Below are 57,671 nucleotides of genomic sequence, written 5' to 3' on the forward strand. Positions count from 1 at the left end.
GCCGTACATAACTTATCCATCCTGAAGAATGCTAACTTGTGGTTGTGTTATTACCTCAGTGAAATCTATTTTCTCATGGGGCATGGGCTTCTGACTGCCAGGTTGGTTGGGAGCACTCTTCACATTGTACCTACCGCGAAACTACAGCGACGGATCAAGGGGTATTGGTTGGCGGAGGTTACTGAGGCTAATTCTAAAATCAGTGATACACGCACATTGTATGACATGGCGGAACTGTTGCAGAAATATGGCCGTTTGAATCCGGATTTGCGTGGGCTTCTGGTGGATCAGACTCTCGATAAATGCCTGTCAATACATTCGGAGTACTTGTCCGCCGCCATGACACGGCATCCCAAGTATCATTACTTGCGAGAAATAGTCGATTTTGCCGTTCACCTGGAGCTGCGTGTGATGTCGGGCGAACGTACAACCGATGAAGCTTACCTGAGGACTATTGTCAGTCCTGCCACGGTGGATATGATCAACAGTGCCTTGGCCGGACGCGCACCAACGTTGGACTCCGCCAGCAGTTTCATAGAATACAAGGGCGGCGTTTATGTGCGGGGAGCGCTGAACTTTAAGTATGGGTTGAGAAAATTCGTCAGGTACTTGCTAGGTACCGCAACCATCAATGGGAAAGAGGCGGACTTTGGCCAACTGCTCGGAGCCGGCTTCGAAAAAGATTACGTTTTAAATTACATTAAAAAACTCAACGATCCACGCCTGGAAGTGTTTGGGGAATTCAAGCCGGGCAATAATGCGAAAATCAAGGGGTATGATATTGATTTGGTGGTTCGGGACCTAGAGGATGATATTTATTACTTTATTCAGGTTAAATATCAATTATCGGAAATTCCAACCTATCTTTCGGAGCAGTGCCAGCTATTTCTTAATGCTAATTTTCGTACCGGCTTTGTCAGGCAGTTGGCCGTGCTAAGGGACACTATTTCCGATGAAAGTATTCGCCAGAAACTGAGCCAGCATGGCCTGGCCGGTGCTCACGCAGGTAATAGTCACTTTGTATTGTTGCACAATATCCCCTTCCTGAACTTTTATGAACTGGATGGTATTTTCTTTTATGAGTGGAATCTGCTTCGGAATATTCTACGTGATGGGCGGGTGCAGGTTCGAAAAGATCAACACATTACCGAAGAGCGAGTGTTGAGCAAACCACGGATGCATCGGCCTCAGGAGATGGTAGACGCTTACTTCAACCAGTCGCAGAGCGGAAGGCAGATGACCGAGCACTATGATGTCTATTGCAGGGCTAATACGCGCTTTGTTTTCGATGAGCTGGACGTGATCTGCAAACTGTTATGACGTCCAGTGGTTTGCCCCTGAGCGGGCGTGATTGTTTAGGTCCGATCACGGGCAAGGCTGGCTTCTTCAATGGTTTTTTCAGGTAGTCCTGAGCAGCGCATTGGTTCAAAGCATATGCCGGGAAATCACCCTCGATATCTCAACAATCGACGTCTTCCCCGTGAACTCAAACTTCACTTTCCCCACCGCCGAAAAGTAAATCTCCAACTCCGAATCCAGGTCAAAGGTCCCCGAGGTATTCCACCGAATACGCGACTATATTTTTATACGGCAGGGACGTGAAATCCTTTTTGCTGCCGGTAATTCCCTGCACGTTCACGGCGATGATGCGCTTGGTGGTGAACACCACCCCATCGCGCATGGCCTTATAGGAATCGATGACCTGCTCATCATCCAGCAGCAATGACGAAACGCGCTCGGCGTATTCGTTGTTCTGCTTGAGCTTGAAGAAGCCTTTGTTGTTGAAGTCGATCATGTGCCTTTCCTTGGGTGAGTGGTGCAGCAGATGCCGGTACCGGTGTATGACGTTTTGCTCGCGGATCTGTATCTAACGGTGTTCCTTTTATCGACCTACCATGGCGCCAACAACCCGCCGGCCATTACAAGGTTTTACGTCGTCAAGGAGCCACACCATGCCCGAACTCTCCAGCCTGCTTGCCTACGGCCTGATCTCGCTCGGCATGGTACTGACGCCCGGCCCGAACATGATTTACCTCATTTCGCGGTCGATCTGCCAGGGGCGAGTGGCCGGGCTGATTTCCCTGGGCGGCGTTGCGATGGGTTTTGTCGTCTATATGTTCTGCGCGGCATTGGGTATCACCGCGTTGGTGATGGCGGTTCCCTATGCCTACGACGCGCTGCGGCTCGGCGGGGCGCTGTATCTGGTTTACCTGGCCTGGCAGGCGGTGAAGCCGGGTGGCCGGTCGCCCTTCCAGGTGCGGGACTTGCCCAAGGACAGCCCGCGCAAGCTGTTCATGATGGGCTTTGTCACCAACCTGCTGAATCCCAAAGTGGCAGTGATGTATCTGTCGTTGCTGCCCCAGTTTATCGACCCCAACGGGCACGCCAGTGTGCTCTCGCAATCGCTGGTACTGGGCTTTACGCAGATCATGATCAGCGTGAGCGTCAACGGGCTGATCGCTCTGATGGTGGGCTCGATCGCGGGGTTCTTCATCCGCAAACCGGTCTGGCAAACCGTACAGCGCTGGTTGATGGGCTCGGTGCTGATGGGCCTGGCTGTACGCATGGCGGTCGAAGGGCGGCGGTAAGTCGCGCATTACAGGATGGCTTTCAGGTAATCCTTGAGTGCGTTGAGCGGGGCATCGAGTGCTTCGAGTGTCGTCGCTTGGCGTACATCCAGCGCAAGCCGTTGCAGCTCGCGGCCCATCACGGTGTGCGCACCGCCCAGGGATTCGAGGGCCAATGCCAGGCACTCGTCGATCTTATGCTGGATGGCGTTCATATCGCCCTTGCGCACCAGCAAGCCAAACACCTCCCGCTCATAGCCGTCCATGACCAGGTCGTCCCGCAGAATCGGGCTCGCGCCTTCGGTCTCATGCACCAGCTTGAGCGCAAAAAGCGCTACAGCTTCCAGCGTCTGTTCCATGGCCAAGGTTCCTCTTTTCTCGCGTTCGCCCGCCCATCATCACTTTCCTGCAGGCGAAAAAAAAGACCTTGAATTTCAAGGTCTTTTTTTAAGATGGTGCCCCGAGGGAGACTCGAACTCCCACTCCTTTCGAAAACGGATTTTGAATCCGCCGCGTCTACCAATTCCGCCATCAGGGCTCAATGGCGGCGAAGTATAGAGATGAGATTACCGTTGGTCAATCACGTTTCATGGTCAATTTTCACTATTTCCGCTAGACTTCCCGGCCCTGCTAGACGAACCCCATCATGCGCGTTGCTGACTTTACTTTTGAGCTCCCTGATTCGCTGATCGCTCGCCATCCTTTGGCCGAGCGTCGCGCCAGTCGACTGCTGACCCTGGACGGGGTCAGCGGTGCCCTCGCACACCGTCAATTCACTGATTTGCTTGAGCATTTACGCCCAGGCGACTTGATGGTTTTCAACAATACCCGGGTGATTCCGGCTCGCCTTTTTGGCCAGAAAGCATCCGGCGGCAAGCTGGAAATTCTGGTGGAGCGGGTGCTGGACAGCCATCGCGTGCTGGCCCATGTGCGCTCCAGCAAGTCGCCGAAACCGGGTTCGAAGATCCTTATCGATGGCGGTGGCGAAGCAGAAATGCTGGCCCGTCATGATGCGTTGTTCGAGCTTGGGTTTGCCGAGGAAGTGTTGCCGCTGCTGGAACGCGTCGGCCATATGCCGTTGCCTCCTTATATAGACCGCCCGGATGAAGACTCGGACCGCGAGCGTTATCAGACGGTGTATTCCCAGCGCCTGGGCGCGGTGGCTGCACCGACGGCGGGGCTGCATTTCGACCAGCCGCTGCTGGATGCGATTGCCGCCAAAGGCGTTGAAACGGCCTATGTGACCCTGCACGTGGGGGCCGGCACGTTTCAGCCGGTGCGTGTGGATAACATCGAAGACCACCATATGCACAGCGAGTGGCTGGAAGTCAGCCAGGACGTCGTGGATGCGGTTGACGCGTGCAAGGCGCGCGGCGGGCGGGTGGTGGCGGTCGGTACGACCAGCGTGCGCTCGCTGGAAAGCGCGGCGCGCGATGGCGTGCTCAAGCCGTTCAGTGGCGACACAGACATCTTTATCTACCCGGGCCGGCCGTTTCATGTGGTCGATGCCCTGGTGACCAATTTCCACTTGCCGGAATCCACGCTGTTGATGCTGGTGTCGGCATTTGCCGGTTATCCCGAGACCATGGCCGCTTATCAAGCCGCCATCGATAACGGATACCGTTTTTTCAGCTACGGTGATGCGATGTTTATCACCCGTAATCCGGCGCCGCGCGGCCCAGAGGAACAATCATGAGTCGTATGTCGTTTGAATTGCTGGCCACGGATGGTAAAGCTCGCCGCGGCCGTTTGACTTTCCCTCGCGGTACCGTCGAGACCCCGGCCTTTATGCCGGTCGGTACCTACGGCACGGTAAAAGGCATGCTGCCGCGTGACATCGTCGCCACGGGCGCCGAGATCATCCTCGGCAACACCTTCCACCTGTGGCTGCGCCCGGGCACCGAAGTGATCAAGAAGCATGGCGACCTGCATGACTTCATGAAGTGGCAAGGCCCGATCCTCACTGACTCCGGTGGTTTCCAGGTGTTCAGCCTGGGCGCCATGCGCAAGATCAAGGAGGAGGGCGTGACCTTCGCCTCCCCGGTGGACGGCGCCAAAGTGTTCATGGGCCCGGAAGAGTCGATGCAGGTGCAACGTGACCTGGGCTCCGACATCGTGATGATTTTCGACGAGTGCACGCCGTACCCGGCCGATGAAGACGTCGCGCGGATTTCCATGGAACTGTCGTTGCGTTGGGCCCAGCGCTCGAAAAACGCCCATGGCGATAACACCGCTGCCCTGTTCGGTATCGTGCAGGGCGGCATGCATGAAAGCTTGCGCAAGCGCTCGCTGGACGGCCTGGACAAGATCGGCTTCGACGGCTTGGCCATCGGCGGCCTGTCGGTGGGCGAGCCCAAGCACGAGATGATCAAGGTGCTGGATTACCTGCCGGGCCTGATGCCGGCTGACAAACCTCGTTACCTTATGGGCGTTGGCAAACCGGAGGATCTCGTAGAGGGTGTGCGCCGCGGTGTGGACATGTTCGATTGCGTGATGCCAACCCGTAATGCCCGCAATGGGCATCTGTTCATCGATACAGGCGTGCTGAAGATCCGTAACGCGTTCCATCGCCATGATGAATCGCCGCTGGATCCTACCTGTGACTGCTACACCTGCCAGAACTTCTCGCGCGCTTATCTGCACCATCTGGACAAGTGTGGGGAAATGCTGGGTAGCATGTTGAATACCATCCACAATTTGCGTCACTACCAAGTCCTGATGGCTGGTTTGCGCGAGGCTATTCAACAGGGTACATTGGCCGCCTTCGTCGATGCCTTCTATGCCAAGCGCGGGCTGCCTGTGCCGCCCTTGGACTGAGTTTTCCGACCCTAAGATTCACTATTTGCAACTGGAGTGCTAAATGAGCTTTTTTATCTCTAATGCCATGGCTGATGCCGCTGCACCGGCCGCTGCCGGTCCTATGGGCGGTGGTTTTGAGTGGATTTTCCTGGTCGGCTTCCTGGTCATCTTCTACCTGATGATCTGGCGTCCACAGGCCAAGCGCGCCAAAGAGCAGAAGAACCTGCTGGGCAGCTTGCAGAAAGGCGACGAAGTCGTGACCACTGGCGGCATCGCCGGCAAGATCACTAAAGTGTCCGACGCTTTCGTGGTTCTGGAAGTCTCCGACACCGTAGAAATGAAGTTCCAGAAGGGCGCCATCGCTGCCACGCTGCCAAAAGGCACGCTCAAAGCGATCTAAGTAACAACCTTTACCAATCGACGGGGCGCGCAAGGCGCCCCGCGTTATAAGCGGGCGGCGTGATGCTGAACAAATACCCTCTGTGGAAATACGTACTGATCCTGGCGGTGCTGGCGATCGGTTTTATTTATTCCGCTCCCAATCTCTATCCTGATGACCCGGCTATCCAGATCACTGGCGCCAGCACTGCGCTGCAGGTCAATCAGGCTGATCTGGACCGTGCGAGCAAAGCGCTCACCGACGCGGGTATCCAGGTTAAAGCGGCAAGTTTGGCTGCTGATGCGAAGGGCGGCTTGTTGCGCCTGACCAAGCAAGAAGACCAATTGCCGGCAAAAGACGTTGTGCGCAAGGTCATGGGTGATGACTACGTCGTCGCACTGAACCTGGCACAGACCACGCCAAAATGGCTGCGCGCGATCGGCGCACACCCGATGAAGCTGGGTCTGGACTTGTCCGGTGGTGTGCACTTCCTGCTGGAAGTGGACATGGATAAGGCCCTCGACGCTCGCCTGAAAGTCTACGAAGGCGATGTGAAGAGCCTGCTGCGTAAAGAGCGCCTGCGTTATCGCAGCCTGCCGCAGCTCAACGGTGCCATCCAGCTGGGCTTTGCTGACGAAGCAACCCGCGAACAGGCCCGTGCGCTGATCCGCAAGAACTTCAACGATTTCGACATTGTTCCGGCCGACCTCAATGGTCAGGCGGTACTGCGTCTGGCGATGACCCCGGCCAAGCTGGCGGAAATCCGTGAATACTCGATCAAGCAGAACTTGACCACGGTACGTAACCGCGTCAACGAGCTGGGTGTGGCCGAGCCGATCGTTCAGCGCCAGGGTGCCAACCGCATCGTGGTTGAACTGCCGGGCGTGCAGGACACCGCTGAAGCCAAGCGTATCCTGGGTAAAACAGCCAACCTGGAATTCCGCCTGGCGGCTGAGCCGGGTGCTACCCGTGCTACTGCAGAAGAGTTCGAGTTCCGTGAAGGCAATCGTCCACCTGCACTGATCGAGCGTGGCTTGATCATTACGGGTGACCAGGTGACCGACGCCAAGGCTGGTTTCGGCGAGCACGGTACGCCTGAAGTGAACATCCGCCTGGATGGCCACGGCGGCGAACTGATGAGCCGCGCAACCCGCAGCAACGTCGGTCGCAGCATGGCGGTGATCTTCATCGAGCAGCGTCCTGTCACCACCTACACCAAGCAAGTGGTCGACGGCGTCGAGAAAGACGTACCGGTACAGACCTTTAAAGAAGAGAAGAAGATCATCAGCCTGGCGACCATCCAGTCGCCGCTGGGTGCTCAATTCCGCATCACCGGCCTGAACGGCCAGGGTGAGTCATCCGAACTGGCGCTGCTGCTGCGTGCCGGTGGCCTGGCCGCCCCGATGTACTTCGCTGAAGAACGTACCATCGGCCCGAGCCTGGGTGCTGACAACATCACCAAGGGTATCGACGCTGCTCTGTGGGGCATGCTGTTCGTCTCCCTGTTCATCATCGCCATCTATCGCTTCTTCGGCGTCATCGCCACCGTCGCGCTGGCGGGCAACATGGTGATGCTGCTGGCCCTGATGTCGCTGCTGGGTGCAACGCTGACCCTGCCAGGTATCGCCGGTATCGTACTCACCATGGGTATGGCGGTTGACGCCAACGTACTGATCTTCTCGCGGATTCGTGAAGAGATTGCTGCGGGCATGACCGTGCAACGGGCAATCAACGAAGGCTTCGGCCGGGCATTTACTGCAATTCTCGACTCCAACCTGACCACCCTGTTGGTCGGCGGGATTCTCTTTGCCATGGGCACAGGCCCGGTCAAAGGTTTTGCGGTGACCATGTCCCTCGGTATCTTTACCTCGATGTTCACGGCCATCATGGTGACCCGCGCAATGGTCAACCTGATCTTTGGCGGACGTGACTTCAAGAAGTTGTGGATTTAAGGGGCTGCCATGTTACGTACAATCAACTTCATGGGCGTTCGCAACGTTGCGTTCGGCTTCACCATGCTCCTTACCGTTCTGGCGTTGTTCAGCTGGTTCCATAAGGGCCTGAACTACGGTCTGGACTTCACCGGCGGTACGCTCATCGAGCTGACCTACGAGAAGCCGGCCGACGTTAGCCTGGTGCGCAACGAGCTGGTCAAGGCCGGCTATCACGAAGCCATCGTCCAGAGCTTTGGTGCAACCACTGACCTGCTGGTGCGTATGCCGGGCGAAGACCCGCAACTGGGTCACCAGGTAGCCGAGGCCTTGCAGAAGGTCGGCGGCGACAACCCGGCGTCGGTCAAGCGCGTCGAGTTCGTGGGCCCGCAGGTAGGTGAAGAACTGCGTGACCAAGGCGGCCTCGGCATGCTGATGGCGCTGGTCGGCATCATGATCTACCTGGCTTTCCGCTTTCAGTGGAAGTTCGGTGTCGGCGCCATTGTGTCGCTGATCCACGACGTGATCGTGACCGTGGGTATCCTGGCCTACTTCCAGATCACCTTCGACCTGACGGTATTGGCGGCGGTGCTGGCAATCATTGGCTACTCCCTCAACGACACCATCGTGGTATTCGACCGGGTTCGTGAGAACTTCCGGGTGCTGCGCAAGGCGACGTTGATCGAGAACATCAACATCTCCACCACCCAGACCCTGCTGCGCACCATGGCGACTTCGATCTCCACCTTGCTGGCGATTGCCGCACTGATGGTGTTCGGTGGCGACAACCTGTGGGGCTTCTCGCTGTCGCTGTTCATCGGCGTGCTGGCGGGTACCTACTCGTCGATCTACATCGCCAACGTGGTACTGATCTGGCTGAACCTCAACAGCGAAGACTTGATCCCTCCTGCCAGCACCGGCAAGGAGGTCGACGACCGCCCTTGATGGGTGATTGTTGATCTGCTGTTACAAATAAGGCGCGAGTATTGAACTCGCGCCTTTTTTTTTGCTCCAAGGCTGGGTATAGCGCGGATCGTTCGGTCCGTTTGTGATGGTCAGGAGGTTCACGTGAACAAGTCGTTACTGGTTGGTGCGGTATTGGGTGCTGTCGGTGTGACTGCCGGGGGTGCTGTTGCCACCTACAGCCTGGTAAAAAGCGGCCCTGAGTATGCGCAAGTGCTGGCGGTGCAGCCGGTGAAAACCCAGATTAAAACCCCGCGTGAAGTCTGCAAGGATGTTGCCGTAACCCGGCAGAAACCTGTGCAGGATCAGCATCAGATCGTCGGTACGGTGGTCGGTGCGCTGGCGGGCGGCCTGTTGGGTAATCAGGTCGGCGGCGGTAATGGCAAGAAGCTGGCCACCGTGGCCGGTGCGGTCGGTGGCGGTTACGCTGGTAACAAGGTTCAGGAAGGCATGCAGAACCGCGATACCTACACCACCACGCAAACTCGTTGTAATACCGTTAATGACATCAGCGACAAGGTTGTCGGGTACGACGTACGTTACACCCTGGACGGCAAGGAAGGCTCCGTGCGCATGGATCGTGATCCAGGCAACCAGATCCCCGTCGACAAGGAAGGGCGCCTGGTTATCGGTCAGAACCAGCCGCAGCAGTAATCCCAGGTATAAAAAAAGCACCCCGAGGGGTGCTTTTTTGTGCTCGCTCGCTTAGCGCTTCAGCGAAGCCGGCAGGTGCGGCTGGATCGCCGTCAGGACTGCCTTGAAGCATTTGGTGTTGCCGGCAACCACGTGACCCTTCTCCAGGAAGTCGTGACCACCGGTGAAGTCGCTCACCAGGCCGCCCGCTTCTTGAATCAGCAGTGCGCCTGCAGCCATGTCCCACTCGGACAGGCCCGACTCCCAGAACGCATCAAAACGACCGGCAGCGACATACGCCAGGTCCAGGCTGGCTGCGCCGGCGCGACGGATGCCGGCGGTCTGGCCAACCAGGGCGCGGAACATGCCCAGGTAGTTTTCCAGGTTGTCCATCTGGTCGTCACGGAATGGGAAGCCGGTACCCAGCAGGGCGCCGTCGAGGCTGGTGCGACCGCTGACGCGCAGGCGGCGACCGTTCAACTGGGCGCCACGGCCACGGCTGGCGGTGAATTCTTCCTGGCGAACCGGGTCCAGCACAACGGCGTGTTCCAGGCGGCCACGGTATTTGCAGGCAATGCTCACGGCAAAGTGCGGGATACCGCGCAGGAAGTTGGTGGTGCCATCCAGTGGGTCGATGATCCACAGGTAGTCTTCGCCTTCGCCGCTACCTTTGTGCAGGCCGGTTTCTTCACCGAGGATGCCGTGGGTAGGGTAGGCCTTGCGCAGCGCGTCGATGATTTTCTGCTCGGCGGCGCGATCCACCTCGGATACGTAATCCTTGGCGTCTTTTTCGTCGACCTTGATGGTATCCAGGCGCTCGATGGAGCGGAAGATCAATTCACTGGCGCTGCGGGCGGCGCGCAGCGCGATATTCAGCATGGGCTGCATGGATGTGTCACCTAAGGTTGTTAAAGAAAGCCGAGCATTCTAGCAGAAACTTTCTTCAGGTGAAGGACGACGTTACCTTTCATGGCATAACCTTAGGCTGTTCTGTAAGATTTGCTCCCCTTTCCCGTGTCCGAGAGCGCCTCCCTTGCTGCAAAACATCCGTGTCGTCCTCGTCAATACCAGTCATCCCGGCAATATCGGCGGCGTGGCGCGAGCCATGAAGAACATGGGGCTGACGCGCCTGGTGCTGGTGGAGCCGCGGGTGTTCCCGCACCACGAGGCCGATGCGCGCGCGTCCGGCGCCAATGACATCCTCGAAAAAGCCCAGGTCGTTGCCACCCTGGAAGACGCCCTGGTCGGCTGCAACCTGGTGCTCGGCACCAGCGCTCGCGACCGTCGCATCCCCTGGCCGCTGCTGGATCCTCGCGAATGCGGGACCAAAGTCGTGGAAGAGGCCGCCGGCGGCGCTGAAATCGCCTTGGTATTCGGCCGTGAAGACTCCGGCCTGACCAATGAAGAGCTGCAGCGATGTCATTATCACGTGCACATCCCATCAGACCCCGAGTTCAGTTCGCTGAACCTCGGGGCAGCGGTGCAGGTGTTGAGCTATGAAGTGCGCATGGCCTGGCTGGCCGCTGAAGGCCAGCCAAGCAAGGTTGAAAAGGATGAGGTTGCATCGACCAAGAGTGGCGAACTGGCCACCATGGACGAGCTGGAGCGATTCTATGAGCACCTGGAGCAAACCCTGGTGGCCATCGAGTTCCTCGATCCGGAAAAACCGCGGCACTTGATGGCGCGCCTGCGTCGGTTGTACGGACGCAGCTCGGTCAGCCGAGCGGAAATGAATATATTGCGTGGCATCCTCACGGAAACCCAGAAAGCGGCCCGTGGCGAGCTTCTTAAGCGGAAGGATTAAAAATGTTCGAGCGTTTGCGAGAAGATATCCAGAGTGTTTTCCACCGTGACCCGGCGGCGCGCAATGCCTTTGAAGTGCTGACCTGCTACCCGGGCATGCACGCGATCTGGATCCATCGCCTGTCCGGCGCCTTGTGGGGCATGGGCTGGAAATGGCTGGCGCGGCTGGTATCGAACTTCGGCCGTTGGTTGACCGGGATTGAGATTCATCCGGGCGCCAAGGTCGGCCGTCGTTTCTTTATCGACCACGGCATGGGCATCGTTATTGGCGAGACCGCCGAGATTGGTGATGACGTGACCCTGTACCAGGGCGTGACCCTGGGCGGCACAACCTGGAACAAAGGCAAGCGCCACCCTACGCTGGAAGATGGCGTTGTAGTAGGGGCGGGCGCGAAGGTGCTCGGTCCGTTTACCGTGGGTGCGGGCGCCAAGGTCGGCTCCAATGCTGTGGTGACCAAGGCTGTACCGCCTGGCGCAACGGTTGTCGGTATTCCGGGGCGGATCATCGTCAAGCCGGAAGTGGGTGATGAGCAGGAAGCGAAGCGCAAGGCCATGGCCGAGAAGATCGGCTTCGATGCCTATGGCGTCAGCGAAGACATGCCTGACCCGGTAGCGCGTGCCATCGGTCAGTTGCTGGATCACCTGCAAGCGGTGGACGGCAAGCTGGACGGTATGTGCGGTGCCCTGAAAGACCTCGGCAGCAGCTACTGCGCCAAGGATCTGCCTGAGCTGCGCAAGGAAGACTTCGCCGAGATCAAGGACGAAAGTGCCGCCACCAAGGCTGGCTGAAGTCTCGCAATCACTGCAAAACCCATGTGGGAGCGGGCTTGCTCGCGAAAGCTGCGCGTCAGTCACCGAATATATTGACTGAATCACCGCATTCGCGAGCAAGCCCGCTCCCACATTTTGACCTTCATTAGTCCCGAATTCCCGCTTGGCCCTGTTCCCGCTGGTCCATCCCGTCCCGCCCTGCTATGATTCGCGCGCCCTTTTTACGGGTATTCCTGACTAAAGTACTAGGTCTTATAGTTGACTTAAATACTCGGGAATCGCATACTTGCTCCCATTCTGAAACACCTTGGTACTTGTCCATGAGACTGACTACAAAAGGCCGATACGCGGTGACCGCCATGCTTGACCTGGCCTTGCACGCGCAAAATGGGCCGGTGTCCCTGGCCGATATCTCCGAGCGCCAAGGCATTTCCCTGTCCTACCTCGAGCAGTTGTTCGCCAAGTTGCGCCGCAGCAATCTGGTTTCCAGCGTTCGTGGTCCAGGCGGCGGCTATCAATTGTCCCGCGAGATGCAGGGCATCCAGGTCGCCCAGGTGATCGACGCGGTGAACGAATCCGTCGATGCCACCAAATGCCAGGGCCTGGGTGATTGCCACGCAGGCGACACCTGCCTTACGCACCACTTGTGGTGTGACCTGAGCCTGCAGATCCATGAGTTTTTGAGTGGTATCAGCTTGGCTGATCTTGTGACTCGCCGTGAGGTGCAAGAAGTAGCCCAGCGTCAGGACCAGCGCCGTTGCAACACCAAGGCGCCGCGTCTGGACAAGATTGAAGCGTCCGCCGTCGAGTGACAGCCGAAGAGCTAACGGCACGCCAGCCAGCCTGATTTAGGAGAAAGTCCATGAAATTGCCGATTTACCTTGATTACTCAGCGACCACCCCGGTTGATCCGCGTGTCGCGCAAAAGATGAGCGAATGCCTGCTGGTTGACGGAAACTTCGGTAACCCGGCGTCCCGTTCCCACGTTTTCGGCTGGAAAGCCGAAGAAGCAGTGGAAAACGCTCGTCGCCAGGTCGCTGACCTGGTGAATGCCGACCCACGTGAAATCGTCTGGACCTCCGGTGCCACCGAGTCCGACAACCTGGCTATCAAGGGTGCGGCGCATTTCTACGCGACCAAAGGCAAACACCTGATCACCACCAAGATTGAGCACAAGGCTGTCCTCGACACCATGCGCCAACTGGAGCGTGAAGGTTTTGAGGTTACCTACCTCGAGCCAACCACCGACGGTATCGTGACCCCTGCGATGATCGAAGCCGCGATGCGTGAAGACACCATCCTGGTTTCCGTGATCCACGTGAACAACGAAATCGGCACCATCAACGACATCGCCGCCATCGGCGAGCTGACCCGCTCCAAGGGCGTGTTGCTGCACGTCGACGCTGCTCAGTCCACCGGCAAGGTCGATATCGACCTGTCGAAACTGAAAGTCGACCTGATGTCGTTCTCTGCCCACAAGACTTACGGCCCTAAAGGCATTGGCGCGCTCTACGTGAGCCGCAAGCCTCGCGTACGTATCGAAGCCACCATGCACGGCGGCGGTCACGAGCGCGGCATGCGTTCGGGCACCCTGGCGACCCACCAGATCGTCGGCATCGGCGAAGCGTTCCGTGTGGCCAAGGAAGACATGGCTGCCGAAAACGTGCGCATCAAGGCCCTGAGCGATCGCTTCTACAAGCAGGTCGAGCACCTTGAAGAGCTGTACATCAACGGCAGCATGACCGCCCGTGTACCGCACAACCTGAATTTGAGCTTCAACTACGTCGAAGGCGAGTCGCTGATCATGGCGCTCAAGGACCTGGCGGTTTCGTCCGGCTCGGCCTGCACCTCGGCTTCCCTTGAGCCGTCTTACGTCCTGCGCGCCCTGGGCCGCAACGACGAACTGGCTCACAGCTCGATCCGCTTTACATTCGGCCGTTTCACCACCGAAGAAGAAGTCGACTACGCCGCGCAGAAAGTCTGCGAGGCCGTCACCAAGCTGCGTACCTTGTCCCCGCTGTGGGACATGTACAAGGACGGTGTCGACATTTCCAAGATCGAGTGGGCGGCACACTAAATATAGAAGCCGCCACCCAAAAGGCTCTGTAAAGACGTGGCGGAAAACGCAGGCGTGTTTGCAGGGTTCCAGAGCGGCCCTGATGAGTGAGGATTCAGTACCATGGCTTACAGCGAAAAGGTCATCGACCACTACGAAAACCCGCGCAACGTCGGCAAGATGAACGCGGAAGACCCTGATGTCGGCACCGGCATGGTCGGCGCTCCGGCGTGCGGCGACGTTATGCGCCTGCAGATCAAGGTCAACGAAGCTGGCGTTATCGAAGACGCCAAGTTCAAGACCTACGGTTGCGGTTCGGCCATCGCCTCCAGCTCCCTGGCGACCGAATGGATGAAAGGCAAGACCCTGGATGAGGCTGTGACTATCAGCAACACCCAGCTGGCCGAAGAACTGGCCTTGCCGCCAGTGAAAATCCACTGCTCGGTACTCGCAGAAGACGCCATCAAGGCGGCCGTTCGCGACTACAAGCAGAAGAAAGGCTTGATCTAAGCAATTTGGCGACGAGTAAGGAGTCACGATGGCTATCAGCATGACAGAAGCGGCTGCGCAGCACATTCGCCGCTCCCTGAATGGGCGCGGTAAAGGTGAGGGGATTCGTCTGGGTGTTCGCACCACGGGCTGTTCCGGCCTTGCCTACGTGCTGGAGTTTGTCGACGAGGTGGTCGAGGAAGATCAGGTGTTCGAGAGTCACGGCGAAAAAGTGATCATCGACCCGAAAAGCCTGACCTACCTGGACGGCACCGAACTCGATTTCGTCAAGGAAGGGTTGAACGAAGGCTTCAAGTTCAACAACCCCAACGTACGCGGTGAATGTGGCTGCGGCGAAAGCTTCAACATCTGAGGCTGATCGTGGGTACTCCTTGTCATTTCGCTTTGTTCGAGCTGCAGCCGAGTTTTCGACTGGACCTTGAACAGCTTGCCACGCGCTACCGTGAATTGGCGCGTGGGGTGCATCCGGACCGCTTCGCTGACGCTTCCGAGCGTGAGCAACGCCTGGCGCTGGAGCAATCAGCCAGCCTCAACGAAGCCTATCAGACGCTCAAGAACCCTCCCAAACGCGCGCGCTACCTGCTCGCGATGGGCGGTCGCGAGCTGCCGCTTGAAGTCACGGTCCAGGACCCTGATTTCCTGATGCAGCAGATGCAATGGCGCGAGGAGCTTGAAGAACTGCAGGACGAGGCTGATCTGGCCGGAGTCGCAGTGTTCAAGCGCCGTCTGAAAGTGGCCCAGGATGAACTCAACGAAAGCTTCGCAGCCTGTTGGGATGATGCAGCGCAACGTGAACAGGCCGAACGCCTGATGCGGCGCATGCAGTTCCTCGACAAGCTCACCTACGAAGTGCGCCAGTTAGAAGAGCGCCTCGACGATTAACCCAGTGCCGCCCAGGTTGCACGCCTGATATACAGATAAGTCCTGATTACCATGGCCCTACTGCAGATCGCCGAACCCGGTCAAAGTCCTCAACCGCACCAGCGTCGTCTGGCGGTCGGGATTGACTTGGGCACTACCAATTCGCTGGTCGCTGCATTGCGCAGCGGTCTTTCCGAGCCGCTGCCCGACGCGGATGGCCAGGTCATCCTGCCGTCTGCCGTGCGTTATCATGCTGACCGCACCGAAGTGGGCGAGTCGGCCAAGCTGGCGGCGTCTACCGATCCTTTGAATACCGTGCTGTCGGTCAAGCGCTTGATGGGTCGTGGTTTGTCCGACGTCAAGCAGCTGGGCGACCAGCTTCCCTACCGCTTTGTCGGCGGCGAATCACATATGCCGTTCATCGACACGATCCAGGGCCCGAAAAGCCCGGTGGAAGTGTCGGCCGATATCCTCAAGGTCTTGCGCCAGCGCGCCGAAACCACCTTGGGTGGCGAACTGGTAGGTGCGGTGATTACTGTTCCTGCATATTTCGATGACGCTCAGCGCCAGGCCACCAAGGATGCGGCGAAACTTGCCGGCCTGAACGTGCTGCGCCTGCTCAACGAGCCGACCGCAGCCGCTGTGGCTTACGGTCTGGATCAGCACGCCGAAGGCCTGGTGGCTATTTACGACCTGGGCGGCGGTACCTTTGATATTTCGATCCTGCGCCTGACCGGCGGTGTCTTCGAAGTGTTGGCTACCGGTGGCGATACCGCTCTGGGTGGCGATGACTTCGATCACGCCATTGCTGGCTGGATCATCACCAGTGCCGGCTTGTCTGCCGACCTGGACCCGGGTGCGCAACGTAATTTGCTGCAAACTGCCTGTGCCGCCAAAGAAGCGCTGACTGACGCTGCGTCGGTTGAAGTTTCCTACGGTAGCTGGTCGGCTCAACTGACCCGCGAAGCGTTCGATTCGTTGATCGAACCGATGGTCGCCCGCAGCCTGAAAGCCTGCCGCCGCGCCGTGCGTGATTCCGGTGTCGAGCTGGAAGACGTGGTCGCCGTGGTCATGGTGGGTGGTTCGACCCGCGTGCCGCGTGTTCGTGAGGCGGTCGCTGAAGCCTTCGGCCGTCAGCCGCTGACTGAAATCGACCCGGATCAAGTGGTGGCCATTGGTGCCGCGATCCAGGCCGATACCCTCGCCGGTAACAAGCGTGATGGTGGCGAACTGCTTCTGCTCGACGTGATCCCGTTGTCCCTGGGGCTGGAAACCATGGGCGGCCTGATGGAGAAGGTGATTCCACGCAACACCACCATCCCCGTTGCCCGCGCCCAGGACTTCACCACGTACAAAGATGGTCAGACGGCCATGATGATTCATGTGCTGCAGGGCGAGCGTGAGCTGATCAGCGACTGCCGTTCCCTGGCGCGCTTCGAATTGCGCGGCATTCCGGCGATGGTGGCTGGTGCGGCGAAGATTCGCGTGACCTTCCAGGTCGACGCCGACGGCTTGCTCAGCGTTGCCGCTCGCGAACTGGCCTCCGGCGTTGAAGCCAGCATCCAGGTCAAGCCGTCCTACGGCCTGACCGACGGCGAAATCGCCAAGATGCTCAAGGATTCGTTCCAGTACGCCGGTGACGACAAGGTCGCCCGCGTGCTGCGTGAGCAGCAAGTCGACGCCCAGCGCCTGCTCGAAGCGGTGCAGGGCGCCCTTGAAGCTGACGGCGAGCGTCTGCTGGATGCCGAAGAGCGCATGGTCATCGACCTGCAAATGCAGGAACTGGCTGAATTGATGAAAGGCACCGATGGTTACGCCATCGAGCAACAGACCAAGCGCCTGTCGCAAGTGACCGATGCCTTTGCCGCCCGTCGCATGGACCAGACGGTGAAAGCCGCCCTGGCGGGCCGCAACTTGAACGAACTTGAGGATTAACTGATGCCGCAGATCATTTTTCTGCCACACGCCGAGCATTGCCCGGACGGTATGGTTGTGGAGGCTGAGACCGGCAAGTCCATTCTCGAAGTCGCTCACGATAACCACATCGAGATCGAAAGCGCCTGCGGCGGCGTTAACGCCTGTACCACGTGCCATTGCATCATCCGCGAAGGTTTCAATAGCCTGGAAGAGGCTGATGAGCTGGAAGAGGACTATCTTGATAGGGCGTGGGGCCTTGAGCCGACGTCGCGATTGAGCTGTCAGGCAAAAGTGGGAACAGAAGACCTCACCGTCGAGATTCCGAAGTATTCGCTCAACCATGCCGCCGAAGCGCCGCATTGATTCAAGGAAATGTCATGAGCCTGAAATGGGTTGATGTACAAGAAATCGCTATCCTGCTGGCCGATGGTCACCCGGACGTGAACCCTTATTCGCTGAACTTTGTAGCTTTGCGTGACATGGTCATGGCCTTGCCAGGGTTCGAAGATGACCGGGAACGCGGCGGTGAAAAGGTGCTTGAAGCTATTCAGACTGCCTGGAAAGAAGAGCAGGACTGAAGCCTCCCTTACGCAGTTAGGCAATACCCAAGAACCCGCGTATAATTCGCGGGTTTAATTTTTCGCAAATTACCGTTTCTGGAGTTACACCATGGCTGTTCAACGTACTTTCTCCATCATCAAGCCTGACGCTGTTGCAAAAAACGTCATCGGCGAGATCACCACTCGTTTCGAAAAAGCCGGCCTGAAGGTTGTAGCTTCGAAACTCAAGCAACTGTCCAAGGCTGAAGCTGAAGGCTTCTACGCTGAGCACAGCGCTCGTGGTTTCTTCGGCGACCTGGTTGCCTTCATGATCTCCGGCCCTGTTGTTGTTCAGGTTCTGGAAGGCGAAAACGCTATCGCTCTGAACCGTGAGCTGATGGGCGCTACCAACCCTAAAGAAGCTGCTGCCGGCACCATCCGTGCTGACTTCGCTGAATCGATCGACGCCAACGCCGTTCACGGTTCGGACTCCGAAGCCGCTGCTGCCCGCGAAATCTCGTACTTTTTCGCTGCTACTGAAGTAACCGCTCGCTAAGCATTGGCTTAAAAGAGCGAAGGTGAATCCATGACTACATTGACTGCAAAAACCAACCTGCTGGGTCTGACTCAACAGGAAATGGAAAAATTCTTCGACTCAATCGGGGAGAAGCGTTTTCGTGCCGCTCAGGTAATGAAGTGGATTCACCATCTTGGCGTCGATGATTTCGACGCCATGACGAACGTCAGCAAGGCCCTGCGCGACAAGCTCAAGGCCATTGCCGAAGTTCGCGGCCCCGAAGTGGTCAGCGAGGACATTTCCACCGACGGCACCCGTAAGTGGGTGGTGCGCGTGGCGTCCGGCAGCTGCGTCGAGACCGTGTACATTCCCCAGGGCAAACGCGGCACTCTGTGCGTTTCGTCCCAGGCAGGCTGTGCCCTGGACTGCAGTTTCTGCTCCACCGGCAAGCAAGGTTTCAACAGCAACCTCACCGCCGCCGAAGTCATCGGCCAGGTGTGGATTGCCAATAAATCGTTCGGCAGCATCCCGGCGACCGCCGACCGTGCCATCACCAACGTGGTGATGATGGGCATGGGCGAGCCGCTGCTGAACTTCGACAACGTTGTCGCGGCCATGCACCTGATGATGGACGACCTGGGCTACGGCATCTCCAAGCGCCGCGTGACCCTGTCGACCTCCGGCGTGGTACCGATGATCGATGAGCTGGCCAAGCACATCGACGTCTCCCTGGCGTTGTCGCTGCACGCACCGAATGACGCATTGCGTAACCAATTGGTGCCGATCAACAAGAAGTATCCGCTTAAGATGCTGCTCGAATCTTGCCAGCGCTACATGGCGACCTTGGGCGAAAAGCGTGTGTTGACCATTGAGTACACCATGCTCAAGGACATCAACGACAAGGTCGAGCACGCGGTCGAGATGATCGAGTTGCTCAAGAACGTACCGTGCAAGATCAACCTGATTCCGTTTAACCCGTTTCCCCATTCTGGCTATGAGCGGCCGAGCAATAACGCCATCCGCCGTTTCCAGGATCAACTGCACCATGCAGGCTTCAATGTCACCGTGCGCACCACCCGCGGCGAAGACATCGATGCGGCATGTGGCCAATTGGTAGGACAGGTGCTGGATCGCACCCGTCGCAGCGAACGTTATATCGCCGTGCGTGAATTGAGTGCCGCCGACGATATGCCGCAAAGCGCCGCGACTCGAACCTGAGAGAGGATCTCTATGCCCTTGCGCCTTGCGCTGCTTTTGCTTGTTGCCAGCCTCGCGGCTGGCTGTGTTTCATCGGGCCATGACAGCCCGTTGCAAACCGGCAAGGGCCGTGACGAAGCGCGCGCTGCCTATGTGCAGCTGGGCTTGGGGTACTTGCAGCAAGGGATGACCGAACAGGCCAAGGTGCCGCTGAAGAAGGCCCTTGAGCTGGATGGCAGCGACGCTGACGCCAATGCTGCGCTGGCTTTGGTGTTCCAGGCCCAGGCCGAGCCTGAATTGGCCGATCAATATTTCCACAAGGCCCTGGCCACACGCCCTGGCGACCCAAGACTGCTGAATAACTACGGCAGTTTTTTGTTTGCGCAGAAACGTTATGCCCAGGCATCCGAATATTTCCAGCAGGCTGCGGCCGATACCCTCTATCCTGAGCGTTCGCGGGTTTTCGAGAACCTGGGGGTGACCTCAATGCTTCTCGGCCAGCGCGACACCGCACGCCAGCAACTGGAAAAAGCCCTGCACCTGAACCAGCGCCAGCCACGGGCCTTGCTCGAAATGGCTGAGTTGTCCTTCGAAGACAGGCATTATGTGCCGGCACGTGACTATTACGAGCGTTTTAGCCTGCTGAGCGGGCAAAATGCACGTAGTCTATTGCTCGGTGTGCGCCTGGCGACGGTTCATGAAGAACGCGACAAGGCCGCACGTTTTGGCCAGCAACTCGAACGACTCTATCCCGGTACGCCGGAATATCAGCAATACCTGTCGGAGCAATGATGAAAGCGGCGCACCCGGAAGTTGTAGCAGCTAATCGTGGAAACCCAGGCGAGACCTTGCGTCAGGCCCGCGAAAGCAATGGTTGGTCGCTGGCAGAAGTGGCCCTCAAGCTCAATTTGACCACGACTTCATTGGGCAACCTTGAAGCTGGCGCATTCGACAAGCTGCCAGGGCACACCTTTGCCCGCGGCTATATCCGCGCCTACGCCAAGTTGCTGGGTATCGACCAGGCTGCATTGGTCCAGGAGTTCGACCAAATCACCGGTACCGATTCCCAGGGCAGCAATGTCCATGGTCTTGGCCGCATTGAAGAGCCTGTGCGGGTTTCCCACACCATTTTGCGCATTGTCAGCCTGTTGCTGCTCATCGCCGTGATCGGCGGTGGTTTTGTATGGTGGCAGGATCAGACCGCCCAGCGTGGCAAGGACTTGTCCAGCAACGCCATGGAGCACGTCGAAGTCGAAAGCGCCGACGGCACCACCCAGATTCATCCGTTGGATGAGCCGGAAGACCAGGCCGTGGCCCAGGGTCAGGCGGCGCCTGAGGCAGAACCAGGTGCCGAGCAGCCTGCGCCCGAAGCAGGTACTGCCGCCGCAGTGGCACCCGTCGCACCCGCTCCAGCGGTTGCAGTGACGCCTGCTGCTCCAGCTCATACGCCAGCAACGCCAGCAGTACCGGCGCAGGCTCCGGCAACAACGGCTCCCGTCGCCCCGGCGATTTCCGCGCCAACCACCCCGGTACTGATCGCCGGTGATGGTCGAGTCCAAATTACCTACGTCGCTGACTGCTGGACGCAAGTCTCCGATGGCAACGGCAAGGTGCTGTTCAGTGGTCTGAAGCGTAAGGGAGATACACTTGACCAGGGCGGCAAGCCTCCTTTGACGCTGCGTCTGGGCTTTGCCCGTGGCGCGCAAGTGGCCTACAACGGCCAGCCTGTGGACGTGGCGCCGTTCACCAGTGGCGAGACTGCTCGCCTCAAGTTGGGACAATAAAGTCATGCACGGCGAATCTCCAATCAAACGTCGCGTATCGCGCAAGATCTGGGTCGGCTCGGTGCCGGTGGGCGGCGATGCCCCCATCGCAGTACAAAGCATGACCAACAGCGACACCAATGATGTGGCGGCCACTGTCGCCCAGATCAACCGCCTGGAAGCGGCGGGCGTCGACATCGTGCGTGTATCCGTACCGGACATGGACGCTGCCGAAGCCTTTGGCCGCATCAAGCAACTGGTCAAGGTGCCGCTGGTCGCCGATATCCACTTCGACTACAAGATCGCGTTGCGCGTGGCCGAGTTGGGCGTCGATTGCCTGCGGATCAACCCGGGCAACATCGGTCGTGAAGACCGGGTTCGCGCCGTGGTGGATGCCGCCCGTGATCGCGGGATTCCAATTCGCATCGGCGTCAACGCCGGCTCCCTGGAAAAAGACCTGCAAAAGAAATACGGCGAGCCGACGCCGGCCGCACTGGTCGAGTCCGCGCTGCGCCACGTTGAACACCTCGAACGCCTGAATTTCCAGGACTTCAAGGTCAGCGTAAAGGCTTCCGACGTGTTCATGGCGGTAGAAGCGTACCGCCTGCTGGCCAAGGAAATCGTCCAGCCGCTGCACCTGGGTATCACCGAAGCCGGCGGTTTACGCTCAGGCACAGTGAAATCTGCGGTGGGTCTCGGTATGCTGCTGGCCGACGGGATTGGCGATACTATTCGCATCTCCCTCGCGGCAGACCCGGTAGAGGAAGTGAAAGTCGGTTACGACATTCTCAAATCCCTGCATTTGCGTTCCCGTGGCATCAACTTCATTGCCTGCCCGAGCTGCTCGCGGCAGAACTTCGACGTGGTGAAAACCATGAACGAACTGGAAGTACGCCTCGAAGACCTGCTGGTGCCGCTGGATGTCGCGGTGATCGGCTGTGTGGTCAACGGGCCGGGTGAGGCCAAAGAGGCCCATGTGGGCCTGACCGGTGGTACGCCAAACCTGATTTACATCGACGGCAAGCCGTCGCAGAAATTGACGAATGACAATCTGGTGGATGAGCTGGAACGGCTGATCCGCCAGAAAGCGGCCGAAAAGGTCGAAGCTGACGCAGCGGTTATCGCGCGCGGCTGATCGAACGAATTTAAGGATTTGATGTGAGCAAGTCTCTGCAAGCCATTCGTGGCATGAACGACATCCTGCCTGAGCAGACGCCCCTGTGGCGCTACTTCGAGGGCACTGTCGCGCGCCTGCTGGATAACTACGGTTACAAGCAGATCCGCATGCCGATCGTCGAGTTCACCGAGCTGTTCAAGCGCTCCATCGGTGAAGTGACCGACATCGTCGAAAAAGAGATGTACACCTTCGAAGACCGCAACGGTGACTCCCTGACCCTGCGTCCGGAAGGTACTGCCGCGTGTGTGCGTGCGGTGCTCGAACATGGCCTCACCGGCGGTGGCCAGCCGCAGAAGCTCTGGTACATCGGCCCGATGTTCCGCCACGAGCGTCCGCAGAAAGGCCGTTATCGCCAGTTTCACCAGATCGGCCTGGAAGTCTTCAACCTCGACGGTCCGGACATCGACGCCGAGCTGATCGTGCTGACCTGGCGCCTGTGGGGCATGCTGGGCATCCGCGATGCGGTCAAGCTTGAACTCAACAGCCTGGGCACCAGCGAATCCCGGGGCCGCTACCGCGAAGCCCTGGTGGAATTCCTGTCGGCCCACCTGGACAAGCTGGACGAAGACAGCCAGCGTCGCCTGAAAACCAACCCGCTGCGGGTACTGGACACCAAGAACGGCGAGACCCAGGCCGTACTGGTGGACGCGCCGAAAATGGCCGACTACCTGGACGACGAGTCCCGTATCCACTTCGAGGGCCTCAAGGCTCGCCTGGATGCAGCCGGTATTCCTTACGTCATCAACCCGAAACTGGTGCGTGGCCTCGATTACTACAGCAAGACCGTGTTCGAGTGGGTCACCGACAAGCTCGGCGCCCAAGGCACGGTGTGTGCCGGTGGTCGTTACGACGGCCTGGTCGAGCAGATGGGCGGCAAGCCGACCACCGGCGTAGGTTTTGCCATGGGCATCGAGCGGCTGATCCTGCTGCTGGAAACCCTGGAGCAGGTTCCCGAAGAAATCTCCCGTCAGGTGGACGTGTACTTCTGTGCCTTTGGCGAGGCGGCCGAACTGGCTGCCCTGGCCCTGAGCGAGAAACTGCGCGACCAACTGCCGAACCTGCGCCTGCAAGTCAATGCCGGCGCCGGCAGCTTCAAAAGCCAGTTCAAGAAAGCCGACAAGAGCGGTGCGTTGTATGCACTGATCCTGGGTGATGATGAGTTGGCCCAGCAAGTGGTAAGTTTCAAACCCCTGCGTGGTCAGGGTGAACAACAAAGCATTGCCTTTGATGCGCTTGCAGCGCACCTGGCCACCTGCATCGTGCAGGGTTGAAGCTGTCAAACAGCCGATTTAGCGATTAAGGAGTATTGGGGTGTCGAGTACTGATGATGACCAGCTGGCCGAGTTCAAAGACTGGTGGCAGCGCAACGGCAAGCCCCTGGTCACTGGCGGCTTGCTGGCTTTAGTAGTGGTGTTCGGCTGGCAAGCCTGGCACAAGTATCAGGCTAACCAGTCGCAAGGCGCCTCGATTATCTATCAGCAACTGCTGGAAACCACGCTGACGCCAAACGGCAAGCCTGACCTGGCCCAGGTTGCAGACCTGGCCGGCAAGCTGAAGAGCGAATTCGGCGGTAGCACCTACGCGCAATACGGCAGCCTGTTCGTCGCAAAAGTTGCGGTCGACAACGGCAAGCTGGATGACGCCGCCTCCGAGCTGAAAGCCATCACCGACAAGCCGGCCAACCCGACACTGGGTGAAATCGCACGTCAGCGTCTGGCTCAGGTACTGGCGGCACAGAACAAGGCCGACGAAGCACTGAAACTGCTCGACGGCGATGCTGACAAGGCATTCCTGGCCACTCGTGAAGAGCTCAAGGGCGACCTCCTGGTCCAATTGGGTCGTACCGACGAAGCCAATGCTGCGTACCAAAAAGCCAAGGCGGCGCTGTCTGATGAAGCGGCGGTCGGTGGCTTACAAATCAAGCTCGACGACTTGGCCAAAGGGGATGCGTGACGTGATCCGTTGGAAACATGCAGCATTGCTGGCTCTGGCCGTTTTGGCCGCGGGTTGCAGCAGCAACAGCAAAAAAGAACTGCCTCCGGCCGAGCTGACCAGCTTCAAGGAAGAAGTGGTCCTGCAAAAGCAGTGGAGCCGCTCCATTGGTGACGGTCAGGGCGATCTGTACAACCTGATGGTCCCGGCGATCGACGGTGACACTATCTACGCCGCTGATTCCACCGGTGTTGTGGTCTCCATGGATCGCATGAACGGCGACGTCAAGTGGAAGAAAGACCTCGAACTGCCTGTGTCCGGCGCCGTTGGCGTGGGTTCTGGCCTGGTGATGCTCGGCACGCTGAAAGGCGACGTCGTGGCACTGGATTCGAGCACCGGTGAAGAGAAATGGCGCGCTCGCGTGACCAGTGAAGTGCTCTCGCCACCGGCTACCAACGGTGACGTGGTTGTCGTGCAGACCCAGGATGACCGTGTGATCGGCCTCGACGCCGCCACCGGTAACCAGCGCTGGTTGTATGACAGCACGCCGGCGGTCCTGACCTTGCGCGGTACCAGCGGTCCGGTTGTGACCAGCAACCTGGCACTGGCAGGCCTGTCGACCGGTAAAGTGGTCGCCCTGGACACCCAGAACGGCGTGCCGGCCTGGGAAACCCGGGTCGCGATTCCTCAAGGTCGTTCGGAACTGGACCGCGTAGTGGACATCGACGGTGGCTTGCTGCTGTCGGGTGATACCCTTTATGTCGCTACTTATCAGGGCCGTGTTGCGGCGCTGGACGTGCAGAGCGGCCGGATCAACTGGCAGCGTGATGCTTCCAGCTACGCCGGTGTCGCCCAAGGGTTTGGCAGCGTCTACGTAAGCCTGGCGTCCGGCACCGTTGAAAGTGTCGACGAGCGTTCCACCACTGCATTGTGGAGCAACGACTCCCTGGCCCGCCGTCAGTTGTCGGCACCGGAAGTGTTCTCCAGCTACGTAGCGGTAGGCGACTTTGAAGGTTACCTGCACCTGCTGAGCCAGGTGGACGGTCGCTTCGTGGGTCGCGAACGTATCGACAGCGACGGCCTGCGTGCCCGTCCGCTGGTGGTAGGTAACATGCTTTACGTGTATGGCAACAGCGGCAAACTGGAAGCGCTGACCATCAAGTAATGGTTTGACTATGCTTGGGGTAATTCCCAGGCGGCCCTGCTTCGGCAGGGCATGCGGCGCTTTCGAGCGCTGCCCCGAGCACCAGCCGCTGCCTTGCAGCGGCTTTTGTATTTTCTGAAATAACGAAGTGGAGAGCCGCATGGTTCCCGTAATCGCCCTGGTGGGCCGACCGAACGTCGGCAAGTCCACCTTGTTCAACCGCCTGACCAGGACTCGCGACGCCATCGTCGGCGACTTGTCCGGTCTGACCCGTGATCGCCAATACGGTGAGGCAAAGTGGCAAGGGCGCTCCTACATTATTGTCGACACCGGTGGTATCTCCGGTGACGAGCATGGCATGGACGAAAAGATGGCCGAGCAGTCGCTGCTGGCCATTGAAGAAGCTGATGTCGTGTTGTTCCTGGTGGACGCCCGCGCGGGCTACACCGCTGCAGACCAGATGATTGGCGAGCACCTGCGCAAGCGCAACAAGCGTTCCTACGTGGTGGCCAACAAGATCGACAACATCGATCCTGAAATGGCCCGCGCCGAGTTCAGCCCGATGGGCCTGGGCGATGCGATCCCGATCGCCGGTGCCCACGGTCGCGGCATCACCCAGATGCTGGAAATCGCCCTGCGCGACTTCCCGCGTGATGACGTGGATGAAGTCGAAGGCGAAGAAGAAATCGTTGCCGAAGGCGAGGAAGCCAAGCGCATTCCTGGCCCAAGCGAAAAAGACGGTATCAAGATCGCGATCATCGGCCGTCCGAACGTCGGCAAGTCGACCCTGGTCAACCGCATGCTCGGTGAAGACCGGGTAATCGTCTATGACGAGCCGGGCACCACTCGCGACAGCATCTACATCCCGTTCGAGCGTAACGACGAGAAGTACACGCTGATCGACACTGCCGGTGTGCGCAAGCGCGGCAAGATCCACGAGGAAGTTGAAAAGTTCTCCGTGGTGAAAACCCTGCAGGCGATCAAAGACGCCAACGTAGTGATCTTCGTCATGGACGCCCGCGAAGGCGTGGTAGACCACGACCTGAACTTGCTGGGCTTTGCCCTGGAAGCCGGTCGCGCCCTGGTGATCGCGATCAACAAGTGGGACGGCATGACGCCGAGCGAGCGCGACTACGTCAAGGTCGAGCTGCAGCGTCGTCTGTTCTTCGTCGAGTTTGCCGATATCCACTTTATCTCGGCACTGCACGGTACCGGCGTGGGTAACCTCTACGCCTCGGTGCAGAACTCGTTCAAGTCCGCGGTCACCCGCTGGCCAACCAACCGCCTGACCCAGATTCTTGAAGATGCGGTCAGCGAGCACGCGCCGCCGATGGTCAACAACCGTCGGATCAAGCTGCGCTACGCTCACTTGGGTGGTGCCAACCCGCCGATTATCGTGATTCACGGTAACCAGCTGGAGAAGGTGCCGAAGTCCTACGTGCGTTACCTGGAAAATACCTACCGCCGTGTCTTGAAACTGGTCGGTACGCCGATCCGTATCGAGTTCAAGGGTGGCGAGAACCCGTACGAAGGTAACAAGAACAGCCTCACCGACCGCCAGGTCAACAAAAAGCGCCGGATGATGACGCACCACAAGAAGGCCGACAAAAAGCGCCGCGACAAGCGCTGATCCTGATCGGTTGAAAAAGGGCTCTTTCGGAGCCCTTTTTTGTGCCTGGCGGTTGACCCTTCGCGGCATGCAGCTTAAAACTTGGGGCTCACCGCAAGGGGCGCACCGATGATCACCAGCAAGCTGCCGAATGTCGGCACCACCATCTTCACCACCATGTCGCAACTCGCTGCCGAAACCGGTGCGCTCAACCTGTCCCAGGGCTTTCCCGACTTTAACGGGCCCCAGGAGTTGCTCGATGGAGTGGGCAGACAAATTGCCCTGGGCCATAACCAATACGCCCCGATGACCGGCCTGCCGGTACTGCGCCAGCAAGTGGCGGCCAAGATCGCCCGCAGCTATGGCGCAACGGTGAATGCCGACAGCGAAGTGACCATCACCCCAGGCGCCACTGAAGCGATCTTCTGTGCGATCCAGGCGGTGATCCGCAGCGGTGATGAAGTCATCGTGTTCGATCCGGCCTACGACAGCTACGAGCCTTCTGTGGAACTGGCAGGCGGTCGCTGCGTGCACGTGCAACTGGGTCTGGATGATTTCGCCCTGGACTTCGAGCAACTGCGCGCTGCGCTGTCGCCGCGCACCCGCATGATCATCCTCAACAGCCCGCATAACCCCACCGGTGCCCTGATCAGCCGTGCCGAGCTGGACCAGTTGGCCGAGTTGATCCGCGACCGCGACATCTACCTGGTCAGCGACGAGGTCTACGAGCACCTGGTGTTCGACGGTGTGCCCCACGTCAGCGTGCTGGCTCACGAAGAGCTGTATCAGCGTGCGTTTGTGGTCAGTTCGTTCGGCAAGACCTACCACGTCACCGGCTGGAAAACCGGCTACGTGGTCGCGCCGCCAGCCCTCAGCGCCGAGCTGCGCAAGGTGCATCAATATGTCAACTTTTGCGGCGTGACCCCGTTGCAGTACGCTTTGGCAGACTTCATGGCCGAACACCCGGAACACGTCGAGGAGCTGCCGGCTTTTTATCAAGCCAAGCGCGACCTGTTCTGCGACCTGCTGGAACCGTCGCGTTTCAGCTTTACCCGGGTGGCCGGTACCTACTTTCAATTGGTGGATTACTCACAGATTCGCCCGGACCTGGATGACGTCGCCATGTCGCTGTGGATGACCCGCGAACACGGCGTTGCGACCATTCCGGTCTCGGTGTTCTACCAGAACCCACCGCAAGGCCAGCGCCTGGTGCGACTGTGCTTTGCCAAACGCGAGGAGACGCTGCGTCAAGCAGCCGAGAAACTATGCGTGATCTGAGTGCACTGCCCAACCTGAACATCGCCCTGGTGCAAACCACCCTGGCCTGGCACGACCGCCAGGCCAACCTGGAGCATTTTGAACTGCTGCTGGAACAGGCCAAGGGTGCCGACCTGATCGTGCTACCGGAGATGTTCACCACCGGTTTCTCGATGGAATCGGAAACCCTCGCCGAGCCTGAAAACGGCCCCACCCATCAATGGCTGCAGGCCCAGGCGAAGAAGTACAACGCGGTGATCACCGGCAGCGTGATCATCCAGGCCGCCGATGGCAGTCACCGCAACCGCCTGCTGTGGGCGCGACCGGATGGTGAGGTGTTGCACTACGACAAGCGTCACCTGTTCCGTATGGCCGGTGAACACGACCACTACACCCCCGGCGAGCGCCAGGTGCAGTTCGAACTCAAGGGGTGGCGGATTCGTCCGTTGATCTGCTACGACCTGCGATTCCCGGTGTGGAGTCGTGACGCCCAGGACACTGACTTGCTGCTGTACACCGCCAACTGGCCGGGCGCACGTCGCCAGCACTGGAACCGTCTGCTGCCGGCACGGGCCATTGAAAACCTGTGCTACGTGGCGGCGGTGAATCGGGTGGGCACGGACGGCAAGGGCTTTGCCTACACCGGCGACAGCCAGGTCGTGGACTTCCAGGGCGAAAGCCTGCTGAGCGCAGGGGAGGCGGACGGGGTGTTCCAGGTGTGCCTGGACGCAGCGGAATTGGCGGAGTACCGCACACGCTTCCCGGCGAACCTGGATGCGGACAGCTTCGAGTTCGTATAAATCGTTCCCACGCTCTGCGTGGGCACGCCTCTTGTGACGCTCCGCGTCACGCTTCGGGACGCGGAGCGTCCGAGCTGCATTCCCACGCGGAGCGTGGGAACGATCATAAAAAAGGCCCCTGGATTCTCATCCCGGGGCCTTTTGCATTTCAGCGGTCAGTGTTTATGCCGCTTTCGCTTCCAGCTGGCTCAACGAGCGGTTCAGCGCGCTGAACACCGCCTTGAAGCTCGCCGTGGTGATGTTTTCATCAATGCCCACGCCATGCACCGGACGCTCACCGTTCACTCGCAGCTCGATGTAGGCCGCCGCCTTGGCATTGGTGCCGGCGCCAATCGCGTGTTCGTTGTAATCCATGATCTCCACACCAATCGGCAGCCCGGCCACCAGCGCTTCCAGGGCGCCGTTGCCTTTGCCGTGCCAGCGCAGGTTGGTTTCGCCCTGGCCCTTGCCGGAGACTTCAACTTCCACCGAGCTGTTGCCGTTCTCTTCCTGCAAGCGATGGCTGACCAGCGCGTAAGGAATGTTGGCTTGCAGGTATTCACGCTGCAACAAGCTGTAGATCTGCGCGGCGGTCATCTCCAGGCCCACGCGGTCGGTTTCGGCCTGTACCACCTGGCTGAACTCGATCTGCATGCGGCGCGGCAAGCTGATGCCGTATTCCTGCTCCAGCAGGTAGGCGATGCCGCCTTTGCCCGACTGGCTGTTGACGCGAATCACCGCCTCGTAGCTGCGGCCGATGTCGGCCGGGTCGATCGGCAAGTACGGCACTTCCCACAAGGCGTCGTCTTTCTGCTGGGTGAAGCCCTTGCGGATCGCGTCCTGGTGGGAGCCGGAGAAGGCGGTGTGAACCAGGTCGCCGACGTACGGGTGACGCGGGTGCACCGGGATCTGGTTGCACTCTTCGACAACTTTGCGAATACCGTCGATGTCGGAGAAGTCCAGCTGAGGGTCGAGGCCCTGGGTGTACATGTTCAAGGCCACGGTGACCAGGTCGACGTTACCGGTACGCTCGCCGTTGCCGAACAGGCAGCCTTCGACACGGTCGGCGCCGGCCATCAGGCCCAACTCGGTGGCGGCTACGCCGGTGCCACGGTCGTTGTGGGTGTGCAGGCTGATGATCACGCTGTCGCGACGGTTGATATGACGGCCGAACCACTCGATCTGGTCGGCATAGATGTTCGGGGTGGCGCACTCGACGGTGGCTGGCAGGTTGAGGATCACCTTGTGCTCAGGCGTCGGGTTCCAGACCTCGATCACCGCGTCACAGACTTCCTTGGCGAACTCAAGCTCAGTGGCGCTGAACGTCTCTGGCGAGTATTCGAAGGTCCACTGGGTTTCCGGCTGCTGGGCGGCGTATTTGACGAACAGCTTGGCCGCGTTGACCGCGATCGCCTTGATGCCGTCCTTGTCCTGGTTGAACACGATGCGGCGGAACGACGGCGAGGTGGCGTTGTACAAGTGAACGATGGCTTTCTTCGCCCCGCGCAGGGATTCGAAGGTGCGCGCGATCAAGTCTTCACGGCCCTGGGTCAGCACCTGGATGGTGGTGTCCTCGGGGATGTGATTGTCTTCGATCAGGGTGCGTACGAAGTCGAAATCGGTTTGCGACGCAGCCGGGAAGGAGGCTTCGATTTCCTTCACACCGACGGCCACCAGGGTCTTCCAGAAACGCAGCTTTTTCACCGCGTCCATCGGTTCGATCAGCGACTGGTTGCCGTCGCGCAGGTCGGAACTGCACCAGATCGGCGCGGTGGTGATGGTTTTCGAAGGCCAGGTGCGGTCCGGGATATCAATGGTCGGGAACGCGCGGTACTTCGAAGACGGGTCTTTGAGCATGCTCATCGGGAAATCCTTTGTCTAGGGGCCGAGAAAAGGCGGCCTGCCGTAAAACTGTTATTGGGGATAAAGCGGAAGACGAGGCAGATCGATTCAGCCTGGCAGTCGTGCGCTGACTAGGCACAGGCTGCGGTGCTGGCGGAGCTGAATGAGGGTGTGAGAGGTTTTCATAGGTCCAACCCTAACCGCCGGGGTGAAAGATGGCAAGCAGTCGGAAAAAATTGAGAGAAGTTCTGCTATTGCTGAGGAAAACGAGATTTTATGGTTGAGAATTGTGTATGGGGGTGTTTTGTTTGCGCACCCGTTGCCGGGTGCGCAATTGAGCATCAGGGCTGAAACGCGCCGATAAAGATCGCCGGATCCACCCGTGCGTCGTTCAGGCTGATGTTCCAATGCATATGCGGCCCGGTCGCCCGGCCGGTGGAACCGACCTTGCCCACCACCGCACCACGAGCCAGTTGCTGGCCCACGCTCACATCAATCTTCGACATATGGCAGAACATGCTGATAAAGCCCTGGCCATGGTCGACAAACACGGTGTTGCCGTTGAAGAAGTAGTTGCCGGTCAGGATCACCTTGCCCGCTGCCGGGGTCTTGATCGGCGTGCCGGCGCCCACGGCAAAGTCCAGGCCGGAATGCGGATTCCGCTCCTCGCCATTGAAGAAACGTCGTACGCCGAACTTGCTCGACAGCGGCCCGTTCACCGGCTTGTCCAGCAGCAGGTTGCTCGGCGTGTTCGGGCTGAAACTGCGATACGCCTTGAGCTGGACCGCCAGCTCGCCTTCGATGCGCTTGAGTTGCGCCGGGTCCGGGTTCACCTGGCTCTTGTTCTTCAGGGTGATGTGCTGCTCGGGGTATTTCTTGAAGCCCACGACAAACGGCAGGTTCTGGCTGCCGCTGGTGATGCGTTGGGTGCCGGGCTTGACCGTCAGCGGGATCCCCACAATCGCCAGCCAGTTGTTTTGCTCCTTCACCACCAGCACTGGGCGGTTCATGTAGGTGGCTTTGGGCGCGGTGGCCGAAGTGCCGAGGTCGACCACCGCCACGCCACCGGGCACCGGCTTGTTCAGCAGGCGGGTGATGTAGCTGTCGGCATGGGCGTTAAAGGTCAGGCACAGCAGCATCAACAAACTTAAAAAGCGTGGCATCAATCAATCCAGTAACGAGAGGGTGACGGGCGTCAGGTGGTTGTCTTCCACCCGTACCTGCAATTGGCCTTCACCGAGGCGCGCGGTCAGGCGCTGGCCGGTGTGGGTTTGCGCGGCGTTGCGAATCGCCTGGCCGCGTTCGTCGAGCAAGATGCTGTAGCCGCGTCCAAGCGTCGCCAGCGGGCTGACCACCTGCAGCGTCTGCACCTGGCTTTGCAGTTGCAGGCGACGGGCCTTGAGGCCTTCGCGCATGGCACGGGGCAGGCGTTCGGCAAGGCTGTCCAGGCGCTGGCGCAGCAGCGCCAGTTGGCGGCCGGGGTGTTGGCCGGCGAGGCGGGTTTCCAGGCGGATCAAACGCTCGCGACGGGTGTTGAGGCTGCGCTCGAAGGCACGCCGCAGGCGCATGTCCAGGTCATCCAGGCGCTGGGCCTGTTGGCGCAGGCGCTCGCCCGGGTGACGCAGGCGACGAGCCATGCCTTCCAGGCGCAGGCGGTCGTGGGTCAGGCGGTTGCGCATCAGCATCACCAGGCGGCGGTGCAGGTTCTCTACCTGGCGAGTCAGGTGGCTGGAGTCCGGCGCCAACAGCTCGGCAGCGGCGGAAGGCGTTGGGGCGCGTACGTCGGCGACAAAGTCGCTGATCGACACATCGGTCTCATGGCCAACGGCGCTGACGATGGGCGTCACGCAGGCGTCCACCGCACGCGCCACGGCTTCTTCGTTGAAGCACCAGAGGTCTTCCAGCGAGCCGCCGCCACGGGCCAGGATCAGCGCGTCGAAGCCGCGTGCATCGGCCAGCTTCAGTGCACGGACGATCTGCGCCACGGCTTCACGACCTTGTACGGCTGTCGGGATCAACGTCAGTTCCACGTTGGGTGCCCGGCGGCGGAACACGCTGATGATGTCGCGAATCACCGCGCCGGTGGGCGAGCTGATAATCCCGATGCGCCTTGGGTGGGCGGGCAGCGGCACCTTGCGCTCGACACTGAACAGGCCTTCGGCGCTGAGTTTTTCCTTCAGCGCGTCGAAGGCCAGGCGCAGTGCGCCGTCACCGGCCGGCTCCACCGTGTCGAGAATCAGCTGATAGTCGCCACGGCCCTCAAACAGCGAGACCTTGCCCCGCACCTTCACCGCCAGGCCGTCTTTCAACGCCTGGCGCACCCGTGCGGCGTTCTGCCGGAACAGCGCACAACGCACCTGGGCGCCACTGTCCTTGAGGGTGAAATACACGTGGCCGGAGGCCGGGCGGGCGAGGTTGGAGATCTCGCCTTCGACCCAGATATTGGTGAACACGTCTTCCAGCAACACCCGCGCGCGGCCGTTGAGCTGGCTGACAGTCAGGACTTCGCGGTCCAGGCCCAGACGGGCAAAGGGATCTTTAATCATGGGCGGCAGTTTATAGGCATTCGTGCAGGGTTTGACAGAACTGCTCCACCAGCGCGTTCGGCGTTTGCTGGCATGCGAGGGCGACGGTGCTTTGGCAATCGGGATCGGCCAGGGGTAAAAAATGGATGTTGGCCGGCGCAATGTCCTGCATCGACTCCGGCAGCAAGGCGATCCCGAATCCGGCCTGGATCAGCTGTAACTGCGTGGTCTTGCGCGACATCACCCGCGCCGCCTTGGGGAAAAATCCTGCACGCATGCACAACTCGGCTGACAGGTAACTCAGCCCTCCGCGCTGGGGGTGAGGGATCGAGATAAACGCTTCGTTCTTCAGTTGCGCCAAATCGATACCGGATGTGTGCCCGGCCAACCGGTGGTTCGGCGGCACGGCCAGCAACAGTCGCTCGCTATATAAAGGCACGATGCGCACGCCTTCGCGCTGACGCAACACCGGTAAGCGCAACAGCCCGACCTCCAGTCGGCCGTCGGCGATTTCTTCCAACTGGGCTTCGGAGGACAGTTTGGCGATGTCCATCGACACGCCCGGGCATCGTTCCAGCCAGGCACCGATGCCGCGCAGCAGGCGGCCACTCATCGGCACCGTGCTCGAATGGCTCATTCGCAGCGTGCCGAGCTGTCCATTGCCCACTTGCGTCGCCATCTCACTGGCCTTGAGCAGTTCGCCCAGCAGGTTGCGTGCCCGCGGATAAAAAGCCTCTCCCGCAGCCGTCAGCCGTGGCTGGCGCGCAGTGCGTTCAAACAGCGGCGTTTGCAGCAGGTTTTCCAGCTCCTTGATCTGCCGGCTCAGTGCCGATTGCGCCACAAACAGCCGCTCGGCCGCTGCGCTGAAGCTGCCGCTCTCGGCGATTTCGACGAAGTAACGCAATTGCCGGGTGGAAATCACAAGTCATGCCTTTTCGAGATGAGTGATGGGCTTTGAAGATATTAGTCGCAACGCTTGCCAATGGCTAAAGTGATGGCCATCTCTAATAAGGAATACGTCATGAGTCCGGTCGAGCTGTTGAGTCATTGGTCGTTTGGCGGTGTGGACTGGCTGGTGATCGGCGTGGCGATTGCCCTGGCGTATATCGTGTTCGGCATTGCAGGCTTTGGTACCGCATTGGTGGCGGGGCCGATCCTGATTCTGTTCATGCCGCTGTCGAAGATCATCCCCTTGCTGGTGCTGCTGGATTTTGTCGCGGCCTTCGGCAACCTTCTGCAATCGCGCCGGGATGTGGTGAAACCGGAGTTGTTCAGGCTACTGCCGTGCATGGCGATTGGCTGCACCCTTGGGGTGATCTTCCTGCTCAACCTGCACTCTGATTTATTGCTGCTGTTGATGGGGCTGTTTATCAGCGCCTATGCGATCTACAGCCTGGCGGTGAAGGCCAAGCCCACGCAGATGGCAGCCGGCTGGGCGATTCCCATGGGGGTTGTCGGCGGGCTGTTTGGCGCGTTGTTTGGCAGTGGCGGCTTTCTGTATGCGATCTACCTCAACAGCCGATTGCCCAAGGATGGCGCGCGGGCGACCCAGAGTGCGTTGATCAGTTGCAGCACGGTGGTGCGCCTGAGCCTGTTTCTGATCGCGGGCGTGTATGCCGAGCTACCCTTGTTGATGTTGGCGGTGTGCCTGTTGCCGGCCATGGCGCTCGGGCTGTGGGCGGGGCGGCGGTTGACCCTGCGCATGTCCCGCGAGGCGTTTGTGCGGTTGGTGACCTGGCTGGTGCTGGCCAGTGGCATTGCCTTGATTGCCCGTTACTTGAGTACTTGACCTGATTGTTTCAGGGATTAAGCTGCCAGCCTTCAGGGCCTCTTCGCGAGCAAGCCCGCTCCCACATTTGGAACGCATTCCCCCTGTGGGAGCGGGCTTGCTCGCGAAGGCGCCAGTAGCCACGCCGCAGGACTCCCATGAATTCCCAAAGCATCCTTGTCCCGAAAATCTCCACGCTACCCGTCCACGAACCCCGCGCCCGGGCGATCGTGCGCTGGCTGGTGCGCAAGAACATCGTCAAGGAAGAACTCACCACCTGCGGGCGCACCGGCAACCGCATGGGCTATGCCCTGGCCGACGGTGCCCGCGCCGTGGTGCTGCACCCCGACGCGCTGCCGTTCAACGAGCCGATCAACGGCCTGGAGATCATCTACAAGCGCTGCATCTACACCCCGGCCAAAGGCTTCCTGGAAGAGGCCGGCTGTCCCGAGTGCCTCAAGGAAGTCGGCGAAGCCCTGTTCGAAAGCCTGGAAGACTGGATGCCCGGCCACACCGATAACTTCACCTGCCCGCTGTGTGGGCATGAGGACGACATCAACGGTTTCCTGTTCCTGCAGGAATGCGGCTTTTCCAACCTGGGATTCATCTTCAATAACTGGGCGGAGGCGGGGTTCAAGCAGAGTTTTATCGACGAATTTGCCGACTGGCTGGACCAGAAGATGAGTTGGGTCAAAGTCGAACTTTAATCCGATGTGAGCGTTCCCACGCAGAGCGTGGGAACGCTCAGTGCTGCAAAAATCATCCATCTATCAGTATTACCAAGTTTGTCAGAGTTTTACATTGAACCCGAGGGGGTGTCTGACTATAATGGCGCGCTTCCATTTTCCCGCTCGGGAGCCCCCGCGATGCTGCGTATCAGCCAAGAAGCTCTGACATTCGACGACATTCTCCTAGTGCCCGGTTATTCCGAGGTGCTTCCTAACGAAGTCAGTCTCAAGACCCGCCTAACCCGTGGCATCGAGCTGAATATTCCTCTGGTTTCCGCTGCCATGGACACCGTCACTGAAGCCCGTTTGGCAATCGCCATGGCTCAGGAAGGCGGCATCGGCATCATCCACAAGAACATGACCATCGAGCAGCAAGCTGCCGAAGTTCGCAAGGTCAAGCGTTACGAAGCCGGTGTGGTCAAGGACCCGATCACCATCGAGGCCGATGCCACCGTTCGTGACCTGTTCGACCTGACCCGCCTGCACAACATCTCCGGCGTTCCGGTGCTGCACGATGGCGACCTGGTCGGCATCGTCACTTCCCGTGACGTGCGTTTCGAGAACCGCCTTGAAGTCACCGTCCGTGAAGTGATGACGCCTAAAGAGCGCCTCGTTACTGTCAAGGAAGGCGCCGACAAGAACGATGTGCGCGAGCTGCTGCACAAGCACCGCATCGAACGCGTACTGATCGTCGACGACAAATTCGCCCTCAAGGGCATGATGACCGTCAACGACATCGAAAAAGCCAAGGCTTACCCGCTGGCCAGCAAGGACGATCAAGGTCGTCTGCGCGTAGGCGCTGCGGTCGGTACCGGCAAAGACACCGGTGACCGTGTAGCGGCCCTGGTGGCTGCCGGTGTTGACGTGGTGGTGGTCGACACTGCCCACGGTCACTCCAAAGGCGTGATCGACCGCGTTCGCTGGGTCAAACAGAATTTCCCTGACGTGCAAGTGATCGGCGGCAACATTGCCACCGGCGCTGCCGCCAAGGCCCTGGCCGAAGCCGGTGCTGATGCGGTCAAGGTCGGTATCGGCCCTGGCTCGATCTGCACTACCCGTATCGTTGCAGGTGTAGGTGTGCCGCAAATCAGCGCCATCGCCAACGTCGCCGCGGCCCTTGAAGGCACTGGCGTACCGTTGATCGCCGACGGCGGCATCCGTTTCTCCGGTGACCTGTCCAAGGCCATCGTCGCCGGTGCTTCCTGCGTGATGATGGGCTCGATGTTCGCCGGTACTGAAGAAGCGCCGGGCGAGATCGAACTGTTCCAGGGTCGTTCGTACAAGGCTTACCGCGGCATGGGCTCCCTGGGCGCCATGTCCCAGGCTCAAGGCTCTTCCGACCGCTACTTCCAGGACTCCTCCGCGGGCGCCGAGAAGCTGGTACCGGAAGGCATTGAAGGGCGTGTTCCGTACAAGGGCACCCTGAGCGCCATCATCCATCAACTGATGGGCGGCCTGCGTTCCTCGATGGGCTACACCGGCAGCGCCGACATCGAAGAAATGCGCACCAAGCCTGAGTTCGTGCGGATCACCGGTGCCGGCATGGCCGAGTCCCACGTCCACGACGTACAGATCACCAAGGAAGCGCCAAACTACCGCGTAGGTTGATGCTTCCAGCAAATAGTTAAGTAACCGGGGCTGTCTTATTCAGCCCCGAGTTGTTTCTGATTCATTAGACGAGACTGATCTCATGGCCCTCGACATTCACGCCCACCGCATCCTGATCCTCGACTTCGGTTCCCAGTACACTCAGCTGATCGCCCGCCGCGTGCGTGAAATCGGCGTGTACTGCGAACTGCATCCGTTCGACATGGACGACGAAGCGATTCGCGAATTCGCTCCAAAAGGCGTCATTCTCGCCGGCGGCCCCGAGTCCGTGCACGAAGCCAACAGCCCGCGTTGCCCGCAGGCGGTGTTTGACCTGGGCGTGCCGGTCTTCGGTATCTGCTACGGCATGCAGACCATGGCCGAGCAACTGGGCGGCAAGGTTGAAGGTTCCGAGCTGCGTGAGTTCGGTTACGCCCGTGTCGACGTGGTCGGCAAGAGCCGCCTGCTGGACGGCATCGAAGACCACATCGACGCCGACGGCCTGTTTGGCCTCGACGTATGGATGAGCCACGGTGACAAGGTCACCCGGATGCCGGAAGACTTCCACATCCTGGCCAGCACCCCGAGCTGCCCGATTGCCGGCATGTTCAACGACGAGCGCGGCTACTACGGCGTGCAGTTCCACCCGGAAGTGACCCACACCAAGCAAGGCGGTCGCATCCTGTCGCGCTTCATCCTCGACATCTGCCAGTGCGAAGCCCTGTGGACCCCGTCGAAGATCGCTGAAGACGCCATCGCCAACGTACGTGCCCAGGTCGGCACCGACAACGTCCTGCTGGGCCTGTCCGGCGGCGTTGACTCCTCCGTGGTTGCGGCGCTGCTGCACAAGGCCATCGGCGACCAACTGACCTGCGTCTTCGTCGACAACGGCCTGCTGCGCCTGCACGAAGGCGAGCAAGTGATGGCCATGTTCGCCGAGAACATGGGCGTCAAGGTGATCCGCGCCAACGCTGAAGATCAGTTCCTGAACAACCTGGCCGGCGAGTCCGACCCGGAGAAGAAGCGCAAGATCATCGGTCGCACCTTCATCGACGTATTCGATGCCCAGTCCAACAAACTGGACAACATCAAGTACCTCGCCCAGGGCACCATCTACCCGGACGTGATCGAATCGGCCGGCGCCAAGAGCGGCAAGGCCCACGTGATCAAGTCCCACCACAACGTGGGCGGCCTGCCTGAGGAAATGAACCTCAAGCTGGTAGAACCACTGCGCGAACTGTTCAAGGACGAAGTCCGTCGTCTGGGCCTCGAACTCGGCCTGCCGTACGACATGGTCTACCGCCACCCATTCCCGGGCCCGGGCCTGGGCGTGCGGATCCTCGGTGAAGTGAAGAAGGAATACGCCGACCTGCTGCGTCGCGCCGACCACATCTTCATCGAAGAACTGCGCAAGGCCGACTGGTATCACAAGGTCAGCCAGGCATTCGTGGTGTTCCAGCCGGTGAAATCGGTTGGCGTGGTCGGCGATGGCCGTCGTTACGCCTGGGTTGTTGCCCTGCGTGCGGTGGAAACCATCGACTTCATGACCGCCCGTTGGGCACACCTGCCGTACGAACTGCTGGAGACTGTCAGCGGTCGTATCATCAATGAGATCGAAGGTATTTCGCGCGTGACTTATGACGTGTCGAGCAAGCCGCCGGCGACCATTGAGTGGGAATGATCCTGCCGTAGCAGGTGAGCGCTGAATAACAAAACCCCGGCCTGGTGCCGGGGTTTTGTGTTTCTGGCGTTTGTCTACCGCCGCGCAATATCCGAAAAGTAAAACTTATCCAGCGTATGCCGCGACTCGGTGTACTCGAACTGCCGTCCATCCTGCAAAAACGTCTGGTTGCTCACCACGATCACATGGCTCTGACCTTCGAGGTCCAGGTGTGTCTGATCGTCCTTTCCCCGCGGCAGCGCTTCGATAGTGCGCTGGGCATAGCTGATCTGCAGCTGCAAGGTCTGTTCGATAAACGCATAGATCGACTGCTCGGCAATCTCCCGATCCAGCCCCGGTATCAGGTCGGCGACGAAGTGGTTGATGTCGAGGATCACCCGTTTGCCGTCGATCCGCCGCACCCGTTTGACCCGGGTGATCAGGCTGCCAGGTTCGGCCTCAATGTGCTGCATCAACGGGCCTTCCAGCGGGAACTGGCTGAACTCCACCACTTCGGTACTGACGTCGTCGCCGAGGGCGGCATGGGTCTCGCGAAAGCTGACGATACCGCCGAGCTGGAACTCGATGGGGTTGGGTGACAGCACAAAGGTGCCCTTGCCGTGGATCTTTTGCGCGAAGCCGCGCTCCTGCAATTGCTCGATCGCCCGGCGTACCGTGCCACGGCTGGCCTGGTAGGCGTCCATCAATTCGGTTTCGGAGGGCAGGCGCGTGCCGCGTTGCAGGCGTTCGGTGGTGATGCTGGCAAGCAGATCGGTATAGATCTGGTTGTATTTACTCATGGGGAAGGGCTCTGTGCCGCGTTGGCGTTCAAGGCAGGAACCTTAGTGGCAGCGATGGGGTTTGTCCATGCAACCCATTGTAGAACTCGGAAATTTCTGACTCAAAAAACAGAAAATTAATCATTTTCAAACTCGTACATACGAGTTATTGCTTTAACTCGTACAGACGAGTACTTTTGGCTTCGGCGTGCTGCCTATGACCGCCCAATAAAAAAAACCAGAGTGGATACCAAGCATGAGCCACGACTATCCGAATATTGCCCGCGAGATTCTCAAGAACCTTGGCGGCAGCGACAACCTTGAGCAAGCTGCCCACTGCGTGACCCGCTTGCGCCTGGCCCTCAAGGACCCGAGCCTGGCCAACAGCAGCGAGCTGAACCAGGTCGACCTGGTCAAGGGTTCGTTCTTCACCGGCGGCCTGTTCCAGATCGTGATCGGCCCCGGCGAAGTGGAAAAGGTCTACGCCGCCCTGCGCGAGCAAACGGGCCTCGCCGCGTCGACCATCGCGGACGTGAAACAGAAAAGCGCCGACAAGATAAACCCGATGCAACGCCTGGTGCGGGTGTTCTCCGACGTGTTCATGCCGATTTTGCCGGCGCTGATCATTGCCGGTTTGCTCATGGGGGTGAACAACCTGATGGGCGCCAAGGGCATGTTCATCGCGGACAAGACCTTGCTCGACGCCTATCCGAACCTGGATGGCCTGTGGAGCCTGATCAACCTGATGGCCAACACCTCGTTCGTGTTCCTGCCGGCACTGGTGGGCTGGTCGGCGGCCAAGCGCTTTGGTGGCAGTGAAATCCTCGGCATTGTCCTCGGCCTGATGCTGGTGCACCCCGATCTGCTCAACGCCTGGAACTACGGCAAGGCGGTCGCCGGCCTCGACGGCCAGAGCCTGCCGTACTTCGATATTTTCGGCTGGTTCAAGATCGAGAAGGTCGGCTACCAGGGCCAGATCCTGCCGATCCTGCTGGCCGCCTACGTGATGAGCGTGATTGAGAAATGGCTGCGGGCACGGGTGCCGAATGCCATTCAATTGCTGGTGGTGCCGATCACTACCATCGTCGTCACCGGCGTACTGGCGCTGGCGATCATCGGCCCGGTGACCCGCCACCTCGGCATCCTGATCACTGAAGGTGTGGTCACCCTGTTTGACCTGGCGCCGATGGTCGGCGGCGCAATCTTCGGCCTGCTGTATGCACCGCTGGTGATCACCGGCATGCACCACATGTTCCTCGCCGTGGACCTGCAACTGATCTCCACCCAGGGCGGCACCTTTATCTGGCCGATGATCGTCATGTCCAACCTGGCCCAGGGCAGCGCGGCGCTCGGCGTGTTCTACATGAGCCGCAATGCGCGGGACAAGAGCATGGCGTCCACCTCGGCGATTTCCGCCTACTTCGGCATCACCGAGCCGGCGATGTTCGGCGTCAACCTGCGCTTCAAGTTTCCGTTCTACGCGGCGCTGACCGGCTCGGCGCTGGGCAGTATTTTCCTCTCGCTGAACAAGGTGCAGGCCTCGGCAATTGGCGTGGGTGGCTTGCCCGGGTTCATCTCGATCATCCCGCAGTACATCCCAAGTTTTGTCATCGGCATGGTCGTCGCGATTGTCGTGCCGTTTGTTTTGACCTGTGTGTTGAGCATGAAAATTGTCCGGCCCGGATACCGGGTCGCCTGATCTACCGCTATCGCAGGCAAGCCAGCTCCCACAGTTGATCGCATTTCCAGATTGAAGGAACCCGTCATGCAAAACTGGCAACATTCGGTGATCTACCAGATCTACCCCAAAAGCTTCCACAGCCACGCGGGTAACGCCACCGGTGACCTGCTGGGCATCGTGGACAAGCTCGATTACCTGAAGTGGCTGGGCGTCGACTGCCTGTGGATCACCCCGTTCCTGCGTTCGCCCCAGCGCGACAACGGCTACGACATCAGTGACTACTACGCCATCGACCCGAGCTACGGGACCATGGCCGATTGCGACTTGCTGATCAGCGAAGCCGCCAAGCGCGGCATCACGCTGATGCTCGACATCGTGGTCAACCACACTTCCATCGAACACGAGTGGTTCCAGCAGGCCCGCAGCAGCCTCGACAACCCGTACCGCGACTTCTACATCTGGCGCGACCAGCCGAACAACTGGGAATCCAAGTTCGGCGGCTCGGCCTGGGAATACGAGGCGCAGACCGGCCAGTACTTCCTGCACCTGTTCGACCACACCCAGGCCGACCTGAACTGGGACAACCCCAAGGTGCGCGCCGAAGTGTTCAAGCTGATGCGCTTCTGGCGCGACAAGGGCGTGGGCGGTTTCCGCCTGGACGTGATCAACCTGATCTCCAAGCCGGCGGATTTTCCGGAAGACAACAGCGACGGTCGGCGCTTCTACACCGACGGCCCGAACGTGCATGAATACCTGAAGGAAATGCACCGCGAAGTGTTCGAGGGGCATGACCTGATCAACGTCGGCGAGATGTCGTCCACCAGCCTTGAGCACTGCATTCGTTATTCGAATCCACAGTCGAAAGAGCTGTCGATGACCTTCAACTTTCACCACTTGAAAGTCGATTATCCGAACCTGCAGAAGTGGGTCGCGGCCGACTTCGACTTCCTGCAACTCAAGCAGATTCTGTCCGACTGGCAACTCGGCATGCAGGCCGGTGGCGGCTGGAATGCGCTGTTCTGGTGTAACCACGACCAGCCGCGGGTGGTCTCGCGTTTTGGTGACGACGGCGAGCACCGCGTGGTCTCGGCGAAGATGCTCGCCACTGCGCTGCACTTCCTCCAGGGCACGCCTTTCGTGTACCAGGGTGAAGAGTTGGGCATGACCAATCCGGGCTTCGACACCATCGACCAATACCGGGATGTCGAGACGCTGAACATCTATCGGCTCAAGCGTGAGGCCGGTGAGTCCGAGGCATCGAGCATGGCGGCGATCATGCAGAAGTCCCGCGATAACAGCCGCACACCGATGCAATGGAATGCCGAGCAAAACGCTGGCTTCAGTCGCGGCGAACCGTGGATCGGCATCCCGGCCAACGCCGCGCAGATCAACGTGCAAAGCGAGCTGGATGACCCGCAATCGGTACTGCATCACTACCGTGCGCTGATCAAGCTGCGTCGGCATGAGCCGCTGATTCAGGAAGGCGTTTACCGCCAACTGCTGCCACAGCACACCCAGGTCTGGGCGTACCTGCGCGAAGGCCACGGCGAACGCCTGCTGGTGCTGAACAACTTCTACGGCACGCCCTGCCAGATCGAACTGCCCGATGGCCTGCTGACGGCGGCGAGTGAGCAACGCCTGCTGATCAGCAACTACGACGACTGCCCACAGCGCTCGAGCCAGGTCTCGCTGCGCCCGTATGAGTCGTTTGTGTTGCATCTCAAGGACTGAGACCCGCTTTACCCCCGGCGTGGGAGAGCCGGGGCGCTTTAAAAAACATAATAAAAATATCGGAGTGCTTCATGAAAACAACAATAAAGCTGGGCCTCGTTGCATCCTGCCTGACCTTGCCGATGGCAGCCCAGGCGTTGGAATTTGCCGGCTACTTGCGTAGCGGTGCGGGGACTTCAACCGGCAGTGGCAAGCAGCAGTGCTTCCAGTTGCCGGGTGCACAATCCAAATACCGCCTGGGCAACGAGTGCGAGCAGTACGCCGAACTCGAATTGCGCCAGGACCTGCTGACCCTCGACGACGGCTCGGTGTTCAGCGTCGACGCCATGGCTTCGCTGTACAACAAGTACGACCGGGCGCTGAAGTTCCAGGGCGAAGACAACGGCTCGGCACGCATGCCGCAGATGTATGCGCAGTGGTCGAACATCCCCAGCCTCAACGGCGGTTCGCTGTGGGCCGGCCGGCGCTACTACAAACGAAATGACATCCATATCTCCGACTTCTACTACTGGAACCAGAGCGCCACGGGCGGCGGTATCGAGGACGTGAAAATCGGCGACCTGAAATACAGCTACGCGCTTTCCCGCAAGGACAACCTGTACCAGAAGGAATACGCCACCCGTCACGACTTCAACGTGGCCGGCTTCAAGACCAATCCCGGCGGCGAGCTGGAACTGGGCTTGAGCTACATCGAAAAAGCCGGTGGCCGTGACACCAACAGCGGCTGGGCCATTACCGCCCAGCATGTGCAGAAACCCTTCCTCGGCGGGCGCAACAAATTTGCCCTGCAGTACGGCGAAGGCCCCGGCACCGGCCTCGGCTACACCGGCGATACCTTCCTCGATAAAAGCAGCAAGAGCTACCGCGCAGTGGAGTTCTTCGACTGGCAAGTGACGCCACGGTTTGGCGGGCAGATCGAGGCCGTGTACCAGAAAGATATTCGCCCGGGCAACCAGGATCAGACCTGGATGTCGCTGGGCGTGCGCCCGGCCTATGCGATTTCCGAACAGTTCAAGCTGGTCACCGAACTCGGTCATGATCAGGTCGAGGCTACCGGTGGCACGCGCAAGCTGAGCAAATTTACGTTCGCCCCGACCTGGTCGCCCAAAGGCCCGGATTTCTGGGCACGACCGGAAGTGCGCTTGTATTACACCTACGCGACCTGGAACGAAGCGGCCAAGCGTGCGGCCAATGAACTGGCGGCAGGTTCGGCGTTGTCCGACACCGGCAGTTATGGCACGGCGTTGCATGGCTCCAACTTTGGTGTGCAGGTTGAGTACTGGTGGAAATAAAGCCGTCGATGCCCAATGATTTTTACAGAACCAAACAGCAGGTGAAGTCATGACCACAACCCAATCCCTGGAATTGCTGGCGCCATTGTCCGGGGTGCTGCTCGCCCTGGACCAGGTGCCTGATCCGGTGTTCTCCAGTCGCCTGATCGGCGATGGCCTGTGCATCGATCCGACCTCGCAGACCCTCTGCGCGCCACTGGCCGGGGTGATCAGCAATATCCAGGACAGTGGTCATGCGGTGAGCATCACCGATGACAACGGCGTCCAGGTGCTGATGCACATCGGCCTGGACACCGTGAACCTGGCGGGCAAGGGTTTCACCCGATTGGTCGAGGAAGGCCAGCGGGTGGAAGCCGGGCAACCGCTGATTGAATTCGATGCCGACTACGTGGCGCTCAATGCCCGTAGTTTGCTGACCCTGATGCTGGTGGTCAGTGGCGAGCCCTTCAAGCTGCTGACGCCCGAGCAGGGCCTGGTAGACGTGGGGCAGCCACTGCTGCGAGTCACGCCGCAAGCCGTTGCCGACGAGGTGAAAGACGAGGAGGGTGACGCCCTGTTCTCCAGGCCACTGACCTTGCCCAACGCCAACGGCCTGCATGCGCGCCCGGCGGCGGTGCTGGCGCAGGCGGCCAAAGGCTTCAAGGCGAGTATTTACCTGCACAAGCAAACCGAGAGCGCCAACGCCAAGTCGCTGGTACGGATCATGGCATTGCAGACGGTGCAGGGTGACACCTTGCAAGTCAGCGCGGCCGGCGAGGATGCCGAAGCGGCGATCCAGGCGCTGGTGACCTTGCTGGCCGAAGGCTGCGGTGAAACCGTCGCGGCTCCTCAACCTGGCGCTGCACCCGTGGCGCCTGATTCATCGGCGACCTTGCTGCGCGGCGTGTGCGCCTCGCCCGGTTCGGCGTTTGGCCAGGTGGTGCAGGTCAAGGAGCCGGCACTGACGTTCGTAGAGACCGGCAAAGGTGAAGCGCTGGAACGTGCGGCCCTGACCCATGCCCTGAACAACGCCAATCAGGCGCTGCAAGCCCTGCAGGAAAAGGCCGTCGGCACTGCCCAGTCCGAGATCTTCCGCGCCCATCAGGAGTTGTTGGACGATCCGGCCCTGCTGGAACAAACCCGCGACCTGCTGGACCAGGGCAAGAGCGCGGCCTTCGCCTGGAACAGCGCCACCGAGGCCACCGCCACGCTCTTCCAGGGCCTGGGCAACGCCTTGCTTGCCGAGCGCGCTGCCGACCTGGCAGACGTTGGCCAGCGGGTGCTGAAATTGATCCTCGGGGTTCAGGACAGCGCCTGGGATTTGCCGGAGCAGGCAATCCTGATTGCCGAACAACTGACTCCCTCGCAAACCGCCAGCCTCGACACGCGCAAGGTGCTGGGTTTTGTGACGGTGGGCGGCGGCGCTACCAGCCACGTCGCCATTCTCGCCCGCGCCCTTGGCTTGCCGGCCATCTGCGGGGTGCCGGCGCAGGTGCTGGAACTGGCCAACGGCAAGCAAGTGCTGCTGGATGCCGACAAGGGCGAGTTGCACCTGGACCCGGACCTGGCCGAGATCGAACACTTGCAAGCCAGCCGCCAACAACAAGTGCTGCGCCGCCAGCGGGAAGTGGAGCAGGCGTCGTTGCCCGCTACGACCCGCGACGGTCATCACGTCGAAGTGACGGCCAACGTCGCATCGTTGCAGGAGGTGGAGCAGGCATTGTCCCTGGGGGGCGAAGGCGTTGGTTTGCTGCGTTCCGAGTTCCTCTACCTGGACCGCAACCGCGCGCCGAGCCCCGAGGAGCAGGCGGGCACCTACAGCGCCATCGCCCGTGCATTGGGCCCGCAGCGCAATCTGGTGGTGCGCACCCTCGACGTTGGTGGCGACAAGCCGTTGGCCTATGTGCCGATGGACAGCGAGACCAACCCGTTCCTTGGCCTGCGTGGGATTCGCCTGTGCCTGGAGCGCCCGGAACTGTTGCGTGAACAATTCCGTGCAATTCTCGCCAGTGCCGGTTTCGCCCGTTTGCACATCATGTTGCCGATGGTCAGCCTGCTCTCGGAGCTGCGCCTGGCGCGGCAGATTCTTGAAGAGGAAGCGCTGGCCCTGGGGCTGACGGAACTGCCGAAGCTGGGAATCATGATCGAAGTGCCATCGGCGGCATTGATGGCCGATCTGTTTGCGCCGGAGGTGGATTTCTTCTCCATCGGCACCAACGACCTGACCCAATACACCCTGGCCATGGACCGCGATCACCCGCGCCTCGCCAGCCAGGCCGACAGCTTTCACCCGGCGGTGCTGCGGCTGATCGCCGCCACCGTCAAGGCGGCCCATGCCCATGGCAAGTGGGTCGGCGTGTGTGGGGCGTTGGCGTCTGAAGCGCTGGCGGTGCCGGTGCTGATCGGGCTGGGGGTGGATGAGTTGTCGGTCAGCGTGCCGCTGATCCCGACCATCAAGGCTACCGTGCGCGAGCTGGACCTGGCGGACTGCCAATCCATCGCCCGCCAGGTGCTGGGCCTGGAAGAAGCGGCGCAGGTTCGCGAGGCGTTGCGCCTGTACCACGCGGCTACCGTTGAAACCTCATTGGTTGTGGAGAACTGACATGTTCGAGAAATTTCAGCGGGCGTTCTGGAAGGCCCTGACGCCGGATCTGGTGCTTGAAACGCCGCAGGCAGCTCCAGTGAGCGAAACACTGTTGGCCCCGGCAGTGCTGAATGCGCTGGGCGGCGCGGAGAATCTCAAGTCGCAGCAGCGGGTAGCACTGACCCGGGTGCGGGTGCAGTTGCAGGATGCGGGGCGGTTGGATGCGCAGGCGCTCAAGGCGGCAGGCGTGCCGGGCGTGATGGTGTTGGCGGGTGGGGTGGTGCACCTGCTTACCGGCCTGAACACCGCTCTATAAGACGACGAAGATCAAATGTGGGAGCGAGCAAGCCCGCTCCCACATTGGTTTTGTGGTGTTTGGAGAATCGGGGGATTACAGCTGCGGGGTTTCTTCCGTCGGCTTGGTCTTGTCCACACCCGGCACATGCAGGTTGCCTTCGACCACTTGGTTGCCTTCCAGCTGCGGCTGCGTCACCCACGTCAGAATGTCGTAGTAACGCCGGATGTTCGCCACAAAATGCACGGGCTCACCGCCACGGGCATAGCCATACCGCGTCTTGCTGTACCACTGCTTCTGCGACAGGCGCGGCAGCATCTTCTTCACGTCCAGCCACTTGTTCGGGTTCAGGCCTTCTTTTTCGGCCAGCTTGCGCGCGTCGTCCAAATGCCCGGTGCCGACGTTGTACGCCGCCAGGGCAAACCAGGTGCGGTCCGGCTCGGCAATCTTGTCGTCCAGCTCATCCTTGATCTTGGCCAGGTACTTGGCGCCGCCCATGATGCTCTGCTTGGCGTCCAGGCGGTTGGACACGCCCATGGCCTGCGCCGTGTTCTGGGTCAGCATCATCAGGCCGCGCACGCCGGTCTTGGAGGTCACCGCCGGCTGCCAGAGTGATTCCTGGTAGCCGATGGCCGCCAGCAGGCGCCAGTCGACCTTTTCTTCCTTGGCATAGGCCCGGAAGTGTTTCTCGTATTTGGGCAGGCGCTGCTGCAGATGCTGGGCGAAGGTGTAGGCGCCCATGTAGCCGAGTACATCGACGTGCCCGTAATAGCGATCTTTCAGGCGTTGCAGCGTGCCGTTCTTTTCCACCTTGTCGAGGTAGTTGTTGACCTCGTTGAGCAGGCTGTTGTCTTCACCGGCGGCAACCGCCCAGGCTTGATGGCTGGCGTCACCGAGGTCAAAGGCCACCCGCACGTTGGGGAAGTACACCTGGTTCATCGCCACTTCGTTGGAGTCCACCAGCGTCAGGTCGATCTGGCCCTCATCCACCATGCGCAGCAGGTCGACCACCTCAACGGCGTCGGACTCTTCGTATTCAATCCCGGGAAACTGTTTTTTCAGCTGCGCCAGTTGCTCGGCGTGGGTGCTGCCCTTGAGCACCATGATCTTCTTGCCCACCAGGTCTGCCGCGGTGGTCGGCCGGGACTGGCCGTTGCGGTAGATGATCTGCGGGGTGACTTCCAGATAAGGGTGGGAGAAACGCACTTGCTGGCGACGCTGCTCACTGCTGACCAGGCCGGCGGCGGCCAGTACCGGGCCGTTGGGTTTGCCGATCTGCGAGAACAGGTCATCCAGGTTGTCGGCCGCCTCGATCTCGAGCTTTACCCCTAACTCGTCGGCAAAACGTTTCACCAGTTCGTATTCGAAGCCGGTTTCGCCGTTACGGTCCTGGAAATAAGTGGCCGGACTGTTTCGGGTGACCACCCGCAATACGCCATCCTCCTTGATTCGCTCGAGCGTGTTGGGTTTATCCACACACGCACTGAGCAGCAGGAAGAGTCCGGTAACGAAGAGCCATTTGGCGCATCGCGGGCGTAAAGCAGTAGGGGAGAACATCTGCGCAGTATACGCAAAGGACCCTCGGCGCCATATCTCGACAGCGGGGCGCTTGTCTGCTAGCGCCCGTAAACCTTGGCTGCAGCCCGCAGAAACGGGGCTTGGCAGCCGATTGTGACGGTTAAAATAACTGCTCGGAATAGCCTGTATGGCCATATGATATCGTGCGATTTATGCCAACTGACGTCCGGCTGCGGCCACTGGTGCCGTTTCGGGTGCCGTTGGCGACGGTTTACGCTAGAATGCACGGCCTCAAAGCACACCCCCTTCCCGAGGCTGTCCCGAAGATGTTGATCCTGCGCGGCGCTCCTGCCCTTTCTGCCTTTCGCCACAGCAAACTCCTTGAGCAACTGAGCCAGAAGGTACCTTCTGTCAGTGGCTTGTATGCTGAATTTGCTCACTTCGCCGACGTTACTGGCGTTTTGACCGCCGACGAACAGCAAGTGCTGGCGCGCCTTCTGAAGTACGGTCCCAGCGTTCCAGTTCAAGAGCCTGCGGGCCGCTTGTTCCTGGTTCTGCCACGGTTCGGCACCATCTCGCCCTGGTCGAGCAAGGCCAGCGACATCGCCCGCAACTGCGGCCTGGAAAAAATCCAGCGCCTGGAACGCGGGATTGCCTTCTATGTAGCAGGCCAGTTCAGCGAGGCCGAGGCCGAGCTGATCGCCAGCAGCCTGCACGACCGCATGACCCAGATCATCGTCAGCCAGCTGGAACAGGCCGCCGGTCTGTTCAGCCACGCCGAACCCAAGCCGCTGACCGCGATTGACGTGCTCGGTGGTGGCCGTGCCGCCCTGGAAACCGCCAACACCGAGCTGGGCCTGGCCCTGGCCGAAGACGAAATTGACTACCTGGTCAACGCCTTCATCGGCCTGAAGCGCAACCCCCACGACATCGAACTGATGATGTTCGCCCAGGCGAACTCCGAGCACTGCCGCCACAAGATCTTCAACGCCAGTTGGGACATCGACGGCCAGAGCCAGGAAAAAAGCCTGTTCGGCATGATCAAGAACACCTACGTGATGCACAGCGAAGGCGTTCTGTCGGCTTATAAGGACAATGCCTCGGTCATCGTCGGCTCTGTCGCCGGCCGTTTCTTCCCGGACCCTGAAACCCGCCAGTACGGCGCGGTGCAGGAGCCGGTGCATATCCTGATGAAAGTCGAGACCCACAACCACCCGACCGCGATTGCCCCGTTCCCGGGCGCAGCCACCGGTTCCGGCGGCGAGATTCGCGACGAAGGTGCAACCGGTCGTGGCGCCAAGCCAAAGGCTGGCCTCACCGGCTTCACCGTGTCCAACCTGCAGATCCCGGGCTTCGAACAGCCGTGGGAAGTGCCGTACGGCAAGCCTGAGCGCATCGTCACTGCGCTGGACATCATGATCGAAGGCCCGCTGGGCGGCGCCGCGTTCAACAACGAATTCGGGCGTCCGGCCCTGACCGGTTACTTCCGTACTTTCGAGCAATCCATCACCACCCCGCGTGGCGATGAAGTGCGCGGTTACCACAAGCCAATCATGTTGGCCGGCGGCATGGGCAACATCCGCGCCGAACACGTACAGAAAGGCGAGATTCTGGTCGGCTCCAAGCTGATCGTCCTCGGTGGCCCGGCGATGCTGATCGGCCTGGGTGGCGGCGCCGCTTCCTCCATGGCCACCGGCACCAGCTCGGCCGACCTGGACTTCGCTTCCGTACAGCGTGAAAACCCTGAGATGGAACGCCGTTGCCAGGAAGTCATCGACCGTTGCTGGCAACTGGGTGACAAAAACCCCATCAGCTTCATCCACGACGTTGGCGCAGGTGGTTTGTCCAACGCCTTCCCGGAACTGGTCAACGATGGCGACCGTGGCGGCCGTTTCGAACTGCGCAACATTCCAAACGACGAGCCGGGCATGGCCCCGCACGAAATCTGGAGCAACGAATCCCAGGAACGCTACGTGTTGGCGGTAGGTCCTGCAGACTTCGAACGCTTCCAGGCGATTTGCGAGCGCGAGCGCTGCCCGTTTGCGGTAGTCGGCGAAGCCACTGCCGAGCCGCAACTGACGGTCACCGACAGCCACTTCGGCAACAGCCCGGTGGACATGCCGCTGGAAGTGCTGCTGGGCAAAGCCCCGCGCATGCACCGTTCGGCCGTGCGTGAAAACGAACTGGGCGACGATTTCGACCCGTCGACCCTGGCCATCGCCGACTGCGTGGAGCGCGTCCTGCACCACCCGGCCGTTGCCAGCAAAAGCTTCCTGATCACCATCGGCGACCGCACCATCACCGGTCTGGTTGCCCGTGATCAAATGGTCGGCCCGTGGCAGGTCCCGGTGGCTGACGTTGCCGTCACCGCCACCAGCTTCGACGTGTACACCGGTGAAGCCATGGCCATGGGCGAGCGTACTCCGCTGGCGCTGCTGGACGCTCCGGCGTCGGGCCGCATGGCCATCGGCGAAACCCTGACCAACATCGCAGCGTCGCGTATTGCCAAGATCTCCGACATCAAGCTGTCGGCCAACTGGATGTCCGCTGCCGGTCACCCGGGTGAAGATGCGCGTCTGTACGACACCGTGAAAGCGGTCGGCATGGAGCTGTGCCCTGAGCTGGGCATCACCATTCCGGTGGGCAAGGACTCCATGTCCATGGCCACCCGCTGGAACGATGAAGGCGTGGACAAGAGCGTCACCTCGCCGCTGTCGCTGATCGTTACCGGCTTTGCGCCAGTCACCGACATTCGCCAGACCCTGACCCCGCAACTGCGCATGGACAAGGGCACCACCGACCTGATCCTGATCGACCTCGGTCGCGGCCAGAACCGCATGGGCGCCTCGATCCTTGCCCAGGTGCACGGCAAGCTCGGCAAGCAGGCCCCGGACGTCGACGACGCCGAAGACCTGAAAGCTTTCTTCGCCGTGATCCAGGGCCTGAACGCCGACGGCCACCTGCTGGCTTACCACGACCGTTCCGACGGTGGTTTGCTGACCAGCGCCGTGGAAATGGCCTTCGCCGGTCACTGCGGCCTGAGCCTGAACCTCGATGGCCTGGCAGAAACTTCCGCCGACATCGCAGCAATCCTGTTCAACGAAGAGCTGGGCGCCGTGATCCAGGTTCGCCAGGACGCAACCCCGGACGTACTCGCACAGTTCAGCGCCGCTGGCCTGGGCGACTGCGTGGCCGTGATTGGCCAGCCGATCAACAACGGTGAAATCAACATCGTCTTCAACGGCGAAACCGTGTTTGAAGGCCAGCGCCGCCTGCTGCAACGCCAGTGGGCCGAGACCAGCTACCAGATCCAGCGCCTGCGCGACAACGCCGACTGCGCCGAGCAGGAATTCGACGTGATCCTGGAAGAAGACAACCCGGGCCTGAGCACCAAGCTCAGCTTCGACGTCAACCAGGACATCGCCGCGCCTTACATCAAGAAAGGCATCCGCCCACAAGTGGCCGTACTGCGTGAGCAGGGCGTCAACGGCCAGGTGGAAATGGCGGCGGCGTTCGACCGTGCCGGTTTCAATGCGATCGACGTGCACATGAGCGACATCCTCGCCGGTCGCGTCGACCTCAATGAGTTCAAAGGTCTGGTTGCCTGCGGTGGTTTCTCCTACGGCGACGTACTGGGTGCCGGTGAAGGCTGGGCCAAGTCGGCCCTGTTCAACAGCCGTGCCCGTGACGCGTTCCAGGGCTTCTTCGAGCGTAATGACAGCTTCACCCTGGGTGTGTGCAACGGTTGCCAGATGATGTCCAACCTCAGCGAACTGATCCCGGGCAGCGAGTTCTGGCCGCACTTTGTGCGTAACCGTTCCGAGCAGTTCGAAGCGCGGGTTGCGATGGTCCAGGTACAGGAATCCAACTCGATCTTCCTGCAGGGCATGGCCGGTTCGCGCATGCCAATCGCCATCGCCCACGGTGAAGGCCATGCGGAATTCGCCAGCGAAGAAGCACTGCTGGAAGCCGACCTGTCCGGTACTGTGGCCCTGCGTTTTGTCGACAACCACGGCAAGGTCACCGAAGGCTACCCGGCCAACCCGAACGGCTCGCCGCGCGGGATCACCGGGCTGACCAGCCGCGACGGTCGCGTCACCATCATGATGCCGCACCCGGAGCGTGTGTTCCGCGCCGTGCAGAACTCGTGGCGCCCGGAAGAGTGGAACGAAGACGGCGCGTGGATGCGCATGTTCCGTAACGCTCGCGTCTGGGTGAACTAAGTCGGTGTACAAGCTCAGCTTCTTTGTGCCCGACAGCCACGTGGAGACGGTGAAAACCGCCGTCTTCGCAGCCGGCGGCGGGCGCATCGGCAACTACGACAGCTGCGCCTGGCAGGTACTGGGCCAGGGCCAATTCCGCGCGATGGACGGCAGCCAACCGTTTATCGGGCAGGTGGGGCAGGTTGAAGTGGTTGAAGAATGGAAGGTTGAGTTGGTGGTGGCGGATGAGTTGATCGTGGCTGTAGTGGCTGCGTTGAAACTGAGCCATCCGTACGAGACACCGGCGTATGAGGTGTGGCAGTTGGCGGATTTTTGATTCGCTGGCTGCAAAACAAGAAATCCGCTGGGCCAGTTTGGTCAGCGGGTTTTTTGTTGCCTGTCACGGCCATTCGCGAGCAAGCCCGCTCCCACATTTGACCGCGTTGCCATGACGGGCACCGATCAAAATGTGGGAGCGGGCTTGCTCGCGAAGAGGCCCTGATGCTCAGCAAAGATTCAGGCTTTTACCCCAACCTCACGGCCACTGACCAACCGCTCCAACGCCTCACCCAACCCCGAAGCCTTGTCACCAATCAGCAAGTGCCAAATCCCACTCTCAAGCTGGCTCACACCCTGGCAACCCAGCGCCGTCAGTTGAGATTCCGACAACACCGAACCATCCCCCAACTCCACCCGCAGCCGCGTCATCGCCACCGCATCCAATTGCAAAACATTGGCCCGACCGCCCAGCGCACTCAGCCATTTCTCGGCCTCATGCACGTTCACCGGCGTGCTCTTCTCAACCGGTGCAGCAGCGACCGGAGTGACTCCAACATACGAAGGCATCGCCAACCGAATCTCATCGGCAATGCTGTCCGCCATCGGCCCGACCACCACCTGCAAACTCCCGCCATTACCCGGTCGAACCACGGCCATCGCACCCAGCGCCTTCAACTCGGCATCCACCGCCTTGTTGCGGTCCACCATGTCCAGCCGCAGACGCGTCGTGCAAGCACCCACACTCAGCAGATTCTCTGCACCACCCAGCGCCCGAATGTAAGCCCCGGCCCGTTGGTTATCGGTCATGGCCTCGGCCTGCGCGACCTGAATATCCTCACGCCCGGGCGTCTTCAAATTGAAGCGACGGATGCAGTAGTTGAACACGCTGTAGTAGATCACCGCATACGCCAGCCCAACCGGGAATACCAACCAGCCGTTGGTGGATTTACCCCAACCCAGCACCATGTCGATAAACCCACCGGAGAAGGTAAAGCCCAGGTGAATGTTGAGCATGTTGGTGATCGCCATCGACAACCCGGTCAGCAGCGCATGCACCAGGTACAGGAACGGCGCGAGGAACATGAAGGCGAATTCGATCGGCTCGGTGACCCCGGTCAGGAACGAGGTCAGCGCCATCGACAGGAAAATCCCGCCCATGATCTTGCGCCGCTCCGGCAGTGCATTGCGGTACATCGCCAGGCACGCCGCCGGCAGGCCGAACAGCATTACCGGGAACATGCCGGTCATGAACTGCCCACCTTTCGGGTCGCCGGCAAAATAGCGAGTCAGGTCGCCGGTCACTACCGCGCCGGTCGTCGGGTCGGTGAAGGTGCCGAACACAAACCACGCCATGTTGTTGAGGATATGGTGCAAGCCGGTGACGATCAGCAGGCGGTTGAACACGCCAAACACGAACGCACCAAAACTGCCGCTTTCCATCAGCAACACGCCGAAGCTGTTGATGCCTTGCTGCACGGGTGGCCAGATCAAACCAAAGATCACCCCCAGCGCCACTGCGGAGAACCCGGTGACGATCGGCACAAACCGTCGCCCACCAAAGAATGCGAGGTACTCCGGCAGCTTGATGTCCTTGAAGCGGTTATACAGGGCACCGGCCATCAAGCCGCTGGCGATGCCCGCGAGCATGCCCATGTTGATGCTGGCGTCCATCACCTTGAGGGTGGAGACCATCACCAGGTAACCGATGGCGCCTGCCAGGCCCGCCGTGCCGTTGTTGTCGCGGGCAAAACCCACGGCAATGCCGATGGCGAAGATCAGCGCCAGGTTGGCGAAGATCGCCTGCCCGGCGTCGTGCATCACCGCGATGTTCAGCAGGTCAGTGTCGCCCAGTCGCAGCAGGAGGCCGGCGATCGGCAGAATCGCGATCGGCAGCATCAGTGCACGGCCCAGGCGTTGCAGCCCTTCGATAAAATATTGGTACACGGCGTGTCTCCCTATTCTTGTTGTTTTCAGCTCAGCGGCCAGTGGTGTTGACAGGCTTGGCGAACGGCTTTGGCGCTGCTCAGGTTAAGCAGGCTTTGGCTCAGTTGCCGGCATTGGGCTGCGTCCAGGTGACGGACACGGTCCTTGATTTCTCCGATTTGCGGCGGGCTGACGGACAGCTCGCTGATGCCCAGGCCGATCAGCACCGGCGTGGCCAGCGGGTCGGACGCCAGCGCCCCGCACACACCGACCCAGCGCCCATGCTTGGCTGCGCCGATGCACGTCTGGGCGATCAGCCGCAACAGCGCCGGGTGCATGGCATCGACCCGGGCGGCGAGGCCGGCGTGGTCGCGGTCCATGGCGAGGGTGTACTGCGATAGGTCATTGGTGCCGATGGACAGAAAGTCCGCGTGCTCGGCCAGTTGTTCGGCCATCAGCGCCGCCGCGGGCACTTCGATCATCACCCCCAGTTCCGGGCGTTGGGTCAGTTCCAGCTCGGCGCACAGTTCATTGAGGCGCTGGCGAATGTGCAGCAGTTCGTCGACTTCGCTGACCATTGGCAGCAGGATGCGGCAGCGTTCCAGCGGGCTGACCTGGAGAAGGGCACGCAGTTGCTGGTCCAGCACCTCCGGACGCACTTGCGCCATGCGAATGCCCCGCAGGCCCAGCACCGGGTTGGTCTCGAACGGCAGCGGCAGGTAGTCGAGTTGCTTGTCGCCGCCGACGTCGATGGTGCGGATGATCACGGATTTGTCGCCCATGGCATCCAGCACGGCTTGGTAGGCCTGGCGCTGCTCCTGTTCATCGGGCGCAGTGCGGCGGTCGACGAACAGAAATTCTGTGCGCAGCAGGCCGACGCCATCGGCGCCATTCTCGAAGGCCAGTTGGGCTTCTACGCTGGAGGCGACATTCGCGGCCACTTCAATACGCACGCCATCCTGAGTGCTGGCGGTGCCTTGAGCCTGCGCGTGCTGCTGTTGGCGCCGCAGTTTCTGTGCATCGCGCAACTGGTGAACCTGGGCGTGGCGCGCATCATCCGGCGTCAGCTCCAGGCGGCCGTTGGCGGCATCCAGCACCACGCGCTGGCCTTGGGGCACATCAAGCAATTCAGTGCCCAGTGCAACCACGCACGGCAAGCCTTTACCCCGCGCCAGAATCGCCACATGAGACGTCGCGCCGCCTTCGGCCATGCAGATACCGGCGGCGTGTTGATTGCTCAGTTGCAGCAGATCCGATGGGGTCAGCTCATGGGCCGAGACGATAGCGCCGGCCGGCAAATCAAAATTCCAGGCCTCGCCCAGCAACGCCCGCAGCACGCGTTGCTGCAAGTCGCGCAGGTCGTTGGCGCGTTCGGCGAACAACGGTTTACCCAGTGCCAGCAGCACCGCGCATTGGGCCTGGATCGCATCACGCCAGGCGTGAGTGGCGGCGCTGCCCTGTTCGATGGCGGCGGTGGCGGCCTCCAGCAACGTAGGGTCTTCCAGCAGGGCCAGGTGGGCGGCGAAGATCTCTTCTTCCTCCACATCCTTGCGCTGACGGGCCTGGTCCAGGGTGTGGCGGATTTCGCTACGCACCTGTTCCAGGGCGCTGTCCAGGTGCTGCAATTGTTCATCCGGCACGTTGTTGCCCAGGTCCACCGGCAGCTCGATTCCGTTCAGGCGGAACAACGGGCCGCAGACCAACCCCGGCGCGGCACACACGCCTTGCAGTACTCCGGCTTCGGTATTCGCGCGGCGTGGGGCGACGGCCACTGGAGCGTGATGCGCTTCGCCAACTTCCACCGACAGCGCAGCGATCAGTGCTTGCAGCGCCGCTTCACAATCCTTGCCACGACAGGTGACCTGCACCTCGTCCTGCTCACCAATCCCCAGGCCCATCAAGCCGATCAGGCTGTCGCACGAAGCCGACTTGCCGGCGAAATGCAGCTGCGACTGGCTGCTGAATGCCTGTGCGGTCTTGCGGATCAAGGCAGCGGGGCGCGCGTGCAGGCCGCCACGATGGGTGATGCGAATAGTCGCGCTGGCTTCGGTGACCGACTCATCAATCACTTTCGCTGCACCGGCCAACCGTGCAACCACATGCAGCAGCGGCTCGCCGACCTTCACTGTTTTCAAGGTGATCGGCCGTAGCTCAAACAGCTCGTTGTTGGTCAGGATAATCAGGCTGACCAGGC

50 protein-coding genes, 1 tRNA gene and 1 pseudogene (2 of these 52 cut by a window edge) are annotated in these 57,671 nt (G+C 60.3%); 40 read left to right on the forward strand and 12 right to left on the reverse strand.

What is annotated here, in order from left to right; all coding sequences use genetic code 11:
• Positions 1-1,320 carry the 3' portion of a hypothetical protein gene (locus HX817_RS09210; RefSeq protein WP_177020405.1) on the forward strand. 435 nt of this gene lie to the left of the window's left edge, so 1,320 of the gene's 1,755 nt are visible here — the last part of the coding sequence; its start codon lies off the left edge, out of view; it ends in the stop codon at positions 1,318-1,320.
• A 105-nt stretch (positions 1,321-1,425) separates the two neighbouring features.
• Here the strand turns inward: HX817_RS09210 and HX817_RS09215 are convergent.
• A pseudogene (locus HX817_RS09215) lies at positions 1,426-1,795 on the reverse strand (PH domain-containing protein).
• Positions 1,796-1,952: 157 nt separating this feature from the next.
• On the opposite strand from HX817_RS09215, the gene HX817_RS09220 reads away from it, so the two are divergent.
• Entirely contained in the window at positions 1,953-2,588 is a 636-nt protein-coding gene (locus tag HX817_RS09220) for a LysE family translocator (protein ID WP_177040141.1), read from the forward strand.
• An 8-nt stretch (positions 2,589-2,596) separates the two neighbouring features.
• On the opposite strand, the gene HX817_RS09225 is transcribed toward HX817_RS09220, so the two are convergent.
• Positions 2,597-2,926, reverse strand: a complete 330-nt coding sequence (locus HX817_RS09225; protein ID WP_177040142.1) for a hypothetical protein — start codon at positions 2,924-2,926, stop codon at positions 2,597-2,599.
• Between the two features lie 94 nt (positions 2,927-3,020).
• Positions 3,021-3,105, reverse strand: a tRNA-Leu gene (locus HX817_RS09230).
• A gap of 108 nt (positions 3,106-3,213) precedes the next feature.
• On the opposite strand from HX817_RS09230, the gene queA reads away from it, so the two are divergent.
• The 6 genes from queA to HX817_RS09260 all read left to right on the forward strand — a co-directional run bounded on the left by queA (position 3,214) and on the right by HX817_RS09260 (position 9,293).
• On the forward strand, positions 3,214-4,263 hold the full coding sequence (queA, locus tag HX817_RS09235) for a tRNA preQ1(34) S-adenosylmethionine ribosyltransferase-isomerase QueA (protein ID WP_003210316.1): 1,050 nt from the start codon (positions 3,214-3,216) through the stop codon (positions 4,261-4,263).
• 5 nt (positions 4,264-4,268) lie between these two features.
• Entirely contained in the window at positions 4,269-5,384 is a 1,116-nt protein-coding gene (gene tgt, locus HX817_RS09240; RefSeq protein ID WP_166742186.1) for a tRNA guanosine(34) transglycosylase Tgt, read from the forward strand.
• A 43-nt stretch (positions 5,385-5,427) separates the two neighbouring features.
• Positions 5,428-5,766, forward strand: a complete 339-nt coding sequence (gene yajC, locus HX817_RS09245) for a preprotein translocase subunit YajC (protein WP_003175975.1) — start codon at positions 5,428-5,430, stop codon at positions 5,764-5,766.
• Between the two features lie 62 nt (positions 5,767-5,828).
• Positions 5,829-7,697: a protein translocase subunit SecD gene (gene secD / locus HX817_RS09250; RefSeq protein WP_003210312.1), complete on the forward strand. Its 1,869-nt coding sequence runs from the start codon at positions 5,829-5,831 to the stop codon at positions 7,695-7,697.
• Between the two features lie 9 nt (positions 7,698-7,706).
• Positions 7,707-8,621: a protein translocase subunit SecF gene (gene secF / locus HX817_RS09255; protein ID WP_003210311.1), complete on the forward strand. Its 915-nt coding sequence runs from the start codon at positions 7,707-7,709 to the stop codon at positions 8,619-8,621.
• Between the two features lie 123 nt (positions 8,622-8,744).
• Positions 8,745-9,293 carry a glycine zipper 2TM domain-containing protein gene (locus HX817_RS09260; protein WP_003210309.1) on the forward strand — a complete coding sequence of 183 codons (549 nt, stop codon included), beginning with the start codon at positions 8,745-8,747 and terminating at the stop codon, positions 9,291-9,293.
• Positions 9,294-9,344: 51 nt separating this feature from the next.
• Here the strand turns inward: HX817_RS09260 and suhB are convergent, their stop codons facing one another.
• On the reverse strand, positions 9,345-10,160 hold the full coding sequence (gene suhB, locus HX817_RS09265) for an inositol-phosphate phosphatase (protein ID WP_003175971.1): 816 nt from the start codon (positions 10,158-10,160) through the stop codon (positions 9,345-9,347).
• 145 nt (positions 10,161-10,305) lie between these two features.
• Between suhB and trmJ the strand changes: the two genes are divergently transcribed.
• The 21 genes from trmJ to HX817_RS09370 all read left to right on the forward strand — a co-directional run bounded on the left by trmJ (position 10,306) and on the right by HX817_RS09370 (position 29,125).
• Positions 10,306-11,076 carry a tRNA (cytosine(32)/uridine(32)-2'-O)-methyltransferase TrmJ gene (trmJ, locus tag HX817_RS09270; protein ID WP_003210307.1) on the forward strand — a complete coding sequence of 257 codons (771 nt, stop codon included), beginning with the start codon at positions 10,306-10,308 and terminating at the stop codon, positions 11,074-11,076.
• 2 nt (positions 11,077-11,078) lie between these two features.
• Entirely contained in the window at positions 11,079-11,864 is a 786-nt protein-coding gene (cysE, locus tag HX817_RS09275) for a serine O-acetyltransferase (RefSeq protein ID WP_008438291.1), read from the forward strand.
• A 302-nt stretch (positions 11,865-12,166) separates the two neighbouring features.
• The gene (gene iscR / locus HX817_RS09280; protein WP_177027913.1) at positions 12,167-12,658 is read left to right on the forward strand and encodes a Fe-S cluster assembly transcriptional regulator IscR; all 492 of its coding nucleotides are present in this window, start codon (positions 12,167-12,169) and stop codon (positions 12,656-12,658) included.
• A gap of 50 nt (positions 12,659-12,708) precedes the next feature.
• Positions 12,709-13,923, forward strand: a complete 1,215-nt coding sequence (locus HX817_RS09285; protein WP_008438290.1) for an IscS subfamily cysteine desulfurase — start codon at positions 12,709-12,711, stop codon at positions 13,921-13,923.
• A 102-nt stretch (positions 13,924-14,025) separates the two neighbouring features.
• Entirely contained in the window at positions 14,026-14,412 is a 387-nt protein-coding gene (iscU, locus tag HX817_RS09290) for a Fe-S cluster assembly scaffold IscU (RefSeq protein WP_003209682.1), read from the forward strand.
• 28 nt (positions 14,413-14,440) lie between these two features.
• Complete coding sequence (gene iscA / locus HX817_RS09295; protein WP_003209680.1) at positions 14,441-14,764, forward strand: iron-sulfur cluster assembly protein IscA; 324 nt, start codon at positions 14,441-14,443, stop codon at positions 14,762-14,764.
• A gap of 8 nt (positions 14,765-14,772) precedes the next feature.
• A complete protein-coding gene (gene hscB, locus HX817_RS09300) occupies positions 14,773-15,294 on the forward strand; it encodes a co-chaperone HscB (RefSeq protein WP_008438289.1) in 522 nt (173 codons plus the stop codon).
• Between the two features lie 51 nt (positions 15,295-15,345).
• Positions 15,346-17,208 (forward strand): Fe-S protein assembly chaperone HscA, encoded by a 1,863-nt coding sequence (gene hscA, locus HX817_RS09305; protein ID WP_087695132.1) that lies wholly within the window; start codon positions 15,346-15,348, stop codon positions 17,206-17,208.
• Positions 17,209-17,211: 3 nt separating this feature from the next.
• Positions 17,212-17,553, forward strand: coding sequence for an ISC system 2Fe-2S type ferredoxin (gene fdx / locus HX817_RS09310; RefSeq protein ID WP_003209674.1), 342 nt, complete (start codon positions 17,212-17,214; stop codon positions 17,551-17,553).
• A gap of 14 nt (positions 17,554-17,567) precedes the next feature.
• On the forward strand, positions 17,568-17,768 hold the full coding sequence (gene iscX / locus HX817_RS09315) for a Fe-S cluster assembly protein IscX (protein WP_076017546.1): 201 nt from the start codon (positions 17,568-17,570) through the stop codon (positions 17,766-17,768).
• Between the two features lie 91 nt (positions 17,769-17,859).
• Positions 17,860-18,285, forward strand: coding sequence for a nucleoside-diphosphate kinase (ndk, locus tag HX817_RS09320; RefSeq protein WP_003175956.1), 426 nt, complete (start codon positions 17,860-17,862; stop codon positions 18,283-18,285).
• Between the two features lie 30 nt (positions 18,286-18,315).
• Positions 18,316-19,464: a 23S rRNA (adenine(2503)-C(2))-methyltransferase RlmN gene (gene rlmN, locus HX817_RS09325; protein ID WP_003209670.1), complete on the forward strand. Its 1,149-nt coding sequence runs from the start codon at positions 18,316-18,318 to the stop codon at positions 19,462-19,464.
• Positions 19,465-19,476: 12 nt separating this feature from the next.
• Entirely contained in the window at positions 19,477-20,235 is a 759-nt protein-coding gene (gene pilW / locus HX817_RS09330) for a type IV pilus biogenesis/stability protein PilW (protein WP_008438284.1), read from the forward strand.
• Positions 20,235-21,227 (forward strand): RodZ family helix-turn-helix domain-containing protein, encoded by a 993-nt coding sequence (locus tag HX817_RS09335; RefSeq protein ID WP_008438282.1) that lies wholly within the window; start codon positions 20,235-20,237, stop codon positions 21,225-21,227. Before pilW ends, HX817_RS09335 begins: the two co-directional genes overlap by 1 nt.
• A 4-nt stretch (positions 21,228-21,231) precedes the next feature.
• Positions 21,232-22,341: a flavodoxin-dependent (E)-4-hydroxy-3-methylbut-2-enyl-diphosphate synthase gene (ispG, locus tag HX817_RS09340; RefSeq protein ID WP_003209666.1), complete on the forward strand. Its 1,110-nt coding sequence runs from the start codon at positions 21,232-21,234 to the stop codon at positions 22,339-22,341.
• 23 nt (positions 22,342-22,364) lie between these two features.
• Positions 22,365-23,654: a histidine--tRNA ligase gene (hisS, locus tag HX817_RS09345; protein ID WP_177035672.1), complete on the forward strand. Its 1,290-nt coding sequence runs from the start codon at positions 22,365-22,367 to the stop codon at positions 23,652-23,654.
• A gap of 40 nt (positions 23,655-23,694) precedes the next feature.
• On the forward strand, positions 23,695-24,336 hold the full coding sequence (locus HX817_RS09350; protein ID WP_003209663.1) for a tetratricopeptide repeat protein: 642 nt from the start codon (positions 23,695-23,697) through the stop codon (positions 24,334-24,336).
• Positions 24,329-25,480, forward strand: coding sequence for an outer membrane protein assembly factor BamB (gene bamB, locus HX817_RS09355; protein WP_003209662.1), 1,152 nt, complete (start codon positions 24,329-24,331; stop codon positions 25,478-25,480). Before HX817_RS09350 ends, bamB begins: the two co-directional genes overlap by 8 nt.
• Before the next feature lie 139 nt (positions 25,481-25,619).
• Positions 25,620-27,089 (forward strand): ribosome biogenesis GTPase Der, encoded by a 1,470-nt coding sequence (der, locus tag HX817_RS09360; RefSeq protein WP_003209661.1) that lies wholly within the window; start codon positions 25,620-25,622, stop codon positions 27,087-27,089.
• 108 nt (positions 27,090-27,197) lie between these two features.
• Entirely contained in the window at positions 27,198-28,346 is a 1,149-nt protein-coding gene (locus HX817_RS09365) for a pyridoxal phosphate-dependent aminotransferase (protein ID WP_177040143.1), read from the forward strand.
• Complete coding sequence (locus HX817_RS09370; protein ID WP_003209658.1) at positions 28,334-29,125, forward strand: amidohydrolase; 792 nt, start codon at positions 28,334-28,336, stop codon at positions 29,123-29,125. Before HX817_RS09365 ends, HX817_RS09370 begins: the two co-directional genes overlap by 13 nt.
• Before the next feature lie 162 nt (positions 29,126-29,287).
• On the opposite strand, the gene leuA is transcribed toward HX817_RS09370, so the two are convergent.
• From leuA to HX817_RS09390, 4 genes are all read right to left on the reverse strand, one after another.
• Entirely contained in the window at positions 29,288-30,967 is a 1,680-nt protein-coding gene (leuA, locus tag HX817_RS09375; protein WP_003209657.1) for a 2-isopropylmalate synthase, read from the reverse strand.
• Positions 30,968-31,287: 320 nt separating this feature from the next.
• Positions 31,288-32,109 (reverse strand): peptidoglycan DD-metalloendopeptidase family protein, encoded by an 822-nt coding sequence (locus HX817_RS09380; RefSeq protein WP_008438272.1) that lies wholly within the window; start codon positions 32,107-32,109, stop codon positions 31,288-31,290.
• A gap of 3 nt (positions 32,110-32,112) precedes the next feature.
• Positions 32,113-33,492, reverse strand: a complete 1,380-nt coding sequence (gene xseA / locus HX817_RS09385; protein ID WP_177040144.1) for an exodeoxyribonuclease VII large subunit — start codon at positions 33,490-33,492, stop codon at positions 32,113-32,115.
• A 10-nt stretch (positions 33,493-33,502) separates the two neighbouring features.
• Positions 33,503-34,393 carry a LysR family transcriptional regulator gene (locus HX817_RS09390; protein ID WP_087695128.1) on the reverse strand — a complete coding sequence of 297 codons (891 nt, stop codon included), beginning with the start codon at positions 34,391-34,393 and terminating at the stop codon, positions 33,503-33,505.
• 99 nt (positions 34,394-34,492) lie between these two features.
• On the opposite strand from HX817_RS09390, the gene HX817_RS09395 reads away from it, so the two are divergent.
• From HX817_RS09395 to guaA, 4 genes are all read left to right on the forward strand, one after another.
• Entirely contained in the window at positions 34,493-35,260 is a 768-nt protein-coding gene (locus tag HX817_RS09395) for a sulfite exporter TauE/SafE family protein (protein ID WP_003209649.1), read from the forward strand.
• Between the two features lie 137 nt (positions 35,261-35,397).
• The gene (locus HX817_RS09400; RefSeq protein WP_003209647.1) at positions 35,398-35,946 is read left to right on the forward strand and encodes a hypothetical protein; all 549 of its coding nucleotides are present in this window, start codon (positions 35,398-35,400) and stop codon (positions 35,944-35,946) included.
• A 159-nt stretch (positions 35,947-36,105) separates the two neighbouring features.
• Complete coding sequence (guaB, locus tag HX817_RS09405) at positions 36,106-37,575, forward strand: IMP dehydrogenase (protein WP_003209646.1); 1,470 nt, start codon at positions 36,106-36,108, stop codon at positions 37,573-37,575.
• Positions 37,576-37,657: 82 nt separating this feature from the next.
• Positions 37,658-39,235 carry a glutamine-hydrolyzing GMP synthase gene (gene guaA / locus HX817_RS09410; RefSeq protein ID WP_003209644.1) on the forward strand — a complete coding sequence of 526 codons (1,578 nt, stop codon included), beginning with the start codon at positions 37,658-37,660 and terminating at the stop codon, positions 39,233-39,235.
• Between the two features lie 74 nt (positions 39,236-39,309).
• Here guaA and treR read toward each other — a convergent pair whose 3' ends face one another.
• Positions 39,310-40,014, reverse strand: a complete 705-nt coding sequence (gene treR / locus HX817_RS09415) for a trehalose operon repressor (RefSeq protein ID WP_177040145.1) — start codon at positions 40,012-40,014, stop codon at positions 39,310-39,312.
• Positions 40,015-40,249: 235 nt separating this feature from the next.
• Here treR and treP point away from each other — a divergent pair, with 235 nt between their 5' ends.
• The 5 genes from treP (at position 40,250) to HX817_RS09440 (ending at position 47,576) form a co-directional block, all read left to right on the forward strand.
• The gene (gene treP, locus HX817_RS09420) at positions 40,250-41,692 is read left to right on the forward strand and encodes a PTS system trehalose-specific EIIBC component (protein WP_177021404.1); all 1,443 of its coding nucleotides are present in this window, start codon (positions 40,250-40,252) and stop codon (positions 41,690-41,692) included.
• Positions 41,693-41,758: 66 nt separating this feature from the next.
• Positions 41,759-43,405 carry an alpha,alpha-phosphotrehalase gene (treC, locus tag HX817_RS09425; protein ID WP_003209630.1) on the forward strand — a complete coding sequence of 549 codons (1,647 nt, stop codon included), beginning with the start codon at positions 41,759-41,761 and terminating at the stop codon, positions 43,403-43,405.
• Positions 43,406-43,476: 71 nt separating this feature from the next.
• On the forward strand, positions 43,477-44,697 hold the full coding sequence (locus tag HX817_RS09430; protein ID WP_003209628.1) for a carbohydrate porin: 1,221 nt from the start codon (positions 43,477-43,479) through the stop codon (positions 44,695-44,697).
• A 49-nt stretch (positions 44,698-44,746) separates the two neighbouring features.
• A complete protein-coding gene (gene ptsP, locus HX817_RS09435) occupies positions 44,747-47,278 on the forward strand; it encodes a phosphoenolpyruvate--protein phosphotransferase (RefSeq protein WP_177040146.1) in 2,532 nt (843 codons plus the stop codon).
• A 1-nt stretch (position 47,279) separates the two neighbouring features.
• Positions 47,280-47,576: a PTS transporter subunit EIIB gene (locus tag HX817_RS09440; protein ID WP_003209625.1), complete on the forward strand. Its 297-nt coding sequence runs from the start codon at positions 47,280-47,282 to the stop codon at positions 47,574-47,576.
• 75 nt (positions 47,577-47,651) lie between these two features.
• On the opposite strand, the gene mltF is transcribed toward HX817_RS09440, so the two are convergent.
• A complete protein-coding gene (gene mltF, locus HX817_RS09445; RefSeq protein ID WP_008438264.1) occupies positions 47,652-49,112 on the reverse strand; it encodes a membrane-bound lytic murein transglycosylase MltF in 1,461 nt (486 codons plus the stop codon).
• Positions 49,113-49,399: 287 nt separating this feature from the next.
• Here mltF and purL point away from each other — a divergent pair, with 287 nt between their 5' ends.
• Both purL and HX817_RS09455 read left to right on the forward strand, forming a co-directional pair.
• Positions 49,400-53,296: a phosphoribosylformylglycinamidine synthase gene (purL, locus tag HX817_RS09450; RefSeq protein ID WP_177021406.1), complete on the forward strand. Its 3,897-nt coding sequence runs from the start codon at positions 49,400-49,402 to the stop codon at positions 53,294-53,296.
• 4 nt (positions 53,297-53,300) lie between these two features.
• A complete protein-coding gene (locus HX817_RS09455) occupies positions 53,301-53,612 on the forward strand; it encodes an NGG1p interacting factor NIF3 (RefSeq protein ID WP_087695123.1) in 312 nt (103 codons plus the stop codon).
• Between the two features lie 179 nt (positions 53,613-53,791).
• On the opposite strand, the gene nagE is transcribed toward HX817_RS09455, so the two are convergent.
• Positions 53,792-55,450, reverse strand: coding sequence for an N-acetylglucosamine-specific PTS transporter subunit IIBC (gene nagE, locus HX817_RS09460; RefSeq protein WP_218182588.1), 1,659 nt, complete (start codon positions 55,448-55,450; stop codon positions 53,792-53,794).
• Positions 55,451-55,524: 74 nt separating this feature from the next.
• Positions 55,525-57,671, reverse strand: partial view of a phosphoenolpyruvate--protein phosphotransferase gene (gene ptsP, locus HX817_RS09465; protein WP_177040148.1) — the 3' portion only. 361 nt of this gene lie beyond the right edge of the window; 2,147 of the gene's 2,508 nt are visible here — the last part of the coding sequence; the start codon falls outside the window, past its right edge — the gene reads right to left on this strand; the stop codon is at positions 55,525-55,527.

Origin of the sequence: Pseudomonas sp. C6002 (assembly GCF_013385805.1) — a bacterium.
Lineage (GTDB): Bacteria > Pseudomonadota > Gammaproteobacteria > Pseudomonadales > Pseudomonadaceae > Aquipseudomonas.

Excerpts from the sequence above, each read along its gene's own strand:
- HX817_RS09220 (WP_177040141.1), top strand. The coding sequence starts at position 1,953 with ATGCCCGAACTCTCCAGCCTGCTTGCCTACGGCCTGATCTCGCTCGGC.
- HX817_RS09225 (WP_177040142.1), bottom strand. The coding sequence starts at position 2,926 with ATGGAACAGACGCTGGAAGCTGTAGCGCTTTTTGCGCTCAAGCTGGTG.
- queA (WP_003210316.1), top strand. The coding sequence starts at position 3,214 with ATGCGCGTTGCTGACTTTACTTTTGAGCTCCCTGATTCGCTGATCGCT.
- tgt (WP_166742186.1), top strand. The coding sequence starts at position 4,269 with ATGTCGTTTGAATTGCTGGCCACGGATGGTAAAGCTCGCCGCGGCCGT.
- yajC (WP_003175975.1), top strand. The coding sequence starts at position 5,428 with ATGAGCTTTTTTATCTCTAATGCCATGGCTGATGCCGCTGCACCGGCC.
- secD (WP_003210312.1), top strand. The coding sequence starts at position 5,829 with ATGCTGAACAAATACCCTCTGTGGAAATACGTACTGATCCTGGCGGTG.
- secF (WP_003210311.1), top strand. The coding sequence starts at position 7,707 with ATGTTACGTACAATCAACTTCATGGGCGTTCGCAACGTTGCGTTCGGC.
- suhB (WP_003175971.1), bottom strand. The coding sequence starts at position 10,160 with ATGCAGCCCATGCTGAATATCGCGCTGCGCGCCGCCCGCAGCGCCAGT.
- cysE (WP_008438291.1), top strand. The coding sequence starts at position 11,079 with ATGTTCGAGCGTTTGCGAGAAGATATCCAGAGTGTTTTCCACCGTGAC.
- iscR (WP_177027913.1), top strand. The coding sequence starts at position 12,167 with ATGAGACTGACTACAAAAGGCCGATACGCGGTGACCGCCATGCTTGAC.
- HX817_RS09285 (WP_008438290.1), top strand. The coding sequence starts at position 12,709 with ATGAAATTGCCGATTTACCTTGATTACTCAGCGACCACCCCGGTTGAT.
- iscU (WP_003209682.1), top strand. The coding sequence starts at position 14,026 with ATGGCTTACAGCGAAAAGGTCATCGACCACTACGAAAACCCGCGCAAC.
- iscA (WP_003209680.1), top strand. The coding sequence starts at position 14,441 with ATGGCTATCAGCATGACAGAAGCGGCTGCGCAGCACATTCGCCGCTCC.
- hscA (WP_087695132.1), top strand. The coding sequence starts at position 15,346 with ATGGCCCTACTGCAGATCGCCGAACCCGGTCAAAGTCCTCAACCGCAC.
- fdx (WP_003209674.1), top strand. The coding sequence starts at position 17,212 with ATGCCGCAGATCATTTTTCTGCCACACGCCGAGCATTGCCCGGACGGT.
- iscX (WP_076017546.1), top strand. The coding sequence starts at position 17,568 with ATGAGCCTGAAATGGGTTGATGTACAAGAAATCGCTATCCTGCTGGCC.
- ndk (WP_003175956.1), top strand. The coding sequence starts at position 17,860 with ATGGCTGTTCAACGTACTTTCTCCATCATCAAGCCTGACGCTGTTGCA.
- rlmN (WP_003209670.1), top strand. The coding sequence starts at position 18,316 with ATGACTACATTGACTGCAAAAACCAACCTGCTGGGTCTGACTCAACAG.
- pilW (WP_008438284.1), top strand. The coding sequence starts at position 19,477 with ATGCCCTTGCGCCTTGCGCTGCTTTTGCTTGTTGCCAGCCTCGCGGCT.
- HX817_RS09335 (WP_008438282.1), top strand. The coding sequence starts at position 20,235 with ATGAAAGCGGCGCACCCGGAAGTTGTAGCAGCTAATCGTGGAAACCCA.
- ispG (WP_003209666.1), top strand. The coding sequence starts at position 21,232 with ATGCACGGCGAATCTCCAATCAAACGTCGCGTATCGCGCAAGATCTGG.
- bamB (WP_003209662.1), top strand. The coding sequence starts at position 24,329 with ATGCGTGACGTGATCCGTTGGAAACATGCAGCATTGCTGGCTCTGGCC.
- der (WP_003209661.1), top strand. The coding sequence starts at position 25,620 with ATGGTTCCCGTAATCGCCCTGGTGGGCCGACCGAACGTCGGCAAGTCC.
- HX817_RS09365 (WP_177040143.1), top strand. The coding sequence starts at position 27,198 with ATGATCACCAGCAAGCTGCCGAATGTCGGCACCACCATCTTCACCACC.
- HX817_RS09370 (WP_003209658.1), top strand. The coding sequence starts at position 28,334 with ATGCGTGATCTGAGTGCACTGCCCAACCTGAACATCGCCCTGGTGCAA.
- leuA (WP_003209657.1), bottom strand. The coding sequence starts at position 30,967 with ATGAGCATGCTCAAAGACCCGTCTTCGAAGTACCGCGCGTTCCCGACC.
- HX817_RS09380 (WP_008438272.1), bottom strand. The coding sequence starts at position 32,109 with ATGCCACGCTTTTTAAGTTTGTTGATGCTGCTGTGCCTGACCTTTAAC.
- xseA (WP_177040144.1), bottom strand. The coding sequence starts at position 33,492 with ATGATTAAAGATCCCTTTGCCCGTCTGGGCCTGGACCGCGAAGTCCTG.
- HX817_RS09395 (WP_003209649.1), top strand. The coding sequence starts at position 34,493 with ATGAGTCCGGTCGAGCTGTTGAGTCATTGGTCGTTTGGCGGTGTGGAC.
- HX817_RS09400 (WP_003209647.1), top strand. The coding sequence starts at position 35,398 with ATGAATTCCCAAAGCATCCTTGTCCCGAAAATCTCCACGCTACCCGTC.
- guaB (WP_003209646.1), top strand. The coding sequence starts at position 36,106 with ATGCTGCGTATCAGCCAAGAAGCTCTGACATTCGACGACATTCTCCTA.
- guaA (WP_003209644.1), top strand. The coding sequence starts at position 37,658 with ATGGCCCTCGACATTCACGCCCACCGCATCCTGATCCTCGACTTCGGT.
- treR (WP_177040145.1), bottom strand. The coding sequence starts at position 40,014 with ATGAGTAAATACAACCAGATCTATACCGATCTGCTTGCCAGCATCACC.
- treP (WP_177021404.1), top strand. The coding sequence starts at position 40,250 with ATGAGCCACGACTATCCGAATATTGCCCGCGAGATTCTCAAGAACCTT.
- treC (WP_003209630.1), top strand. The coding sequence starts at position 41,759 with ATGCAAAACTGGCAACATTCGGTGATCTACCAGATCTACCCCAAAAGC.
- HX817_RS09430 (WP_003209628.1), top strand. The coding sequence starts at position 43,477 with ATGAAAACAACAATAAAGCTGGGCCTCGTTGCATCCTGCCTGACCTTG.
- ptsP (WP_177040146.1), top strand. The coding sequence starts at position 44,747 with ATGACCACAACCCAATCCCTGGAATTGCTGGCGCCATTGTCCGGGGTG.
- HX817_RS09440 (WP_003209625.1), top strand. The coding sequence starts at position 47,280 with ATGTTCGAGAAATTTCAGCGGGCGTTCTGGAAGGCCCTGACGCCGGAT.
- mltF (WP_008438264.1), bottom strand. The coding sequence starts at position 49,112 with ATGTTCTCCCCTACTGCTTTACGCCCGCGATGCGCCAAATGGCTCTTC.
- purL (WP_177021406.1), top strand. The coding sequence starts at position 49,400 with ATGTTGATCCTGCGCGGCGCTCCTGCCCTTTCTGCCTTTCGCCACAGC.
- nagE (WP_218182588.1), bottom strand. The coding sequence starts at position 55,450 with ATGCTGCCGATCGCGATTCTGCCGATCGCCGGCCTCCTGCTGCGACTG.